49 protein-coding genes, 1 tRNA gene and 1 riboswitch (2 of these 51 only partly in view) are annotated in these 57671 nt (G+C 40.8%); of the genes, 23 read left to right on the forward strand and 27 right to left on the reverse strand.

Annotated elements, in window-relative coordinates; translation table 11 throughout:
* From ESA94_RS16290 to ESA94_RS16310, 5 genes are all read right to left on the reverse strand, one after another.
* Positions 1-14, reverse strand: partial view of a hypothetical protein gene (locus tag ESA94_RS16290; RefSeq protein WP_129132001.1) — the 5' portion only. Its footprint begins 448 nt before the window's first position; the window shows 14 of its 462 coding nt (coding positions 1-14); it begins with the start codon at positions 12-14; the stop codon falls past the left edge of the window.
* A gap of 47 nt (positions 15-61) precedes the next feature.
* Positions 62-1219: a Na+/H+ antiporter NhaA gene (nhaA, locus tag ESA94_RS16295; RefSeq protein WP_129132002.1), complete on the reverse strand. Its 1158-nt coding sequence runs from the start codon at positions 1217-1219 to the stop codon at positions 62-64.
* 80 nt (positions 1220-1299) lie between these two features.
* Positions 1300-3198, reverse strand: a complete 1899-nt coding sequence (locus tag ESA94_RS16300; protein ID WP_164972769.1) for an OstA-like protein — start codon at positions 3196-3198, stop codon at positions 1300-1302.
* Between the two features lie 14 nt (positions 3199-3212).
* On the reverse strand, positions 3213-4196 hold the full coding sequence (locus ESA94_RS16305; protein ID WP_129132004.1) for an MlaD family protein: 984 nt from the start codon (positions 4194-4196) through the stop codon (positions 3213-3215).
* A 106-nt stretch (positions 4197-4302) separates the two neighbouring features.
* Entirely contained in the window at positions 4303-5265 is a 963-nt protein-coding gene (locus tag ESA94_RS16310) for an N-acetylmuramoyl-L-alanine amidase family protein (RefSeq protein ID WP_164972770.1), read from the reverse strand.
* 88 nt (positions 5266-5353) lie between these two features.
* Here ESA94_RS16310 and ESA94_RS16315 point away from each other — a divergent pair, with 88 nt between their 5' ends.
* A complete protein-coding gene (locus tag ESA94_RS16315; RefSeq protein ID WP_129132006.1) occupies positions 5354-8158 on the forward strand; it encodes a putative LPS assembly protein LptD in 2805 nt (934 codons plus the stop codon).
* On the opposite strand, the gene ESA94_RS16320 is transcribed toward ESA94_RS16315, so the two are convergent.
* Together ESA94_RS16320 and ung are read right to left on the reverse strand one after the other, a co-directional pair.
* Positions 8155-8892 (reverse strand): 1-acyl-sn-glycerol-3-phosphate acyltransferase, encoded by a 738-nt coding sequence (locus tag ESA94_RS16320; protein WP_240671076.1) that lies wholly within the window; start codon positions 8890-8892, stop codon positions 8155-8157. The two genes, ESA94_RS16315 and ESA94_RS16320, sit on opposite strands and share 4 nt — an antisense overlap.
* A gap of 5 nt (positions 8893-8897) precedes the next feature.
* Entirely contained in the window at positions 8898-9575 is a 678-nt protein-coding gene (gene ung, locus ESA94_RS16325; RefSeq protein ID WP_129132008.1) for a uracil-DNA glycosylase, read from the reverse strand.
* 62 nt (positions 9576-9637) lie between these two features.
* On the opposite strand from ung, the gene ESA94_RS16330 reads away from it, so the two are divergent.
* The 3 genes from ESA94_RS16330 (at position 9638) to ESA94_RS16340 (ending at position 11043) form a co-directional block, all read left to right on the forward strand.
* A tRNA-Arg gene (locus tag ESA94_RS16330) sits at positions 9638-9711 on the forward strand.
* A gap of 283 nt (positions 9712-9994) precedes the next feature.
* Entirely contained in the window at positions 9995-10417 is a 423-nt protein-coding gene (locus ESA94_RS16335; protein ID WP_129132009.1) for a hypothetical protein, read from the forward strand.
* Between the two features lie 248 nt (positions 10418-10665).
* On the forward strand, positions 10666-11043 hold the full coding sequence (locus tag ESA94_RS16340; protein ID WP_129132010.1) for a hypothetical protein: 378 nt from the start codon (positions 10666-10668) through the stop codon (positions 11041-11043).
* A gap of 181 nt (positions 11044-11224) precedes the next feature.
* Here ESA94_RS16340 and ESA94_RS16345 read toward each other — a convergent pair whose 3' ends face one another.
* The 3 genes from ESA94_RS16345 to abc-f all read right to left on the reverse strand — a co-directional run bounded on the left by ESA94_RS16345 (position 11225) and on the right by abc-f (position 14511).
* A complete protein-coding gene (locus ESA94_RS16345; protein WP_240671077.1) occupies positions 11225-11617 on the reverse strand; it encodes a VOC family protein in 393 nt (130 codons plus the stop codon).
* A gap of 346 nt (positions 11618-11963) precedes the next feature.
* A complete protein-coding gene (locus tag ESA94_RS16350) occupies positions 11964-12473 on the reverse strand; it encodes a hypothetical protein (RefSeq protein ID WP_129132011.1) in 510 nt (169 codons plus the stop codon).
* Positions 12474-12537: 64 nt separating this feature from the next.
* Entirely contained in the window at positions 12538-14511 is a 1974-nt protein-coding gene (gene abc-f, locus ESA94_RS16355; protein WP_129132012.1) for a ribosomal protection-like ABC-F family protein, read from the reverse strand.
* A gap of 186 nt (positions 14512-14697) precedes the next feature.
* On the opposite strand from abc-f, the gene ESA94_RS16360 reads away from it, so the two are divergent.
* From ESA94_RS16360 to ESA94_RS16375, 4 genes are all read left to right on the forward strand, one after another.
* A complete protein-coding gene (locus ESA94_RS16360; protein WP_129132013.1) occupies positions 14698-15279 on the forward strand; it encodes a DUF3347 domain-containing protein in 582 nt (193 codons plus the stop codon).
* Positions 15280-15370: 91 nt separating this feature from the next.
* Positions 15371-15739 (forward strand): VOC family protein, encoded by a 369-nt coding sequence (locus ESA94_RS16365; protein ID WP_129132014.1) that lies wholly within the window; start codon positions 15371-15373, stop codon positions 15737-15739.
* Between the two features lie 22 nt (positions 15740-15761).
* The gene (locus ESA94_RS16370; RefSeq protein ID WP_129132015.1) at positions 15762-18116 is read left to right on the forward strand and encodes a TonB-dependent receptor; all 2355 of its coding nucleotides are present in this window, start codon (positions 15762-15764) and stop codon (positions 18114-18116) included.
* Positions 18117-18358: 242 nt separating this feature from the next.
* Positions 18359-21040 (forward strand): glycoside hydrolase family 3 protein, encoded by a 2682-nt coding sequence (locus tag ESA94_RS16375; protein WP_129132016.1) that lies wholly within the window; start codon positions 18359-18361, stop codon positions 21038-21040.
* Between the two features lie 89 nt (positions 21041-21129).
* On the opposite strand, the gene ESA94_RS16380 is transcribed toward ESA94_RS16375, so the two are convergent.
* Entirely contained in the window at positions 21130-22104 is a 975-nt protein-coding gene (locus ESA94_RS16380; protein WP_129132017.1) for a methylenetetrahydrofolate reductase, read from the reverse strand.
* Positions 22105-22283: 179 nt separating this feature from the next.
* On the opposite strand from ESA94_RS16380, the gene ESA94_RS16385 reads away from it, so the two are divergent.
* Entirely contained in the window at positions 22284-23474 is a 1191-nt protein-coding gene (locus ESA94_RS16385; protein WP_164972771.1) for an MFS transporter, read from the forward strand.
* A gap of 87 nt (positions 23475-23561) precedes the next feature.
* Here ESA94_RS16385 and ESA94_RS16390 read toward each other — a convergent pair whose 3' ends face one another.
* From ESA94_RS16390 to ESA94_RS16425, 8 genes are all read right to left on the reverse strand, one after another.
* Positions 23562-23768, reverse strand: a complete 207-nt coding sequence (locus tag ESA94_RS16390) for a hypothetical protein (protein ID WP_129132019.1) — start codon at positions 23766-23768, stop codon at positions 23562-23564.
* A 67-nt stretch (positions 23769-23835) separates the two neighbouring features.
* Positions 23836-24387 carry a dihydrofolate reductase family protein gene (locus tag ESA94_RS16395; RefSeq protein ID WP_129132020.1) on the reverse strand — a complete coding sequence of 184 codons (552 nt, stop codon included), beginning with the start codon at positions 24385-24387 and terminating at the stop codon, positions 23836-23838.
* Between the two features lie 526 nt (positions 24388-24913).
* A complete protein-coding gene (locus tag ESA94_RS16400; protein WP_129132021.1) occupies positions 24914-25288 on the reverse strand; it encodes a hypothetical protein in 375 nt (124 codons plus the stop codon).
* An 87-nt stretch (positions 25289-25375) separates the two neighbouring features.
* A complete protein-coding gene (locus ESA94_RS16405) occupies positions 25376-25642 on the reverse strand; it encodes a hypothetical protein (protein ID WP_129132022.1) in 267 nt (88 codons plus the stop codon).
* Positions 25643-25715: 73 nt separating this feature from the next.
* The gene (locus ESA94_RS16410; RefSeq protein ID WP_129132023.1) at positions 25716-26336 is read right to left on the reverse strand and encodes a hypothetical protein; all 621 of its coding nucleotides are present in this window, start codon (positions 26334-26336) and stop codon (positions 25716-25718) included.
* A 162-nt stretch (positions 26337-26498) separates the two neighbouring features.
* Complete coding sequence (locus tag ESA94_RS16415) at positions 26499-28895, reverse strand: ribonucleoside-diphosphate reductase subunit alpha (RefSeq protein ID WP_129132024.1); 2397 nt, start codon at positions 28893-28895, stop codon at positions 26499-26501.
* A 122-nt stretch (positions 28896-29017) separates the two neighbouring features.
* Positions 29018-29989, reverse strand: coding sequence for a ribonucleoside-diphosphate reductase small subunit (locus ESA94_RS16420; RefSeq protein WP_129132025.1), 972 nt, complete (start codon positions 29987-29989; stop codon positions 29018-29020).
* A gap of 113 nt (positions 29990-30102) precedes the next feature.
* Positions 30103-30372: riboswitch (cobalamin riboswitch) on the reverse strand.
* 266 nt (positions 30373-30638) lie between these two features.
* Complete coding sequence (locus ESA94_RS16425) at positions 30639-31907, reverse strand: NRAMP family divalent metal transporter (RefSeq protein WP_129132026.1); 1269 nt, start codon at positions 31905-31907, stop codon at positions 30639-30641.
* Positions 31908-32054: 147 nt separating this feature from the next.
* Between ESA94_RS16425 and eat the strand changes: the two genes are divergently transcribed.
* Genes eat through eutC form a run of 3 tightly spaced genes read left to right on the forward strand, consistent with a single transcriptional unit; the run spans position 32055 to position 35507 of the window.
* The gene (eat, locus tag ESA94_RS16430; protein WP_129132027.1) at positions 32055-33368 is read left to right on the forward strand and encodes an ethanolamine permease; all 1314 of its coding nucleotides are present in this window, start codon (positions 32055-32057) and stop codon (positions 33366-33368) included.
* Positions 33369-33370: 2 nt separating this feature from the next.
* Positions 33371-34744, forward strand: coding sequence for an ethanolamine ammonia-lyase subunit EutB (locus tag ESA94_RS16435; RefSeq protein ID WP_129132028.1), 1374 nt, complete (start codon positions 33371-33373; stop codon positions 34742-34744).
* 1 nt (position 34745) lies between these two features.
* Entirely contained in the window at positions 34746-35507 is a 762-nt protein-coding gene (eutC, locus tag ESA94_RS16440; protein ID WP_129132029.1) for an ethanolamine ammonia-lyase subunit EutC, read from the forward strand.
* A gap of 62 nt (positions 35508-35569) precedes the next feature.
* Here the strand turns inward: eutC and ESA94_RS16445 are convergent, their stop codons facing one another.
* Together ESA94_RS16445 and ESA94_RS16450 are read right to left on the reverse strand one after the other, a co-directional pair.
* The gene (locus ESA94_RS16445; protein ID WP_129132030.1) at positions 35570-36667 is read right to left on the reverse strand and encodes a D-TA family PLP-dependent enzyme; all 1098 of its coding nucleotides are present in this window, start codon (positions 36665-36667) and stop codon (positions 35570-35572) included.
* A gap of 131 nt (positions 36668-36798) precedes the next feature.
* Positions 36799-41733, reverse strand: coding sequence for a LamG-like jellyroll fold domain-containing protein (locus ESA94_RS16450; protein ID WP_129132031.1), 4935 nt, complete (start codon positions 41731-41733; stop codon positions 36799-36801).
* A gap of 186 nt (positions 41734-41919) precedes the next feature.
* On the opposite strand from ESA94_RS16450, the gene ESA94_RS16455 reads away from it, so the two are divergent.
* From ESA94_RS16455 to ESA94_RS16470, 4 genes are read left to right on the forward strand one after another with little or no spacing between them, the layout of a single operon-like run.
* Complete coding sequence (locus tag ESA94_RS16455; RefSeq protein ID WP_129132032.1) at positions 41920-43047, forward strand: sensor histidine kinase; 1128 nt, start codon at positions 41920-41922, stop codon at positions 43045-43047.
* Positions 43040-43726 carry a response regulator gene (locus ESA94_RS16460; RefSeq protein WP_129132033.1) on the forward strand — a complete coding sequence of 229 codons (687 nt, stop codon included), beginning with the start codon at positions 43040-43042 and terminating at the stop codon, positions 43724-43726. The genes ESA94_RS16455 and ESA94_RS16460 overlap by 8 nt, the downstream gene beginning before the upstream one ends.
* Before the next feature lie 23 nt (positions 43727-43749).
* Positions 43750-45693, forward strand: a complete 1944-nt coding sequence (locus ESA94_RS16465; RefSeq protein ID WP_129132034.1) for a KUP/HAK/KT family potassium transporter — start codon at positions 43750-43752, stop codon at positions 45691-45693.
* Positions 45694-45705: 12 nt separating this feature from the next.
* Entirely contained in the window at positions 45706-46752 is a 1047-nt protein-coding gene (locus ESA94_RS16470) for a porin (RefSeq protein ID WP_129132035.1), read from the forward strand.
* A 31-nt stretch (positions 46753-46783) separates the two neighbouring features.
* Here ESA94_RS16470 and ESA94_RS16475 read toward each other — a convergent pair whose 3' ends face one another.
* Both ESA94_RS16475 and ESA94_RS16480 read right to left on the reverse strand, forming a co-directional pair.
* Positions 46784-47305 carry a hypothetical protein gene (locus ESA94_RS16475; RefSeq protein ID WP_129132036.1) on the reverse strand — a complete coding sequence of 174 codons (522 nt, stop codon included), beginning with the start codon at positions 47303-47305 and terminating at the stop codon, positions 46784-46786.
* Between the two features lie 406 nt (positions 47306-47711).
* Complete coding sequence (locus tag ESA94_RS16480) at positions 47712-48734, reverse strand: hypothetical protein (RefSeq protein WP_129132037.1); 1023 nt, start codon at positions 48732-48734, stop codon at positions 47712-47714.
* A 125-nt stretch (positions 48735-48859) separates the two neighbouring features.
* On the opposite strand from ESA94_RS16480, the gene thrS reads away from it, so the two are divergent.
* Positions 48860-50791: a threonine--tRNA ligase gene (gene thrS / locus ESA94_RS16485; protein ID WP_129132038.1), complete on the forward strand. Its 1932-nt coding sequence runs from the start codon at positions 48860-48862 to the stop codon at positions 50789-50791.
* Between the two features lie 84 nt (positions 50792-50875).
* Entirely contained in the window at positions 50876-51454 is a 579-nt protein-coding gene (gene infC, locus ESA94_RS16490; RefSeq protein ID WP_129132039.1) for a translation initiation factor IF-3, read from the forward strand.
* Positions 51455-51497: 43 nt separating this feature from the next.
* On the opposite strand, the gene ESA94_RS21480 is transcribed toward infC, so the two are convergent.
* Entirely contained in the window at positions 51498-51668 is a 171-nt protein-coding gene (locus ESA94_RS21480) for a hypothetical protein (protein ID WP_164972772.1), read from the reverse strand.
* 126 nt (positions 51669-51794) lie between these two features.
* Here ESA94_RS21480 and rpmI point away from each other — a divergent pair, with 126 nt between their 5' ends.
* The 3 genes from rpmI (at position 51795) to ESA94_RS16505 (ending at position 54130) form a co-directional block, all read left to right on the forward strand.
* On the forward strand, positions 51795-51992 hold the full coding sequence (rpmI, locus tag ESA94_RS16495; RefSeq protein WP_129132040.1) for a 50S ribosomal protein L35: 198 nt from the start codon (positions 51795-51797) through the stop codon (positions 51990-51992).
* A gap of 47 nt (positions 51993-52039) precedes the next feature.
* Positions 52040-52384, forward strand: coding sequence for a 50S ribosomal protein L20 (rplT, locus tag ESA94_RS16500; RefSeq protein WP_129132041.1), 345 nt, complete (start codon positions 52040-52042; stop codon positions 52382-52384).
* A gap of 315 nt (positions 52385-52699) precedes the next feature.
* Positions 52700-54130, forward strand: coding sequence for a type III PLP-dependent enzyme domain-containing protein (locus tag ESA94_RS16505; RefSeq protein WP_240671078.1), 1431 nt, complete (start codon positions 52700-52702; stop codon positions 54128-54130).
* Positions 54131-54192: 62 nt separating this feature from the next.
* On the opposite strand, the gene ESA94_RS16510 is transcribed toward ESA94_RS16505, so the two are convergent.
* On the reverse strand, positions 54193-54711 hold the full coding sequence (locus ESA94_RS16510; RefSeq protein WP_129132042.1) for a T-complex 10 C-terminal domain-containing protein: 519 nt from the start codon (positions 54709-54711) through the stop codon (positions 54193-54195).
* A gap of 60 nt (positions 54712-54771) precedes the next feature.
* Between ESA94_RS16510 and ESA94_RS16515 the strand changes: the two genes are divergently transcribed.
* Positions 54772-55224 carry a nuclear transport factor 2 family protein gene (locus ESA94_RS16515; protein ID WP_129132043.1) on the forward strand — a complete coding sequence of 151 codons (453 nt, stop codon included), beginning with the start codon at positions 54772-54774 and terminating at the stop codon, positions 55222-55224.
* 147 nt (positions 55225-55371) lie between these two features.
* On the opposite strand, the gene ESA94_RS16520 is transcribed toward ESA94_RS16515, so the two are convergent.
* Positions 55372-56622: a hypothetical protein gene (locus tag ESA94_RS16520; RefSeq protein ID WP_129132044.1), complete on the reverse strand. Its 1251-nt coding sequence runs from the start codon at positions 56620-56622 to the stop codon at positions 55372-55374.
* Positions 56623-56744: 122 nt separating this feature from the next.
* Positions 56745-57176: an Hsp20/alpha crystallin family protein gene (locus ESA94_RS16525; protein WP_129132045.1), complete on the reverse strand. Its 432-nt coding sequence runs from the start codon at positions 57174-57176 to the stop codon at positions 56745-56747.
* A gap of 206 nt (positions 57177-57382) precedes the next feature.
* Between ESA94_RS16525 and ESA94_RS16530 the strand changes: the two genes are divergently transcribed.
* Positions 57383-57671, forward strand: partial view of a BrxA/BrxB family bacilliredoxin gene (locus ESA94_RS16530; RefSeq protein ID WP_129132046.1) — the 5' portion only. It continues 128 nt past the right edge of the window; only the first 289 of its 417 coding nucleotides appear in the window; the start codon lies at positions 57383-57385; the stop codon falls past the right edge of the window.

Below are 57671 nucleotides of genomic sequence, written 5' to 3' on the forward strand. Positions count from 1 at the left end.
CGTTTGGGCATCATAATTTTTTAGATTGTATTCAATCATCCGAAAATGATGCCAGCCGTTTTTATTGTTTTTCTTTTATGAAAAATTTAAACCAGGCATATCCGCAGATGATTGCAAGAACAGACGCTACCATAACGGCCATCTTACTAATATCCTGTGTGAAGGAATCCTTAAAAGCAAGCATCGAAATAAAAATACTCATGGTAAAACCTATGCCGGCAAGCAAACCAAGACCGGTCATGTGTTTCCAGTTAATGCCTTCGGCGAGCTGGCCTATCTTCAACTTCACCAACAACCAGCAGAAGAGTACAATGCCCAATGGTTTACCAATTACCAAACCGGCGATGATGCCAATGCTTAAAGAATTGGTCATGTGTTCGGTAAAACCAAGCGGTATAACAATGGCCGTGTTTGCCAATGCAAAGATGGGAATGATGAGAAAGTTTACATAATTGTGCAGGGCATGTTCAATTGCATCTAACCGTTTAATGGGTATGGTAAATGCAAATAACACACCTGCAATAGTTGCGTGTACACCCGAGTTAAAAAAGCAAAACCAGAGTGCAGCGCCTAACAGAAAATTCCAGAAACCAAATTTTACTTTAAAACGTGTAAGCAGTAATAGCAACACAAAAATGCCCATACCACTAAAGAGGTAAATTAGTTTGATGGTGCTGGTATAAAAGATGGCAATGGCAACAATAGCTCCCAGGTCGTCAATAATTGCCAAGGCAGTAAGAAATATTTTCAACGCCAATGGTACACGACCCGATATTAGAGAAGCAATACCCAACGAAAAGGCAATATCTGTTGCCATGGGCACACCCCAGCCGTTTGCAAATTCGGTTCCGTTATTAAATGCAGTAAAGATCAGTGCAGGAACAAGCATGCCACCCAATGCACCCGCAATTGGTAAGATAGATTGTTTAATAGAAGCCAATTCGCCACTGACCATTTCCCGTTTTATTTCCATACCTACCTGGAAAAAAAAGATAGCCATCAATCCATCGTTGATCCAATGCAAAACAGTATGCGGCAGATATTCTCCTGCATGGACTTCTGTACTCCAGAGGTTGATATAAAATTCTCCTGCTGCTGTATTACTAATTACAAGCGACATAACAGTACAAATAAGTAAGCTGATGCCAACTGCACGACTGTCGTGTATAAATTCAAGCAAAGGGGAAATGAATACGCTCTTTAAAAAACGAAACGGCATGCGTAAAGATAAGCATCGATAAGGACAGAGGTGAGCCGTCAGTCGTGAATCGTTGGCGAAAAACGGCAGAATGCCGATGGTTAGAGAAATAACTCCAGCTTATTCTTTGGACGTTTGCTTTCGAGCCATTTAAAGTTTTGCAATTTCTTTTGCTCTGCCGGTAACTGGCGGATGGGGTAGGTAGTGCCTTTTACGGAGCTTGTATACTTTACTTTTTGCGGACTTCTTTTTTTGAAGAACATATCAATCATATCGGCGGTGGTACGGTTCATGCCAATATAAGCACTATCATCATCCTGCGCATAATAAATACTTTCTGCAGTACCTTTTGCATTTACATAATTCAATTCTCCGTCAACAAAAAAACCGTTAATGGTTCTGCCCTTTATCTGGTTAAAGAACTCTGCATTTTCTTTTACACTTTGAACCAGCATACCGTTTTCAAACACGTACATCCGTTTTGGTTTTTTGTTCTCGGTGAAAATATAAATCGTATCGCCGGTTATCTGGCTGCCTTTACTCCATGCAATCGGGTCGTGAAAAAGTTGAAACACACTGTCAACACCCGAATAAAATAAACTGTCTGCAACAGCCTGCAACGAATCGTTATAAATACGCACATGCCTGAAGGCTGTAATAAAACGTAAGGTATCAGTTTCGGCTTTACTTCTTTTGCGTTGAAAAACTGTATCAGCAATTGCCACAGCATTACTGTCTTTCGGCAATAAATTAGATGAATCGCTGCGTACAAGAGTTGGTTTTGTTTTTAAAGGCGGAGGTTTGTTATCAACAATACTGTCTTTTTTCAAAATTGGTTTCGCTGTTACAACGGGTGCAACAACCGAATCTTTTACACTAACAGGCGCAATACTGTCGGTTACAGCAATATCCTGTTGCAGTTGTTGGGAAGAATCTTTGCTGATGAGGGAATCAACTTTCAATAGCTTTGTTCCTTTTACTGTATCAAAAGCACGGATGTATCCGTCTTTGAATTGCGCAAGATCTTTCATTAAGCCCGAGTAAATGGTATCTGCTGCAATGTAAATGGAGTCTTTGTTCTGCACTACCACCATCACCGGTTTTTCGGTTGCCAGGAAATTCTTGTTTGTTTTATTAAAGAACACACGGTTACTGAAGAGGAGCGCACCCTGAGCAGTGTCTTTGTACTGCACATTACCTTTTGCTTCGCCGTAACCTGTTTTGTCATCAAATGCAAAATCATCAGCAATCATGGTTGATGTGCTATCCTGCATGCGTGAGCGTGCGCCAAATTTTGCTTTCTTAAATTTCAGATCGTAATAACCTTCTCTTGTGTTAATAATGGAGTTACCGCTTTTAATAGTAGTGGGCGCAATAAACGTAGCAACCTGACTGCTGGTATTGTACAATAGCGAATCGCTTGCCAGTGCCACTTCCGGATCGCTCATTTTTACATTGCCGATGAAGTATACATCTTTAATATCAGCATAATAAAAACCTTGTTTACTGTACAGCGTTGTTTGTTTGCTTTCAATACGGCCGCCATCTTTATACGAACCTACTTTGCCGTTCATGTCGTAGTCCATCTCATCGGTATAAAGCGTACTGTTGCCATCGCTCAGTTTTACTTTATCACGAAAGGTTGCCAGTTTTTTTGTGCCATCGTATTGCAGGTACTGGGAGTAGATGTTTACCGAATCGGATTCGTTGATGTGTACGTTGCCGTAGGCCTGCATGTAATTTGTCTTCTCGTTATACACAACACTGTCTGCAAAAAACTTAGTGCCGCCTTGCCAAACTTCAACATTGCCGCTCAGGATTTGCAGTTGCGTAACGGAGTCGATTGTTTTATAGTAAAACGTATTTGTTTTTTTAATTTGTACCACACGCACCGTATCGCTTGTTTGCGATGGGCGTGGAGGTGCTGTTTTTTTTTGTGCAGAAACAACATTCAGCAGCAACAGAAAGACACTAAGAATAAAACCAACTCGAACAAACACGTACTTCTGATTTTTTATTTTTGATTCACACTATCTGCCAAAGGCGCTTTCAACGGTTCGGTTTTATCTTTCTTGCCAAATACAGAGAAGCTTACATAACGTTTGGGATGGGTTTTAAAATCATCCAGTAAAATATTAAGGCTTCTGCTCGTATTCTGCAGGTTGTTGTACAACTTCGGATCGTTGATCAACATACCCAATGAACCTTCGCCTTTATTAGCTTTCTGCAAAATTCCCTGTAATTGTGTGATGGTGTTGTTAAGATTGGCTACTGTTTCTTTCAATTGCAGCTCTGTTAACTTTTGCGAAGTATTCTTGAGGTTATCAATGGTTGTATTGAGCTTTTCGTTGTTGGTATTGAGGTTGGTGGTAAAGGCTTCTACATTGTTTAATGTTTTTGCCAGCGCACCGTTTTTGCTGTTCATTAAAACCGATAAGTTGTCGGATGTGGTTTTAAGATTGGCAATTGTATGTTTCAAATTTGCTTTTGTATCTGCATCAAACATACTGTTTACATTACCCAGTACAAGTTTTAACGAATCAACAGCCTGTTTAATATTCGCCATAACAGGATCAACACTGGTCATGATTTTCGACAATATATCGGGATTGCTTGAGCTCAATACCGTATCGCCTTTGGCAAGAAAACCGGGACCACTACCGGGCACAATGCTGATAGAAGCACTACCCGTAAGACTGCTGTTGATTATTGCAACAGAATTTTTCGGAATGTTTACTTCTTCCAGCAGGTTAATGGTAACAACAACCTCACTCACATTTTTATCGAGTGCACTTATTTTATATACATTACCGATACGGAAGCCTTTAATTTTTACAAGATTGGCAACTTCCAATGAGCCTGCATCGGGGAAACGGGCATAAATGACATTTGATTTTTTTAAAATCGTTTTGCCTTTCAGAAAATTAAAACCCAGGATAAGAAGGGTAACGGCTATTACAGTTAAGGCGCCTACTTTGGTTTCGTTTGAAACTTTCATGTGTTGGTGAGGGAAGCGTTGAAAATTCCCTATGAGGTCAAAAATAAGAAATGTTTCCCCGCTTAACACAGTAAAGAGGGAAACAGCTGTTAAAATGTAAGAGAAATTACTTGCGTTTTGTTTCTGCTGCGTTTTGTACAACAGGTTTTTCCACTAAATCTCTGTAGCGTTTAATGGAGCGTGTTATACTTTCTGCCATTTGCTGCTGACCGTCAGGGCTCATTAAGTATGCTTCTTCATCTCTGTTCGAAAGAAAGCCCAGCTCAATTAAAATACTCGGCATAGCAGTTGCCTGCAATACCCAAATACCTTTCTGACGTTGCTTTACGCCACGGCTGAAACGGCCAAGGCTGGTAAATTCTTCCTCTACAATTGTTGCCAACTTAACACTGCTGGCAAAGAATTGTTTGGTCCACAAAGCAACTTGTTGTTTAACGATGGGATCGTTTATATTAATATTGAAGGCAGTAGTATCGTCCTTTTCATTCTGAAATACATCACCGTTTTCCAACAGGATATCTTCTTTGTCATCTTGCTTATGGGCCGCAAACACAAAGGTTTCCGTACCATTGGCAGGGTTGGGATGATAATAGGTTTTATAAACAGGAACAGTACGTGTTTTCTTAATTTTCTTTTTGCCTTTACCTTTTACATAATACGTTTCGGTACGGGAGCCTTCCCGTCTAACCTCACGAAGATTGGGTGCAAAGTTGCAATGGATGGATACAAAGAGATTGCCTTTGTTTTCATTAGCAAAGTTGGCACGCTCACGCAACCCTATAAAAAAAGGAGTGGGGCGTGTTTCCATTATTTTTACATCGGGCAACTGACGGGTTAATTCTTCAACAACTTTTTTCGCCACTTCGTACGAAATAACATCTTCCTGTCCGTTGGCGCCATGTGTACCATCTGGGCTGCTCATGCTGCCTTTAAAACCATGGCCCGCATCAATAATAATGGTTTTAATTTTTGCGGCACCGGCATTCTGGTTCCTTTTGCTTGTAAAAGAAACAGCAACTAATGCTAACATTACTAACGAAGCAATTCCGGGTAGCCAGTTTTTCTTCATGATTTGAATTCTTTTTATGGGTTCGTAATTCAAAAACAACATTCACAGTTCGTTAATGCAAATGTGGTTATTTTTGCCGCCACTGCATATGTATAAGCGCTGTAAAGTTAATTATAAATCTGTTTTATTTGCTGCAATAACCCTGTTGTTACTGTATGGCTTAACGGTTGAAGGCCGTAATGCATTTCGTATGCAGGATTCTTTTTTGCAAGCTTTAACATATTCTGCCAACAAAGCAACTGCATCATCCACACCTGAACATACTGTTGCTGTTGCTGAGAAGATGAAAGATGGAGATGAATTGGCCGTAAACAGTATGTTAAATGATACTGTTCCTAAACCCAACGATACAATTCCTGCTGTCGATTCTTTACGCAAAAAAGATTCGCTTGTACAGAAAATTGATACGTTTGATCTGAAGTTTTCGAAAGATACATTGGATGCACCTGTAGAGTTTGAAGCAGAAGATTCGATGGTGCTCGATATTCCCAACAAACAGATTTACCTGTATAACAAAGCTTCCGTTAAGTTTAAAGATGTAGCGCTCGATGCATCGGTAATTAAGCTCGATCAGCCAACACAAATATTAACGGCCTATTCAACAAAAGATTCGGCCGGTAAACGTATGGGTGTGCCTGCTTTTAAACAGGCCGAAAGTGCTTTTACATCCGACACTATCCGTTATAATTTTAAAACGCAACGAGGTTTAACCATTGGTACCTACACACAGGAAGGGGAGATGTTTATTTATGGCGAAAAGGTAAAACGTGTAAGCCCTACTGTTTTCTTTGCAGAGAAAGCAAGATTTACTGTTTGTAATTACGATACGCCTCACTTTGCATTTAAAGCAAAAAAAGTAAAGTTCATCAGTAACAATATTGCAGTAACAGGTTCTGTTCGGCCGGAAGTTGAAAATATTCCTATCCCCATTGGCTTGCCTTTCGGCATATTTCCTATGAAGCAGGGCAGAAGAACCGGCTTACTGCCTCCGCAACCTGTTGCCAACGATCAGTTGGGTTTTGGTTTGGAAGGATTGGGTTATTATAAAACGATTGGTGAGTATTGGGATGTAACAGTTCGGGCCAACATCTATTCCTATGGGTCATATAACTTGTTTTTAACTCCTAAGTATACAAAACGGTATCGTTACGATGGTAATTTTAATCTTAGTTATATGAATAATAAGATCGGGTTCAAAGGCGATCCTGATTACCGTCCACCAAGCCGAAATTTCGCTGTGCAATGGAGTCACAGCCTTAACGCAAAAGCAAGACCAGGACAAACATTCAGTGCAAACGTAAACGTAGCTACAAGCTTATTCAACCGCTTCTTTCCTACAAATGCTACTCAGAATTTTGAGAATACACTTACTTCGTCTATCGCTTATCAACGAAGCTGGACAGGTAAGCCTTTCAATTTAACGGTAAGTGCCAATCATAACCAAAACACCAATACTAAACTCTTTAATGTAAACCTGCCCGATGTTGGTTTTACAGTAAATACGATTTATCCTTTCCAGAAGAAAGAAATGGTTGGTACCCCAAAATGGTATGAGAAATTGGGTGTTGCTTACAACGGTACATTTAAAAACCAGTTCTCTTTTTACGATACGGCATTTAGCTTTAAGCAATTGATCGATACATTCCAGTGGGGTGCACGGCACAGCGTTCCTATTCAATTATCGTTACCGCAGATGGGGCCGTTACAGGTTGGCCCGGCAATCAGTTTCGATGAAACATGGTATGCACAGGAGTTTATCCGCAAGTGGAATCCTGCTACTAAGAAACTCGATACCATTGTAAACAAAGGCTTTTATTCCGGCAGGCAAATGAGCTTTGGTCTCAACTTCAGCACAGCCATGTTTGGTACGCTTAATTTTAAAAAGAAGAACAGTAATGTAAAAGCATTGCGTCATGTGGTGCGGCCAACGCTGGGTTTAAGTTATCGCCCCGATATGGCAAAAGACCAATGGTATACCGAACAGGTTGATAGTACAGGCCGTACTTATCGCTTTAATAAATTTGATGGATCGTTGTATGGTGGTTTATCCGAAGGACAATCGGGTTTTGTAAGTTTTACGTTGGATAACAACCTTGAGATGAAAGTGCGTGATAAAAAAGATACATCGGAAGCAGCTACCAAAAAAGTGCGCTTGATTGATGGTTTTGGTTTATCAACCGGGTATAATCTGTTGGCTGATTCATTTCCGTTAAGTGATTTTAATTTATACCTGCGCAGTAACCTGTTTGAAAAAATAAGTTTAACTGCAGGTGCAAATGTTACCCCTTATCAGCTCGATAAAACAACCGGTTTCCGTAAGCATGCCTACACCTGGCAGGGTGGCGATAAGTTTTCGTTAGGTCGTTTTACCAGTGGCTTTGTTTCTGTAAGTACGCAGTTTAAGAGCAAACCAAAAGATGAGAAGAAAGAAAAAGAGAAACAGGAAATTGAAAAGAACAGACGTAACAGCGGCGAAGCAGATGAATCAAACAGGGAGTTGAATGCTGTACAGCGTAATCCAAACGAATTTGTTGACTTTAATATACCGTGGAGTTTAAACCTGTCTTATTCGTTGAACTTTACCCGGCAGTTGAAAAGTGATTATTCGGGCTTTGAAACAGTACTTGCACAATCCATCAACTTCAATGGCGATTTTAATTTAACAGAGAAGTGGAAGATGCAGGGCAGTGGCACTTTCGATATACAAACCAGAAAGCTGCAGTATTTTACCACATCTATTTCACGTGATCTGCATTGCTGGCAGTTATCCATTAACGTAACTCCAATTGGTGTTTACCGTTCGTTCAGCATCAGCATCAACCCTAAATCATCGTTGTTGAGAGATCTGCGTATTAACCGTTCACGCTTCTTTTATAATCCAACACAGTATTAAGCATTGGCTTCGTAATACTGCCACATTTTAGCGAAGATGTTTTCACGCAATTGTTTTACATCACTCATCTGCATGTTTTTTGTTTCAACAGGATCGAGAAAATGCATTTCAATTTTAGAAGGCCAGAAGTAAAACACTTTATTTTGCGGTAATACTTTTTTTGTGTTGAACAACACTGCAGGTATTACCGGTTTGCCTGTTTCAATAGCTAAACGGAATGCGCCGTCTTTAAATTCTTTTAAAGGTTTGTTGGTTTTATTACGTGTTCCTTCAGGATAAATACACATGTGCAGGCCCATATCCAGCACACGCTTCATATAGGTATAACTTTTTAAACGGCTTTCTTCGCTTTTACGATCAACCAATACACTTCCTCTTTTATAAATAAGGCCAAAGAGTGGAATTTTTGCCATTTCAATTTTTGCAATGGTTTTGTTACCACCCGGAATACCCGGCGATGTTACCGGTACATCCATAAACGAGTTGTGATTACATACCACCACATAGTTTTGACTGCTTACAAATTTTTCTTTTCCTTTTATGATTAGCCGTATACCGGCAAGGGGAAGCCACACAGACATCCATATTCTCGAAAGTTGTATAAAACGTTTTGTTCGTTTTGGTTCGGGAGTAAAACCAATAAGCCAGGTTGGTATCAAAACAAAAAGCATTGTAGCAATAAACGTAAGCATTGCCCATGCAGCAAAAATTCGTCCGAGTATATTCTTAAGCATCTGCATTATGGTAGTTTCCAGTCAATAGGTTCAAGACCTTGTTGTAGCAGCAATTCGTTTGTTTTTGAAAAATGTTTGCAACCAAAGAAACCTCTTGATGCACTTAAAGGCGAGGGGTGCGCAGCTTTTAATACATAATGTTTTGTTTCATCGATGAGGCGTTGTTTTTCCTGCGCAAAGTTGCCCCAAAGAATAAATACAACTCCTTTTTTTTCTTCGGATATTTTTCGGATAACGGCATTTGTAAATTCTTCCCAGCCAATTTTTGAATGACTGGCAGGTTCGTTTGCTCTTACAGTTAAGAAAGCGTTGATTAATAACACACCTTGCTGCGCCCATTTTGTAAGATTCCCATAGCGTGGGGGCATGCCCACACCCATATCGCTTTCTATTTCTTTATACATATTAATTAGCGAGGGTGGAGGCGGTACTCCATCCTGCACCGAAAAGCATAGACCATGCGCCTGGCCCGGACCGTGGTATGGATCCTGACCGAGTATTACAACCTTCACTGCATCGAAAGGAGTTTGTGCAAATGCATTAAAGATGAGCGAACCAGGCGGATAAATAGTTTTGCCCTGTATACGTTCTGTTTTAAGAAAAGCTACGATCTGCTGAAAATAAGCTTTTGGAAACTCCTGTTTCAGTTCGTTCTTCCAGCTTTCTTCAATTTGAACATCCATGCACAATACGTTTGGATGCAATGGTACTAAAAATTATCTTTGCACCCTCTTATCAAAAAGCTGGTCCGGTAGCTCAGCTGGATAGAGCATCAGCCTTCTAAGCTGAGGGTCATTGGTTCGAATCCAATCCGGATCACAAAACCGCATCAATTGATGCGGTTTTTTTATTGTCGTATAAATTCTACAAAGGCGTATGTAAAAAACAGATACTTTTATACCGAACGATTATTGTATCAGCTGACCTTACAGAAACTTCACCCTCCGTACCAATTTCCTCTTAAAAACATCCGCTACCCGTTATCACCCAACAAACAGTCGATTTAATTGTAATGATAACATTACAAGTTCATCCAATTCTCTTGAAGTTCCATAACAAACCATTGGAAGGCCATAATCAATTGCTTATATAAAAAGAGAAAATGATGAAGAAAATTTTATGCATTTGCATTTGCATGGTTATTATTAATGCAGCTCGTTCGCAGGTTTATGTACAGGCAGGTGGCGGTATTACAACAAATGGTACCGGTGGCGGCGATCTTAGTATAGGTTATGCTGCTAAGAAAACCACGTTCTCAGTTGGTTATTTTGCACTGATCGATAACTCTGAACCTTTGTTATTGAATGTACAGGGTGGCTATAAGATCAATAAAGCATGGCGGGTTTATGGAGGTTATGTACGTAAGCAGGTTTCGGCAAATGTGAAATCGATGAATACCAATTCCTGGTTAGCGGGGGTAGAGTACAATACCAAACGCTTTAAAAAAGGTAACTTCTATTATGCGGCTAACTACATACCGCATTATTTCTTTGTAACAGTTGGTATGAAGTTCAATTATAAATAACACAGTTATTCCGGAACAGGTTAAACTGTTTCGGAATAAATAAAAAATAGTTTGAAAAATATTTGCATATCTGAAAGAAGACAGTAATTTTACGGTCAGAATTGAATCCGGCCCTATAACATTTATCCCTCCGTTTTCAATTTCCATTTTACTTTAATTTCTATTATCCGGAAACCCTTCCAAGAGTCCTTTATTGAACCAAATTGATTCCAATCCTATACACAAGGTTGTACTTAATCAATTTGTATATGAAAACGAAATTTGTACCTGTAATTGCTGCCATCATGATTACCCTTCTGTTCATTAATACCGGCAATGCCGCCAGCATTTCATCCAAAAAAGTTTGGCCGAAAGTATATGATGTTCAGTTCGAACAACAAGGTTCTTCTGTAGTTCTTCAATGGAAAGCAGAAAATGAGCCAAAGGATATTTATTACGAGATTGAAACGAGTGCCGATGGCAAAGAATTTAAAACTGCTGCTATTGTTTTAGGCGGCTTTGCCAACGATCAGCATTACATCTACAAGTACAAAGCGAAAAAAACAACCACGGCAAAAACATTCTACCGCATTAAACAAATGAATAATGATGGCACTTACCGTATTGTAAGCGAGCAATCATTCTAAACATATTCAACGAACTGTTGGTTCTCTTATAGGTAAATACGCCGTCCTTATTCTTAAGGATGGCTTTTTTTTTGAATAGGAGGAAAGAAACAGGTTGAAGAAGTAAGAAGTTTCTGCCTACCAGAATAATCCGTGCAGAATGAAAAAGGTTCTTTCAGGCGTATGATTGAGTTGGGAAAAGTCAGGTATTAGAATGAAGTGCCATTGAATTTCCTTCGCTGTCAATAAAGAAAGCCATAAATCCATTTTGCCCGATAGATGTTTTCGGCATGGTTATTTTTCCTCCTGCCTTTTCAATCCGGTCAAGCACCTCCTGCAGATCAGGATTTGCATTGAGATAAATAATCGAACCTGTTGTACCCGGAGTATGCATGGGACTTTGTGCCAAACCGCCTGCAACTTTTCCTTTTGCCGGATCAAATGGAAACATCGCATACTTCATACCTTCCATTTCCATTTCTCCCATTGTGATTTCGAAAATACTTTCGTAGAATTTTTTTGCCCTTGAAATATCTGAAACAGAAATTTCGAACCAATTAATCGCATTCGTTGCAGAACTCATTTTGTCGTTCATATAAATGTTCTTTGTTGTTAACAAATCGTAGTTGCATTAAAGCTACTCAATTTTTAAGAGTCTAATATTATTTCAGCCAAGGTCTGGCCTAAACCGAGCTAGGGATTAATGTTCTTTACTAAAGAATATTGTTTTTTGTTTCGTAGGAACTGTTGATCGGTAGATGATGATGTTGGGCAAGGTTCGTGCTGTAGGTACGATTGAAAAAATAGCACAAGCGAGACGCTTGCGCTAAAGTGATAATCAATTTCTTAAGATGTGCCAGAATAGAAGTTGCAAAAACTATCGCTTGCTCCCGGGGTTGGCTAAGGCCAAACCCAAGGCTGAGGAAAGAGAAAGGACGTTATTAAATGAGTAATGGTGGTAAATCTATCTTGAGAACTTGTTCGGCTTTAAGTCTAATGTCAATGAGGTTTTTTTTGGATATCGTGTAAATATAACTTCTGACTTTATAGCATTTCCCCGTTGAGAGGTCAAGCTTGATGTTATTTTCTAACTGATGAGCATGTGGGTTTGAAGGGAATGGGTCTTTATCATAACGATGAATAATCCAAATAAGCCCGTTTGACTTGATTTTGACTTTATATCGTAACAGGAATTCATCTGGCAATAGGTCCTTATTTGTTTCTATAGACCTTGTCAAAATTGAGAAATCGAAATCATTTAAAATCTCAATTATATCTGTTATTGAAATTTCAATATCCCAAAGATCACCCCGCCATTCAAAGTTGTATTTGTCGGATAGTCTCATGTAGAGTGCATCCTCAATATCAGTAATGGTAACCTTCTCCTTATTTTTCTGACTATAATACTCCGCAGATGCTTCTAAAATCGAAATTAATTGCTCGATCTCCATTTGTTGTAAAATGAGAAGTTAGATAGTACAGCTTGAATGCTTTCTTTTTTTTGACTAACGTATATCACCCCGCCTTACTCTCCAGCTCCATCACTTTCTCAAACGCCGCTTCATATTCTGCATTGAACTGTGCTAAATCTTTGCTCAGCTTTTGGTACGACATTTCTGTTTGTTTGAATTTGTCTTTATCAGAATAAGTAGAAGGATCGGAGAGCTGTGCTTCCATCTTATTCTTTTCAATTGTGGTAGTATTGATCTTCTCTTCCAGCTGCTGCAAAATGCGTTGCTGCTTTTGCAATTCTTTCTTTGCTTCTTTGTTGATCACCACTTTGCTGTCAGCAACAGGAGCGGGGGCTGGCTTTTCTTCCACCACTTTTTTTACTTCAACTTTCTTTTCACTACTGGCTGCAGACTCTTTGTTATCAGCTTCTCTTTTTGCCATCCGTTCTTTCCACTCTAAATATTCGGTGTAAGTGCCTTTAAATTCTTTGATCTCTTCGTCCACAATTTCCCAGATCTTATTGGCGGTTTGCGAAACAAAGAAACGGTCGTGGCTTACAAGAATAATGCTGCCCTGGTATTTGTTCAGTGCTTCGATCAACAATTCAACCGAGTGCATGTCTAAGTGGTTCGTCGGTTCATCGAGCATGAGGAAGTTAGCCTTGCTGATAATGGTTTTCGCCAAGGCGATCCTTGCTTTCTCACCACCACTTAACACTTTGATCTTTTTATCTACATCATCGCCACCAAACAAAAAGCAACCAAGCAGCGTACGTAATTCCTGGTCGGTTTTCTGCGTGCCGCAGGTTTTTAATTCATCCAGCAATGTATGATTGAGGCCTAACGATTCCAACTGATGCTGTGCATAAAAACTCTCATCAACATTATGTCCCCATTTGCGTTCGCCTTCAAAACTTTCAACACCGGCAATAATGCGCAACAGTGTCGATTTACCTTTACCATTCGCACCGATCAATGCAATTTTATCACCACGCTCAATTTCCGCATTGCCATTTGTTACAATACGGGTGCTGCCGTAATGTTTGGTAATATGTTTCAATTCGCACAACACTTTGCCCGGCATTTTATCAACCGCAAAGTTGATGCGGATATTCGGACGGTCATTGGTTGGCGCTTCAATCACATCCAGCTTTTCTAATTTTTTGATCGCTGTTTGTGCAGCTGCTGCTTTACTTGCTTTTGCACGGAAGCGCTCAATAAAACGTTCCTGCTGACGGATAAAGTCCTGCTGATTTTCGAAGGCTTTCATCTGCAGTTCCATCCGCACTTCTTTCTCCTTTTGATAGAAAGAATAATTACCTCCGTAAATATGCAGACCCTGTTGAAACACTTCAACGATCTTCGTTACCATACGATCAAGGAACCAACGGTCGTGCGATACAATCACAACCGATCCTTGATAATGCAGCAAATATTTTTCTAACCATTCAATACTGGGAAGATCCAAGTGGTTCGTCGGTTCATCCAATAACAACATGTCAGGTTGTTGCAGGATCATCTTTGCCAGCAGCACACGCATACGCCAGCCACCGCTGAACTCTTTATACGGTCGTTGCAGATCGGCATTGGCAAAACCAAGTCCCTGCAAAATTTCTTCTGTTTTGTGATGGATATTGTAACCATCAAGCGTATCCATTTCATGCAGCTTATCGCTGTACAAATGAAGCAGTGCTTCATCTTCATGATTTTTTTCTAACTGGATGCCCAGCTCTTCAATTTCTTTTTCGAGCAGCAACACTTTTTCAAACGCACCCAATGCCACCTGCAAAATGGATTCGCTGGTATCAAAACTCAACAGATCCTGGTGCAGGTAACCAATACTGGTGTTACGGCTGCGGATCACCTCGCCTTTTGAAGGTTGATATTCGCCCACCAGCAACTTCAGCAGGGTTGATTTACCCGTGCCGTTATACCCGATCAAACCAATGCGTTCATTGGGATGAATATGCCAGGTCGACTCTTCCACAATGGCTCTTGCGCCAAACTCAAACGTTACATTCTGAAAACCAGCTAACATAATTTGTAAAATGAGCCGCAAAGATAAGGTTTAAGTGCGGGGTGAGAGGTAAGAATTAGAGGTGCGAAGAGGAGGTATGCCATACCTATCTGCCAGTAGAACGAATGGTTGGCAGATAAACAGGTATGGCATACCTAACAGCTGCTGCAAACTCCACAGGTCTTATCTTTGCCCAAAATTTTTTGTATGAAAAAGACTTTGCTTATCCTCTCCGTTGTTTTTTTGGCCGTTGCCTGTAAAAACAAAGAAGAAAAAACAGAAGAAACAGTTACAACTCCTGAAGCAAAAAATACATCAGGTTATGCTTATAGCGAAACCTTTAACCAATCAATGACGAATGTGCTGACTGCCTATTACGGTTTGAAAGATGCGTTTGTAGCGAGTGATACAGTTAAAGTAAATGCAGCGGCTGTTACGTTAAGAAGTTTACTGGACAGTTTAAAGCTGGATGAAGTACAGAAATTTGATACACTTGGTTTCTCCAGCATCAACGGTCGTCCGGGTGATGTAGCAGCAGAATTAGGTGGTTTGCTGGGCGAAAAAGAACTGGAGAAAAAACGTGAGTCATTCGAAATGGTATCGAATGCATTTTACGATATGGTACGTGTTATTAAACCAACAGGTGCAACCATTTATTATCAATATTGCCCGATGGCCTTTAACGATAAAGGTGCATACTGGCTCAGCAATGCAGACAGCATCATGAATCCTTACTTCGGTAAAAAGATGTTGACCTGTGGTGAAGTGAAGGAGACGTTGAAGTACTGAGATGAAGTTTGATTTATGATGTAGGAGGTATGATGTGAATGTTTCTCTTCTGGCACTTTTGTAAGAATCAGCTGAAAATGCAGATGATATTATGAACTTAAGCGGAATTATATTGTACGTACAGGATATAGAACGTCTGAGTAAATTTTACGAAGAGCATTTTCATTTTGAAGTGGCGGAAGAATCTCTTCCTTATTGGATTCTTTTAAAATCAGGTGGAGCAGAATTGGGCTTGCATAAAGCAGGCGTAGCAATGGATATATCTGCAGGTAATGCAGGTGAAAACAATAATGCCAAATTGATTTTTGAAACGGAGGAAGATATTGTGATGCTAAGGGAAAAACTGAAAAGTAAGCAAATACAAGTGAGAGAAATTAAAACATGGGATGATTATGATTATTGGTTGTGTGATGGCGTTGACCCGGAAGGAAATGTGTTTCAAATAAAACAGAAAAAATAGTTGAACTGTAAAAAAGAACTGAATGCTCAAGCACCTTTTCCTTATCATTTTCATCATCAGCTTTTCATTTGTAACCGCACAGGAGAAATTCACCATCAGCGGTTACGTAAAAGACAGCACCAGTAACGAAACCATTATTGGTGCCACCATCAGTGTAAAAAGTCGCACAAAAGGCATCAGCTCCAACCAATACGGTTTTTATTCCATCACACTCGACAAAGGCAGCTACACACTAACGGTATCGCATGTGGGCTTTACAGCCAAAGAAATTGACATCGATCTCAACAGTAATACCTCTCTCAATTTCGATCTTGCTCCACGCATTGCAATTTCACAGGAAGTGATCATTTATTCTAAAAAGCGTGACCTGAATGTAAAGAGCGCACAAATGGGCAAGTTTGAGTTAAGCATGAACCAGATCAAATCAGTTCCTGCATTAGCCGGTGAAGTTGATCCGATTAAAGTATTGCAACTGTTGCCCGGTGTACGCAATGCAGGCGAAGGCAACAGTGGTTTGTATGTGCGTGGTGGTGGTCCTGATCAGAATTTGATTTTGCTGGATGATGCAGTGGTGTACAATCCCGGTCACCTGTTTGGTTTCTTTTCTGTGTTTAACAGTGATGCGTTGAAGAATGTGAGTTTGATCAAAGGCGGTATGCCTGCCAACTACGGTGGCCGCATCAGCAGCGTGGTGGATATTGCCATGAAAGATGGTAATAATAAAAAGTTCCAGGTGGAAGGTGGTATTGGTACGATCTCTTCTCGTGTATCCATACAAGGGCCGGTTGTAAAAGAAAAAGCATCGTTCATTGTTTCTGCACGCAGAACCTATGTAGATATTCTTGCAAAGCCGTTCATTAAAAAGGAAAGTGATTTCTACGGCAGCGGTTATTATTTCTACGATCTCAATACAAAATTCAATTATAAATTCTCAGAGAAGGATCGTCTTTTCGCCAGCGGTTATTTCGGCAGAGATGTATTCACCTTCAACAACAAAGAACGCAGCTTTGGTGCACGCATCCCCTGGGGTAATTCAACAGGTACCGTGCGTTGGAATCATGTGTTCAGTAATAAGCTGTTTTCAAATACTTCACTTGTATGGAACGATTATCGTTTTGCTTTTGGTGGCACGCAAAGTGATTTTGAGATCAACCTCAACTCGGCTATTCGTGATGTGAGTGCGAAGATAGATTTCGATTATTATCCTGTTACCGGTCACCAGTTAAAGTATGGTGTGAATTATACGTTTCACAAATTCAATCCACAAACAACGAGTGGAAAGAGTGGTGATGTGGTGTTTGAACCACAAACCGTGAACAACAAGTTTGCACATGAGCTGGCTTTGTATCTCATGGACGATTGGGAAGTGAATGATCAACTCAAGATCAACTATGGGTTACGTTACAGCATGTTTCAACAGGTAGGCCCTTACACATTGTATGTAAAAGATGCCGATGGTAACAAACTCGACAGTATGGTGTATGGAAGAGGGAAGGGCGTACAGCAATATGGTGGTTTGGAACCACGTGCAACTATTCGGTATGCATTGAATGATGAAACATCTATCAAGGCGGCCGTTACACGTAACCTGCAGTTCATTCATTTGGTGAGTAATGCTGGTACAACATTGCCAACAGACATCTGGGTACCGAGTACGCATCGTGTAAAACCACAGATCGGCTGGCAATATGCAGCAGGCTTCTTTAAAAACTTTAAAGACAATACCTGGGAAACTTCAGTTGAAGTGTATTACAAAACCATGCAGAACCAGATCGAATACAAAGAAGGATACACACCGGGCATTGGTGATCCTGAAGAAAGTTTTGTATTTGGTAAGGGATGGAGCTATGGCGCTGAGTTTTATGTAAACAAAGCAAGAGGCAATTTCACAGGATGGATCGGTTATACTTTATCCTGGACATGGCGCAGGTTTCCCCAGTTAAATGATGGTGATAAATATCCCGGTCGTTATGATCGCAGGCATGATCTGAGTGTGGTGACCAACTATCAGCAAAACAAGAAATGGAAATACTCTGCAGTGTTTGTGTTTGGTACAGGTAACGCATTCACCTTACCTGAACGTTTCTTTCTGGTGGATGGTGTACTAACGCAGCAGTACAGCCGCATTAATCAATATCGCTTGCCATCGTATCATCGTCTTGATCTTTCCGCTATTTATACACCACAGCCTAAGAAAGTGCGTAAGCTGAAAATGGAGTGGGTGTTTAGTGTGTACAATGCATACAGCCGTCAGAATCCTTATTTCATTTACTACGACCAGACAGGAAATCCCTACCAGGGCACATTGGAAGTGGAAGCAAGGCAGGTGTCGTTGTTCCCGATCATACCAAGTGTTACATTGAATTTTAAATTGTAGTCTTTCGCCACAAAGGCTCAAAGACGCAAAGTGGCACGAAGGAAAACAAACACAGGTTTAAATACTTTTTCTTCTTTGCGCTCCTAGCGCTTTCGTGTCTTTGTGGCAAGAAAAATCAACTTTTATAAAAAAAGCCCATTTGCTCCGTTCTGTATAAAGGATGTTTGGAGGATACCTACATTTGCCCGAACAGGGTTTCGCCTTGTTCTTCTAATTCGATTTTTATTGTTGAAAAAATTGTTATGCAAAAGATCAGTTTGTTTTTTTTAGCCTGTTTTTCAATTGTTCAGTTACATGCACAAACAATACCTGCTTATAAACGTGCCGATCTGCCAATAGAAACAAGAGTAAAAGATCTGCTGCAACGCATGACCCCGGAAGAAAAATTCTGGCAGTTGTTTATGATTCCCGGCGATCTTGGTAGCGAACCTTCGCAATACAAAAACGGCATCTTCGGTTTCCAGGTCAATACTATTCAACAACAACAGGGTGCAGCTGCACAAATTCTCAATTATAATCCCGGACAAACAGGAAAACAAACATTGACCAAGATCAATGCCATTCAAAAATATTTTGTTGAGCAAACAAAGCTGGGCATTCCCATCATTGCGTTTGATGAGGCGTTGCATGGTCTTGTACGTTACGAAGCAACTGCTTTTCCGCAGGCAATTGCACTGGCTGCTACATGGGATACATCACTCATGAACAGAGTTGCTGCAGCCATTGCGATGGAAAGTAAAGCAAGAGGCATCCGTCAAATTCTTTCACCGGTGGTGAACCTTGCAACTGATGTGCGTTGGGGTAGAGTGGAAGAAACTTATGGAGAAGATCCTTTTCTTACTTCAGCAATGGGCGTTGCATTTGTAAAAGCATTTGAACAACGTGGCGTGGTAACAACGCCCAAACATTTTGCGGTGAATCATGGTGAAGGTGGCAGAGACAGTTACCCCATTCACTACAATAACCGTTTGCTTGAAGAAACGTACTTCGTTCCGTTTAAAGAAGTGGTACAAAAGGGTGGTGCAAGAAGTATCATGACGGCGTATAATTCATTTGATGGTTCTCCCTGCACTGCCAACAACTGGTTGCTGAATGAAAAATTAAAAAAGGAATGGGGCTTCAATGGTTTTGTTATTTCTGATGCAGGAGCAACAGGCGGCGCTAATGTCTTACACTTTACAGCAAAAGATTATGCAGAAGCAGGAAAGAAATCGGTTGAGAATGGCTTGGATGTAATTTTTCAAACAGCATTTGAACATCATCGTTTATTCGATCCTCCTTTTCTTAACAACAGTATGAACCAGGCTGTGATCGATAGTGCTGTTGCAAGAGTGTTGCGCATCAAATTTGAATTAGGATTGTTTGAGCAGCCTTATATGAAAGAAGAAGATGCCGGTGTGTGGACGGCAGCATTGCATCATGATCTTGCAAGAGAAGCTGCAAGAAATTCATTTGTGCTGTTGAAGAACAGTCCTGCAAAGGGATCAATAACAAATGTATTGCCGTTAAAAAAATCGTTGCAGAAAATTGCTGTAATAGGTGTTGATGCTGTTGAAGCAAGACTGGGCGGTTATAGCGGACCTGGCAACATCAAAGTATCAATACTCGATGGTATCAAAACAAAAACAGGAACTGCAAACGTATTGTATGCACCCGGACCTGGAAGAGAACATAAAACATGGAGCTTTGTGCCGGGTAGTAATTTGTCAACAATAAAGGATGGAAAGAAAGTAAAAGGATTAAAGGGCGAATATTTCAACAATGTAACAATGGAAGGCAAACCTGTTGTTGAACGCATTGATGAAGCCATTCAATTTCAATGGACATTGTTTTCTCCCAATCCTGAAAAGATTAATTATGATTTTTTCTCTGCAAGATGGACAGGTAAACTGCAATCGCCTGTAACCGGTAAATACAAGATCGGTATTGATGGCAATGATGGTTATCGTTTATACATCAACAATAAGATGGTGATTGATAACTGGAAAAAACAATCGTATTCAACCACACTTGTTGATTACAACTTTGAAAAAGGGAAGGAGTACGATATACGTATTGAATATTACGAGCCCGCAGGTAATGCATGGCTGCGTTTGGTATGGAATGTTGCTGTGCAGGATAACAGTGAACAGAAAATTGCAGAAGCAGTTCAAATAGCAAAGAACAGTGATGTTGCAGTTGTTGTAGTTGGTATCGAAGAAGGCGAGTTTAACGACCGGGCTTTATTATCGTTGCCGGGCAAACAGGAAGAGCTGATCAAACGAGTTGCGTCAACAGGTAAACCGGTTGTAGTATTGTTGGTTGGCGGCAGTGCTGTTACGATGACCAATTGGTTAGATAAAGTAAACAGTGTACTCGATATTTGGTATCCAGGTGATGCGGGTGGTAATGCAGTTGCAGATGTGTTGTTTGGTGATTACAGTCCGGCGGGAAGATTGCCTGTTACATTTCCTGTTGCAGAAGCGCAATTGCCACTTGTGTATAATCATAAACCAACAGGCCGTGGCGATGATTATACTAACTTGACAGGTCAACCTTTATTTCCGTTTGGTTTTGGATTGAGCTACACCAGTTTTGAATATGCTGCTTTGCAAACAGATAAGCAGGTGATCCGTGCAGGTGAAAACATGCGTGTATCATTCAAGTTAAAAAATACAGGTAAAGTAAAAGGCGATGAAGTGGTGCAATTGTATATCCGTGATGAACTGTCGTCTGTTGCAAGACCTTTAAAAGAATTAAAAGGCTTTCAGCGTATAACACTTGCACCGGGCGAAGAAAAGGAAGTGGTGTTTACCATTACACCCGATCTGTTGAAGATGTTGGATGTAAACCTGAAAGAAGTGATTGAGCCGGGAACTTTCCGCATCATGATCGGCAGTTCCAGTATGGATATACGATTGAGAACAATACTGGAAGTTAAATAGGAAGGTTTGTGCGAAGTATACTTTCGTTTTAAAAAAATAAAACCCCTTGTTTCATTAACAAGGGGTTTCTGTTTATCGGAAAAACCATTTTATAAAGGGGATGCTTCTGCAACTGTTTCTACAGTTGTCTTTTTTCTCGCCTGTTTTAATCTGCCTGCAACAACAGTAAGGATCTCTGTTGCCGCATCGATCTCATCTTTTTTATTGGAGATACTTTCGATATTAAACCCAACCGGTATTTGTTTTTGTGCAGCAAATTCTAAAATTTCATCAGCAATAAGAATAGAAGTTCTTACCGATGTTTCTAAAATATCCTTCGCATGTTTCAGATCGTTGTACAGCCACTTCGGCACTTCAATACCCAGCCACTTCATAAACTCTAATGTTTTAATAGAGCCACATGGACTGAGTGTAAAGAAGATCGGTTTCAGTTCGTAATTATTATCAATAGAATCGTAATGATAATCGGAGAGAAGATTTTTCGATTCGTACACATTGTACACACATTGCGATACAAAGAAGCTACAACCCTTTTCTGTTTTTGAAAAAATACGTTTGTGCTCGTCGCCTTTTTTCGAATGGCGTTCGGGAATGGTAATACCGCCAAGCATTAAATGCTGATGCAGTTCTTTGCGCAGATCGTATGCATCCGTCAACGCAAAATTTGTTTCAGCAACCTGCGCACTTGAAGATGCACCTACAAACACAAAATTCTCCAGGTCTTTGTTATTGCAAAGCCATTCATTAAAGCTTTCCTTTGTTTGGTTGGCAATGCTTTTATAAATAATGCTTGGTGCTTTAATGCTGTTGAGGTAATGCCTGAAATATTCTTCTGGCGGAACAGTTTGAATAAAGGGGAACGTACGCTGCTCATTTGTACGGTGACTTTCATCCTGTATATCGTAAAGGATCAAACCATCAATCGCAAGATTGTTGATACGGTTGATCTGCTTTTCGGCAATGGTCTGCAGTTTTTCTTTTTCCGTAGTAATTTTTGGAGGAGTAAAACTGTAAAGCAATAATCCGTGCTCACGGGCCTCAATTTTTTCTTTTAATGATTTCATTCGCTGCAATAAACTGGTCGGTTTCGATTATTAGAACATACAAATGTAAGTGCTGCCGGGCAAACGAATGGTAGGCAAATCAGAAATTGATCAAATCCTTTTTTTATGAAGCCTGGCGGAAACAGCAGCCGATGACAAAATATTATCTCGATTCATTAGTTTGCAGACCAATCTTATTCATGCAAAAAAAACGAAGCGCCAAATCTACAAAGGAAGTGATCGTGTTTACTTCCTGTTCAATGATACTCACGGCACTGGGCATTGATATTATGTTGCCGGCATTAGGAGCTATCCGTCATCATTTTGGTTTGCCCGAAAACAGCACAGCAACTGCCAATCTGATCTCTTACTTTTTTATGGGACAGATCACACAATTGTTCTTCGGCTATTTAACCGACAGGTATGGCCGCTTGCCCGTTTTGCGCCTCGGTTTTGTTATTTATATTTTTTGCGGAATAGCAACTGTATTTGCACCGGCACTCAGCATTATGTTATTGCTGCGTTTTTTTAGTGGAATGGGTGCAGCAGCTGTGTTAATGACGGCCATTGCTTCTGTACGTGATCAGTATGCAGGCAGTGAAATGGCAAGAGTGATGTCGTTTGTATTAACCATCATGTTGCTTACACCGGTGATAGCTCCTGCGTTGGGATCATTTGTATTGCAGCATTCATCGTGGCAGGTGGTATTTCTTATTCCGCCTTTATTTGCCATTCCTGTTTTCGTATGGTCGTTCCGGTTAGCAGAAACACTTCCTGCAGAAGCACGGTTGAAAACCGGATTTATTAAAAGTTTTCCGCAGTTATGGTATGTACTCACGAACCGGGCATTTATGCGTTATTGCATTACAGCCACCATTATCTTTTCGATTCTTACAGCTTACGTTTCAAGTTCTGAACGGATTATTGGAGAGTTGTATTTGCAGCCAGCTATGTTTCCCTGGATATTCGGAATAATTGGTGCGGTGATGGCTGTGTTTGCATTAAGCAATTCTTATTTTACAAAACGCTTTGGAGCGAAAAAAGTGTTGCGTTTCTTTTTAAGTGCATACCTGCTTGTATCGTTGTTGTTTGTTGCTTTACATTTCATCATCGGTAATCCGCTTCCGCTCTGGTATTTTGTTGCATGTATTGGTTTGTTGATGTCGTTTACGGTTGCAGCCGATCCCAACAGCAGTGCATTAGCACTGGAACCAATGGGAAGTAAAGCAGGCATTGCAGCTTCGGTTTACGGAACGTTGTTTTTCTTTATCGGTTCTTTAATCGGAACCATCATAAATCATTTTATGATTGCGAATGTGCTGCCCTTAGCTGTTGCGGCATTAATTGTAAGTATTGTTGGAATGATCTTGACTTCCGGTAAAAAAGAATAATTTTTTCTTTCAATGATTTCATTCATTCCATTCGACTGGTGGGTTTCATTTGAGAACAACTACGGGCAAATGAATGGTAGAAAAAAATCAGATCTTCTTTTTTCCAAGATAACCCTGCAGCCATGAACCAATGAAAGCAAACAACAGCCCGTTGAAGATGGCCGCCAGTACCACAAGCCCGGGAGCTACTTCATCTTCGGGCGGAATTCTATCAAGAAAGATGAATTTGAACAACAGTAGAAAACCTGCAGCACCTGCAATAAAACCGATCATGATCCCTGTTTTGTTTTTCATGATGAGATGATTGAGTGGTGAAAAAATGCTGCATAAAGATAGTAAAACTGTGTGCGGAAAGTGGATGTTATCGTTTATAGTTGTGTAATACCACGCCGCTTTTAAATGATCTTGTGCTGATGAGTTGTAATTGCAGGGGAGTGGTTAATCCATTGAACAAAGCAGTACCTGCGCCAATGGCAACGGGATCGATCATGATGCTATACTCATCAATAAGATCTTCCGCTGCTAAGGCGGTTAATAGCTGGCCGCTGCCAAGTATGGTGATATTTTTTGCTGAGTTTTGTTTTAATTGACGTATTTGTTCAACAATGTTGCCACTGATGATCTCTGTATTGTTCCAATCAGTTTTTTGAAGTGTATCTGATGCCACTATTTTTTTCGCTTCATTCATTCCTCTTGCTACATCAGGAAATTGTTGCGCCGCCATTTCTGTAGGCCAGAAAGCGTTCATCATTTCAAATGTTTTCCTCCCGAATAAAAGAATATTGCCTGCTTGTAAACTCTCAGCAGAAAATTGTCCTTCTTCCTCACCATGTTGGTGCCAACCGATGTCTTCATTCAATCCTTTGTAATAACCATCAAGTGAAAGAAAGGTAAAGCTTGATAAAGTTGCCATGATATGTGTTTGTGTGTACAAACCTAAACCTCATCATTAATAGTTTCAGGGTGTGATCGGGACAAAATGCAAGGTGGAATGCGTCTGAACAAGCCACCTCTTTTACAGAGACTGATAGTATCATTTGATACTATCAATAACACAAAGAATCGGTTTTGTTGCGTAGGAGCGACCTGTTTTTCCTGGACTGCTGGGGTATTATAGCAATGGCGACTATCGAAGCCTCCCGTCAGACGCCCTCGTCGGACGGGTTTATTGCAAACATTTTACCAGATCATGCGTACCTACGGCACGCCAACATTCATGTTGTATTTATCTACCCATCATTTGCTCCTACGGAGCAGGCTGTTGTGTGTATGGATTTGCTGAGTAGGATTGTTCTTGTTCCATGGGAACAATTGACGGGTAGAACGATGTTGTTGAAAGATGTTTTCGTGCCGTAGGTACGAATGGTGGAATGATTTGCGCTGTTGTGCAAAAGTATAAGGCACAAGCGAGACGCTTGCGCCAACGGGGGAAGAAGATGTTACAGTCTCCTTTTTATTTGATGCTTTATATCAACAATTGTCCAATGTTCGTCTTTTAGTTTTAAGTACAGAATGTGGCGTTCACCTAATACTTCATCATCATAAGGACCTCCATGATCAATAGTGACCACAGAATTATAGTTGGATTTCGAGTCGATTGTATATTTCGGGTTTGTTTCATTTGGCACTGGAGGATAAAAGTGTCTTGCAATTTGGTCAGGTGAGTGAGTCCATGCCGACCCTTTTTTATGCTCTTTTAACAACGAATCATTTAATAATGAGATGTATGCATCTTTAATGGTTACATCATCATAGCCATCACAGGAAACGAATAAAAATGAGATTGTTGAAATGAAAAAAACTATTCTGAGCATTGATTAATGGAAGGTTGGTGAAATAAGTCTCAATTTTCAAGCTTTCGACGTGTCGGTTGCACCAGTCCCTGAGCCGATGAAAAGGGATTATCTGTCAATCTTATAAATCATTTGATCTTTAGCCCGCAAATACATTCTACCATCTGGTTTACGACATACTTTTACGCTTTCTGTCATAAATTTTGTTCCAATTGGATAACGTTCTCTTTCATCTTTACTGCATTCAATAACTAAATTACTTGGTATACCTTGACCAGGTAATGGGCGCACTCTTATTCTTCCCGTATCAGGATCATGAAAGTTCTCACATTGTATGTTAAAATAATAATTACCAACTATTGGCAAATCCTTCATAATAAAATATTTTGTTCGCCCGAAGCCTCATGGAGTGGACCTCGGGATTTATATTCTTGACTCCAGAGGTCGATTAGACCAGACCCCGGGCCGACGAAATTGATAAAACTGCATAACAAAATGAATCGTGTTCTCCTAACAAAAAATAAAAATCATCGTTCTTGTTTATGCAATCAAATTCGTTGGTTTGATTTAATTCGTAAAAGGCTTCGTGAATTGCAATTGTACCTTTTAGCCTGTAGCAATGTGCTAGCTGTAAATTTTCATCGGATTCATAGAAATTCACATAAGGATTAAAAAAGTCAAGGGTTAAACCCTCAACTTGTTCGAAGCCCTCAGCGAAATCGTATCCGTGACCCATATCAATTTCGATATTGTCAACAGCTTCTTTGCTCCAGTCGATTATTCCATAAGCAACTGCTTTCAAATTGACGGAATCAGGAACATAATGTTCAAATAATATCGCATCTAGTTTTTGTTCAGGATTGATTCCGTTTTCATGATTTGTCCAGTAAGATTTCAAATTACCTCTGATTTCATTTTTTACAATTTCTTTATACGATTCGAAGTCATACTCTAGGAGTTTTTCTAACTGCAATAGATGATTCTGGCTCGGGTCTGCTTCCTTAAATTCAGTAATTGTTTTATTCAACTCAGAAAGCAATTGTTGTTTTATGTCTTGGTTTGTCAACATAGAAATATAATACTCTAGTTTAAAAGGTAAATGTGGTTCAAACGAATTGTGCCTAACACTAAATTATATGCCACTTCTCACATAACCAAACTTCTCATCACCTCACAAAAAAATCCCCTTGCTTCTTACAACAAGGGGATTTCAATATTCATACAGTAACACTTACGAACCACAACTGATACAACCATCCTGCATGCTGCAGGTAGGACCATCAACCTGTGTAGGTTCAATGTCGGTTGTTGTTTGTGCGTTGTTTGTTTTTTCTGTTGAAGGAATCACCGGACTGATATCAGCGCTTGCCTGTTTCTCCACCGTAAACTGCACGGCTTGTGTAGCAGCTTGCGTACGCAGGTAATACATACCTGTTTTTAAACCTTTCTTCCATGCGTGGAAATGCATCGAGGTGAGTTTAGAAGCAGTTGGATTATCAACAAACAGATTCAACGATTGCGACTGACAGATGTATGCTCCACGATCAGCAGCCATATCAATGATATTGCGTTGCTTGATCTCCCAAACTGTTTTGTACAGTTCTTTAATGTCAGCAGGTATTTCCTCAATGTTCTGGATCGAACCGTTTGCTGCAATGATCTTGTTCTTCATGCTGTTGTTCCACAAACCGAGATTCACCAAATCTTTCAGCAAATGCTTGTTCACAATAATAAACTCACCACTCAATACACGGCGTGTGTAAATGTTGGAAGTGTAGGGTTCAAAACATTCGTTGTTACCAAATATCTGCGATGTAGAGGCAGTAGGCATTGGTGCAACCAATAAAGAGTTACGCACACCAACAGTTTTCACTTCTTCTTTCAGTGTAGCCCAATCCCAACGGTCGGTTGGTGTTACGCCCCACATATCAAACTGGAAAATTCCTTTTGATACCGGTGAACCTGCAAAGGTTTCATAAGCGCCTTGTTCTTTTGCGAGGTCTTTACTTGCTGTCATCGCAGCAAAGTAGATGGTTTCAAAAATGTTTTTGTTCAGCATTTTTGCGAGATCGCTTTCAAACGGCAAACGCAGTAAGATGAACACATCGGCCAAACCCTGCACACCTAAACCAATCGGGCGGTGACGCATGTTGCTGTTCCTTGCTTCTTCAACAGGGTAGTAGTTGTTATCGATGATCTTGTTGAGGTTCTTTGTTGTCTGGTAAGTAACCTCGTACAATTTATTATGATCGAACTTGCCATCGATCACAAAGCGGGGGAGTGCCAATGATGCAAGGTTACATACCGCCACTTCATCAGGACTGGTATATTCCATGATCTCTGTACACAGGTTCGAACTTTTAATAGTACCGAGGTTCTGCTGGTTTGATTTGCGGTTGGCAGCATCTTTATACAGCATGTAGGGTGTACCTGTTTCAATCTGCGATTGCAACACAGCAAACCAAAGGTCTTGCGCCTTGATGGTTTTTCTTGCTTTTCCTTCTGCTTCGTATTGCGTGTACAGTTTTTCAAATTCTTCGCCCCAGCTTTCGCTTAAGCCCGGTGCTTCGTTCGGACAGAACAAACTCCATTCGCCGTTTGCTTCCACACGTTGCATAAACAGATCGCAGATCCACAATGCATAGAACAGATCTCTCGCACGCATTTCTTCTTTACCATGATTCTTACGCAGATCGAGGAACTCGAAAATATCTGCATGCCATGGTTCAAGATAAATAGCAAAGGCGCCTTTACGTTTACCACCACCCTGGTCAACATAGCGAGCCGTATCGTTAAATACTTTCAGCATAGGGATGATGCCGTTGCTGGTACCGTTGGTGCCACCGATATAGCTACCTGTTGCACGAATATTATGAATAGCCAAACCGATACCACCTGCACTCTGCGAAATTTTTGCTGTCTGCTTCAACGTATCATAAATACCATCAATGCTGTCTTCCTTCATGGTTAAGAGGAAGCAAGAACTCATTTGTGGTTTAGGTGTACCTGCGTTGAATAAAGTAGGCGTGGCATGCGTCATCCAACGCTCACTCATTAAGTGATAGGTTTTAATCACGCTGTCGATATCTTCTTTGTGAATACCAACGGCCACACGCATGTACATGTGTTGCGGACGTTCCGCAATTTTTCCATCGATCTTTAAGAGGTATGATTTTTCCAGTGTTTTAAAACCGAAATAATCAAAGGCGAAATCACGATCATAAATGATAGTGCTGTCTAATAGTTCTGCGTTCTCTTCAATAATGCGCATCACATCATCAGCGATCAACGGTAATTTTTTACCGGTTGCTTTATCTACATAGTTGTAGAGGTTTTTCATGGTGTGTGAAAAACTCTTGATGGTGTTCTTATGCAGGTTGCTCACAGCAATGCGTGATGCAAGAATTGCATAATCAGGATGCGTAATTGTTAATGACGCTGCAGTTTCAGCAGCCAGGTTATCGAGGTCGGTTGTAGCCACACCTGCGTAAATACCTTCAATTGTTTTTTTGGCAACATCAATAACGTTTACCATCGGACTGAGGCTGTAACTGAGCTTCTCGATCCTTGCTGTAACCTTATCGAATTTTACCGATTCTGTTTTGCCGTTCCGTTTTACTACAAACATAATGGGGTGTAAGTTTTATGATTTGCGATAATATAATAGGTGAGTAGGGAGTAGTCAGTGGTGAGTGTGCGTGCTCAGCTCAATATTATTCTAATTGTTCGGCACCATTCACCACTCACTTTCTAAAAGTCTTCGTCGGTTGAAAACACCTGCGTTTCGCTTCCGCCCATCACACCTGCTTTCTGGTAATCGCCTACACGCTTCTCAAAGAAGTTGGTTTTACCCTGTAAGGAGATCATTTCCATAAAGTCGAATGGATTGGTTGCGTTGTACACTTTTGCATAACCTAATTCGCTTAACCAACGATCAGCTACAAACTCAATGTATTGCTGCATCAGTTTTGCATTCATACCAATTAATGCCACAGGCAATGCTTCAGTTATGAATTCTTTTTCGATGGTGACTGCATCAGTAATAATGGTGCGAACTTCTTCTTCGGTGAGTTTGTTTTGCAACATGCTGTAGAGTAAGCAGGCAAATTCGCAATGCAAACCTTCATCACGGCTGATGAGTTCGTTGCTGAAGGTTAAGCCCGGCATCAATCCACGTTTCTTTAACCAGAAAATAGAGCAGAAGCTGCCGCTGAAGAAAATACCTTCTACTGCAGCAAAGGCAACAAGACGTTCCGCAAAATTTCCATTCTCGATCCAACGCAAAGCCCATTCTGCTTTTTTCTTTACAGCAGGAACGGTATCGATGGCATGGAAGAGTTTATATTTTTCCTGCGGGTCTTTAATATAAGTATCAATGAGCAGGGCGTATGTTTCGCTGTGAATGTTTTCCATCATGATCTGGAAACCATAAAAACATCTTGCTTCGGGCAGCTGCACTTCGCTCATAAAATTCACTGCAAGGTTTTCGTTGACGATGCCATCGCTTGCTGCAAAAAAGGCGAGTACATGCGAAATGAAATGACGTTCGCCATCGTTGAGGGCATCCCAGTCTTTCAGATCACCACTTAAATCAATTTCTTCAGCTGTCCAGAAACTTGCTTCGTGTTGCTTATAGCGTTTCCATATTTCAGGATAATTAATTGGTAGAATAACAAAACGGTCTTTGTTTTCCTTTAACAGGATCTCATCTGCGTGATTCATGTTTGCTTTATTTACTTATTGGCAAACGGGGACGAGTATAGTGCTGAAAGATTGAGCCACTTTAGGGGTGGCGAAAACGATCAGTACAAATGCTTTTCTCCCGAAAGCGTTGTGACTAATATTTCCTACCGGCAGGTCTTCTGACTTGTTCTCTGCTGAACACCTTCCCATTTCGCCAAAGCGGAACAGTGGTTTGTAGATTCAACAGGATGAGTGATGAAAAATGAGCAATGAGTGGTTGCCGGGGCTTTACTCATCATTCATTACTGATTACTCATCAAAAAGAACTCACAGCTACGGGGATAGTTCAGGATTTACACCTGATTCCCTTTTAATGCAATGCGCTGAAAAGCGAATTGTCAACCGAGACGGACTGTAAAATAAACCCCAATCTGTTGAATAAACAGAAGTTGTTATTCACGTGATGTTGAAAAAAAAGAAAAACAGGAATTGCTTTATCACAGGTGTGCGGGAGTAAACGGTTGAACTTTTTTTTGGCAGATTGTAATCATAGATGACTGCACCAACGTCATCCTTCGACAAGCTCAGGACGAGGCACGAAGCAATCTCTTGCCACGAAGTAAAAATGTGATTTGCAGATTGCTTCGCCAAAAACAAGGCTCGCAATGACGCTTCGTGAGGCCTTGCTTTAAGATGCAAACTGCAAATACAGCAAAATACCTGCGCTTGCTGCCATAATTGCCAATGCAACAAATCCGAGCATATTTTCTGTACGGGTGTTTACGTTTTCGCCCATAATTTCTTTGTTGTTGGAGATATGCAGAATAATGGCGATAAGTACAGGTGCCGTAACACCGTAGAGGATGGCGGTATAGATCAATGCTTTGATGGGGGAGATACCAACATAATTTAACGACAGCCCGAGTAAAAGCGAAAGAGCAATGATGACGTAGAACGCTTTGGCTTCATGAAACTTTTTATCGAGCCCTTCTTCCCAGCCAAAAGTTTCGGTAATAATATAAGAGATGGAACCACTCAGCACCGGAATAGCGATGAGCCCGGTTCCAATCACACCAATGGAAAACAACAGGTAAGCTAAATTTCCGGCCAGTGGTTTTAATGCACTTGCAGCCTGTTCAACCGTATCGATCTGGTGAATACCTTCTTTAAACAGAACAGAGCCGGTGGTAAGAATAATAAAATACATCACAAAACCCGAAAAGGTCATGCCTGTATCCACATCTTTATTAATGGCATGCACGAGTTTTTTATCAACGATCAAATGCTTCTTCTTGTGTTTCATTTCTTCCACTTCAACCGAAGCCTGCCAGAAAAATAAATAGGGCGAGATGGTTGTACCAAGAATGCCCACCAGGATGGCAATAAAATCTTTATCGAACCTTATCTCTGGAATAAAAGTGGCTTTTAAAATTTCACCAACATCCTGTTTACACAAAAAAGGAACAACAAAGTACACCAGCATTACAATGCACATGTATTTTAATACAGCCGCAATGCGTTGATAAGGAAGGTAAATAATAAGTCCCAATAACAGAAGCGTAAAGAAAACACTGAAGTAAGTTGCATCTACTGCAGGAAACAACAGGTTGCCCACAGCGCCCATGCCTGCAATGTCGGCCCCGATATTTAATACAATAGCCGGAAAACTGAAAAGCAGCATGAGATAAAGTACCGGCTTTGGATAATGTTTTTTTAATGTTCCGGTTAACCCCTGCGATGTTACAATGCCAATGCGTGCACACATCTGCTGAATGATGGCCATCAATGGAAAGGCAACAATGGATGTCCAGAGTGTAGATAAACCATAGGCTGCACCTGCCTGCGAATAAGTTGCAATACCCGAAGGATCATCATCGCTTGCACCGGTAACTAAACCCGGACCAAGTTTTTTCCAGAACCTTACCAGCTTTTGTGAAAAACTTTTTTTATGATGCATGAAATATATAATTACGGATAGACAAGTAAAAGATACGATAAGAACTGATGCACATCACTGATTCTATTCACAAGAATAATTGTTCTTCGTTAGCGCCGAACAACGAATGGTAAGAAAAGTTATTTTTGAAAATACCCATTCAAAACTATGGCAACAAAACAACCCGGTTTAAAGAAAGCACTTTCGGCAATTCACTTATGGGCTATTGCGGTGGGGCTTGTTATTTCAGGCGAATACTTTGGCTGGAATTACGGATGGGGCGTAGCAGGTACCATGGGCATGTTGATCGCCACACTTGCTGTAACGGTTTTGTACGTCACATTTATCTTCAGCTTTACCGAACTTACCACATCAATACCTAATGCAGGTGGTCCGTTCACATACGCACATAAAGCACTTGGCCCCATTGGTGGATTGATCGCCGGATACGCCACACTCATCGAATTTTTATTTGCTACACCGGCCATTGCTTATGCATTGGGCAGCTATCTTCATTTTCTTTATCCTTCGTTGAATGTGATGTACACGGCCATTGGTTGTTATGTTGTGTTCACCGGCATCAATATGCTGGGCATTAAAGAATCGGCATTGTTTACATTGCTGGTGACATTGCTGGCTGTTGTCGAGTTGCTCATCTTTATGGGTATTGTAGCGCCGCATTTTCAATTAAAGAATTTTATGCACAACAGTATGCCCTTTGGCTGGGGCGGTGTATTTGCAGCGTTGCCGTTTGCCATTTGGTTATACCTCGCTATTGAAGGTGTGGCAATGGTGGCCGAAGAAACCAAAGATCCGAAACGTACGATTCCCAAAGGATACATTAGCGGTATTGTAACACTGGTGTTGCTTGCATTGGGTGTAATGCTGTTAACAGGCGGTATCACCGATTGGAAAAATTTAACGGCCATTGATTATCCCTTACCCGAAGCGGTAGGTATTGCGTTGGGGCGTGACAGTGAGTTAACAAAAATATTTGCCGGTATTGGTTTGTTTGGATTGATTGCTTCTTTCCACAGCATCATCTTAACGTATTCGAGACAATTATTCTCATTGGCAAGAGAACAATACCTGCCTTCTTTTTTAGCAAAGCTCAATCCACGTTTTCAAACACCACACAGGGCATTAATCGTTGGTGGTATCATCGGTATTATCGCTATTGTTTCGGGTAAAACAAATGAGCTGATCATTTTCTCTGTGCTGGGCGCAATTGTGATGTACATCATCAGCATGGTGAGTTTGTTTGTGTCGCGCAAAAAAGAACCCATGCTTGAGCGTCCGTTCAAAGCACCGTTCTATCCATTTTTTCCCGTTATCGCTTTACTGTTATCGACAGTTTGCCTGGTTGCCATCGTTTATTACAACCCGTTACTCAGTATTATCTTTTTTGCATCGTTGCTCTTGCTGCTTTTACTGTTTGTAACTTTAGGCAAACACAAACAACTCACTGCATCCACAAAGTAATAATGGCTTACCGCTCCACCATACGGCATTTTACTTATGTGTTTGATGATCTGAAAACATTGTTGGCGAAGGCAACGCCTTACCGCAGTGGTGATGCATTGGCAGGATTGACTGCATTAACGTATGAAGAACGCATTGCTGCACAAATAGCATTGGCAGATGTGTCGTTGAAAACATTTTTAAACGAAGCAGTGATATCCTACGAAACGGATGATATTACAAGACTCATTATTGATACACATGATGCAAAACAATTTGCAGCCATCGCTCATTTTACTGTAGGCGATCTGCGTGATTGGTTATTAAGTGATGATGCAACTACAACAACACTGCAACAACTTGCATTTGCTTTTACTCCTGAAATGATCGCTGCTGTTTGTAAGTTGATGCGTAACCAGGATCTGATTGCCGTGGCACAGAAATGCGAAGTGGTTACCCGTTTTCGCAATACAATTGGGTTAAGCGGATGTTTATCTACTCGTTTGCAACCGAACCATCCGACAGATGATATAAAAGGGATTGCAGCAAGTATGGTGGATGGATTGCTGTATGGCAGCGGCGATGCAGTGATCGGCATTAACCCCGCAACCGATAGTCCTGCAACAGTTGAAACATTATTGCACATGTTGAATGATGTGATCAATAAGTTCAGCATACCAACACAAAGTTGTGTGCTTACACATATTACCACCGGTTTGCAACTCATTGAACGGAAAGCACCGGTTGATCTCGTGTTTCAATCAATAGGCGGAACTGAAAAAACAAATCACAGTTTTGGTGTTTCATTGAAATTGTTGGATGAAGTGTTTGCTGCAATTGAAAGTTTGCCAAAAGGAACCATCGGCAACAACCGGATGTATTTTGAAACAGGGCAGGGCTCTTCGTTATCGGCCAATGCACACGAAGGAGTCGATCAGCAAACATGCGAAGCAAGAGCGTATGCTGTTGCACGCAGGTATCAACCGCATTTGGTCAATTCTGTTGTAGGGTTTATTGGTCCTGAATATTTATATGATGGGAAGCAGATCATTCGTGCTGCACTCGAAGATCATTTTTGTGGAAAGTTATTGGGCTTGCCGATGGGTGTTGATATTTGTTACACCAATCATGCCGCAGCCGACCAGGATGATATGGATACGCTCTTAACACTGCTGGGTGTGGCAGGTTGTAATTTTATTATGGGTGTACCGGGGGCAGATGATATTATGCTCAACTATCAATCCACTTCTTTTCACGATGCGTTGTATGTACGCAAAGTGCTGCATAAAAAACCTTCGCCTGAGTTTGAACAGTGGTTGTTGCAACAGGGTATTATGGATGATGAGGGAAACCGCTTAACGATCGATGCCAATCATTATTTGTTGAAGAACATATAAGATGGATATTCAAAAACATAAACCTGTTGAAGACGATGCATGGCATGCATTAAAACAGTTTACGGCTGCAAGGATCGCTTTGGGGCGCACCGGTCATGCTGTGCCGTTAAAAGAATTGCTGAAATTTAAACTGGCACATGCACATGCAAGAGATGCCGTGTATGCACGTTTGCATGTAAAAGAACTGACACAGGAGCTGCAGCAATTCAATCTGCCTGTTTATTCATTACACAGCAAAGTAAAAGACAGGAATGAGTACCTGTTGCATCCCGATATTGGACGACAGTTGAATGATGCATCTGTTCAACTATTGCAGAGCAGGAGTGCATCGTTTGATATTGTCGTGGTGTTGGCAGATGGTTTATCAGCAACAGCAATCAATCATCATGCAGTGCCGTTGTTACAACAGTTGATACCGTTATTACAGGAAGCAAAATTCTCCATTGCAATTACTACTGCACAGCAGGCAAGGGTTGCTGTAGGCGATACTATTGGTTCGCTGATGAATGCAAAATTGTCGTTGGTGCTTATTGGTGAACGGCCGGGTCTATCGGCGGCAGATAGTATGGGCGCTTATCTTACGTACAATCCAACTGTTGGTTTAACAGATGAAAGCAGGAATTGTATTTCGAATATCCGGCCCGAAGGAATTGATTATGCAAAAGCTGCCACAAAAATTCATTACTTAATTAGTTCTTCGTTTCGTTTGCAGTACAGCGGTGTAACGTTGAAAGATGATGAACAGGATTTCCTGGCTGAATAACAACTTTGTGTACTTAGTGAAACCTTCGTGTTCTTTGTGTTACTCTAGCACAAAGAACACAATCAGATGTTGATGGATCGATCTCTTGCCACAACCTTCCATGTTGTAATTGCTTCGTTGTTTTCTACCACAACAGCTTTATCATATAACGCAACAGTCGGGCAAATATGAAACGGCACGCCATACAATACATCGCCCACTTTAAAGGCTTTGCTGTCTGCAACTTTTAATACCAAATGTTCTTCGCTTTGGGAGTAGGGTGTAACTGATGGAGCATTTAAAAAGTGTACACGTGGTTGTGGGTTTTCAGCAGCAACAGACTTATGCCCAAGATCAGTCGTAATGGTTTGGTCATCTACAATGGAAACGACTCTTGTTATTACGAGTGCTGCATAATCAAACGGCTCATCGGGAACCTGGTGTTTGTAACCCCAATCCCAATACACAAACGTGCCGGGACTGCATTCCACATTCCGCTTTACGTGTGTTGGAAAACTCGGCGAACCGCCAGCTACGATTGTCACCGGTTTGTTGAGTTCTGTTTCAATTTTAGTTGCCAATGCAAGCACTTCAGCAAACGCCGCATTGCTTTTTTGCTGACGTACTTCAAGATCGGTATCTCTTAAATGACCATCGTATGCGTGCAGACCTTTGAACTGAACGCCGGGTAATGCAATGAGTTGTTCGGCTAATGCAAATGCTTCGGCAGTTTTAATACCGCTTCTGTTCATGCCGCTGTTGATATCGATATAAACATTGATTGATTTATTTGCTGATGTAAACAGATCAGACAACGCTGTTGCAGTATCAATATTATCAACCAAACAACTGAATGTAGTTTGCGGATATTGCTCAACTAATGAAACTAATCGTTTTGCTTTTGGTCCAACAGGTTGATATGCCAGCAATACATCTTTGGCTTGCAACATAGCCAGCATTTCCGCTTCAGCAATAGTGGCACATTTGAATTTGGCAATTCCTGCTGCCATCATCATTGCACATGTTTCGGCTGTTTTATTTGTTTTTACATGCGGACGAAGCCTGTCCACATCTTTGATCATGTAAATTGCATGATCGATGTTTTGCTGTATGCGTTCCTTGTACAGCAGTAAAGCAGGGGAGTCGATCGTGTCAATATTATTTAGTTCGTACCAGTTCATATCGCAAAGTTGAAGGATTTAAAACTACTGGTTTGCAATAACACAGCCAAATAAGGTGAGCTTTCCATCTTAACCATATAAAAAAAGGATAGCTAAAAAGCTATCCTTTTTGAAGTTGTTCTGTAATGAAATTACTTTTGAACAATCAGCTTCTTTGTTGTTATTTTTCCGTTCACAGAAAGTTTCAACAGGTATAATCCCGATGAAAGATTTGTGAGATTATAACGAACAAGGTGATTGCCGCTGTTTGCACCCCTGTCGAGTGTGGCAACTTTCATTCCCATTAAATTATAAACATCAAGACTGTATGCCTGCGAATCTGTAGTGCTAAACTGAATAGCCGCCTGCTGTGTTGCAGGGTTTGGTGAAACAGTTAACACAAAAACTTCGGCTTGTTCCTCAGTTGTTAAATCGTTTCTGTTTTGTACAGTACTGGTACAGCCGCCTAACGAATAACCATTCTTCATCTGGTCGGGTACGCTGATGATGTTGATGCATTTGTTCTTACCATCTTTGCACAATAATATTTTATCCATGTTATTACCGCAACGTGCATCAATCACTTTCAATGCAACGGCAGCAACAGCTTTACAGCCGTATTCGTTTGTTGCTTCAATGTTGTACGTATAATCGCCTGCAGTTGCTGGAGCAAAGCTTGTTACTGCTGCTGTGGCTGAACTGAGATTGGTTGCCGGTGTCCATACAAAACTGCTTAGTGTACTGTTGGCATCTGTTGCAGTTAATGTTAGTTGCTGTGCGCCATAACCCAGCACAACTGTATTTGCATTTGTGCCGGTAAATGTATTGTCTGTACGACTCACTCCAACGGCTGGAGCAGGGATAGCACCCTCTATGGTAACAACAGCGGTTGTGCTGCTTACATTGTTGTTGTTGTCAGTAACCGTTAGTGTGATTGTATGTTCACCGATCTGTGTACAATCAAATGTTGTTTTATCAATTGCCAGTGATTTAATTCCATAGTCATCGCTGCTACCATTGTTCACCTGTCCGGCAGTAATGGTTACTGCACCATTCACTAACGGAACAGAAATATTTTTTGCTACTGCAATTGGTTTGGTTGTATCAACAACGGTGAAACTCCATACATCACCCGTCGCCACTTCGCCATCACGCACTGCATCAATACGCCAGTACAAATTCCCCAAAGTAGTAATGTTCGGAAGCGTATACGTTTGTTCGGCAACAGCTGTTGCAACAGCAACAAGATTATTGGCTGCATTACCTGTGTACACATTATACGTTTGTGCCGTACCTTTCCATTTCAGTTCTATATCGCCATAACTTACTTGTGGGTCGCCATTAACCGGAGTAGGATCAGTTACTTTGTTTACAAACGGCGTTCCTGTTTGTATGCGTTGTATTTCCTGTGCTGTTAATGCATAGTTGTACAAACGGATATCATCCATCTTATCATGGAAGGGTCTATTCTCTAAGGAATTGCCAATGAGTAAGGGGAGGTTTAAACCGGTAGAGCCATATGTTGCACTGAAGGCAATTGATCCGGCTTCAACGCCATTGATATAAACTCTGAGACGTTTTGCTGCAGTATCTTTTACAGTAATGATGTTTGTCCAGTTGTTGTTGAAGATATAATAAGGCGAAGCTTTTTTCAGGTTCACATTCAAACTCACTTTCGCTGCTGCATCATCAATTGAGAAAGTGAGTGTGCTGTCACGCAATTGCAGGCCATACCATTTACCACCGGGATCAGCAAACTTTCCTTTGTGGAAGAGATAACAATCTTTGCTTACAGCAGAATTATAATTGCTGTTGCCATTGGTTAAGTTCACCCACATGGAAACAGTAAAGGAGTTGCGATCAAACATTAAATGATCAGCATGTTGCACAGTTGCCGCACTTGTTGCAACAGGATTTACAAAGTTCAATCCGTTCGCAAATTTTCCTGCTGTCCATTCTGCTGCAGGCATATTGCTTACAACGCCGTTCCAATGATAGTTGCTGTTATCATTCACAACAGTTCCGGTTGTTTCATCAAGCTTGTAATGTGCAACCATTCCTTTCGGTGAAACAGCTTTGAAATTCCACACAGTTCCGGTTGTTGTGCCTGCATCGCCAGTGGCATCCACACGCCAGTAGTAGGTTGTACCTGCAAGCAGATTACTGAATGTAACAGATGGATTCAACAAAGCAGCATCGGCTAAGAATGAAAGATTGTTTGCATCGGTACCGAAATAAACTTTGTACGAAGTTGTATTGATCTCGCCTTTCCAGGATGAGCTGATTGTTTCGTTATAACCTTCAAGACTTGCTCCGTTTGCTAGTGTTGGTGCGTACGGTGTAATAGGAAGTGGACTGGTATGAAACAGTTTCAACACATCCATATCATTCAACACATAGTTGTACACTTTAAATTCATCGAGCATCCCTTTGTACGGCGCAGGTTTGTTGGTGGTGGTTAAAAACTCCAGCTCACCAATATTGCCAAGAATGAAATCACTTTCTTCGCCAATTGATTGTGCTGCACCCGTACCTGTTGCCTGTTCTTTGATGAGTTGTGCATTATGATATACTTTTAGTTTTTTCGCTGCAGTATCTCGAATGATTACCACATGCACCCAGTCATTCACAAAGAAGGGCACACCGCTGGTAGTTAACTCATACTTTGTAATATCATCATCAATAGCAAAACGGAACTCTTTATTCTTAAATTCAATATCGAAACGCTTACCTGTTGCACCGGTAGTTGTGTTCTTGGTAATAGAACCTTTACACAATAAGTAAGAGCTGGTATTGTTATCAGGTGGAAGCATTGATGCAGGAGCTTTCATCCAGAATGAAATAGAGAAAGGCGATTTGTTAAGATAGAGATGATCGTTATGCGGAATGCTCACTACATATTTATCTACTGATGCAGTTGCAAAATCAACAGCGCCTTTTACTTTGCCCGGCACACGAATGCTGAGGTCATCATCATCCAATCCAAGAATACCATGATTGGCATATTCTGAACTGTCGATGATATCAATACCTTCTGTTTCATCAAAACTCCAGTGACCGATCATTCCCAACGGAAATGTTTTTGTTGTACGAAAGTTCCATACGTTTCCTGTTGTTGTTCCTTTTGCATTGGTTGCATCAACACGCCAGTAATAGTTGGTATATTCTGTAAGACTGTTGACCGTGAACGATGGACTTGCATTGTAAGCAACTGTTGCAACCTGTGTAAGACTGTTGGCATTTGTGCCAAAGAAAACAGTATAGTTCACTGTATTGCTGCTGCCGGTCCAGGTAAGTTTTACAGATCCGTTTGCAGGCTCTACCTGTTGTGCATTGTTTGTTGGAGTTGGATTTGATGTAACCGTTGGGGCAGAAGCAATCGGTGGAGTTGTAACAGAAACAACCGAGCTGTATGCCGATTGTGCTGTTGCAGAAACCGCTTTTAACCGATAGTAATAGGTTTTGTTCGGCAACAAACCTGTTACATCATCATACGAAACAACATTGGCAGCAGGTTGTGCAACCTGTGTAAACGTAGTTCCGTTTTCGCTGCGTTCAATAATAAAATTTGTTTCGTTATCGGCATTGTCTGTCCACTTTACAACGATCTTGCTGTTTGGCGTAGGCAATTCAAACGATGTAGCCGTTAAATTAACAGCCGTTGGATGTTTTACAAATGCAGGAGCGGGTGTGTTCACCAGTGAGTTGATGTACACTTCAATATTCAAATACTGTGGCAGGCTTGTGCTGAATGCAGTTGCATCAGCCGCATTGTTTTTATTCAAACCATTAGCATCTTCCCACGCATCGGGCATACCATCACTGTCGCTGTCGGTTGGCGCAGGAGCGTTGAACACTTGTCCAAGTCCTCCATTTGCAAAAGGCAGATCAGTTTCACGATACACATAAAAACCATTTACACCTTTTGAAGCTACTTCGCTCATGAGTAAACCATCCACTGCATCACGACGGGGATAGTTACTTCCTGCATTGTTCATTACATGATCGTATGCCTGTGCTGCATTTAATGCTGGATTTGCAGCGGGATAAGCGAAGGGAATATTTTTAAATCCTTCGTCAGCAATACCGGGATAACCGATTGATGAACTGTTGTACGGCACTTCATCACCATCTAATATTCCATTGCGGTTGTTATCGTAAAAATTTCCTGCACCATAGAGATAAAAACTACCTGTACCTCTTGAGAAAGGAGATGCTTCACTCGGTGGTGTAAGCGGTCCACTCATGAAATAGTTGTTAATGATGTTTACTTCTGATACACCCGATGAACCACCCATGATATAGGCTTCACCGGACCAGCCATAGTTGAGATTATCGGCTAAACGATTTCCATTTCCCCAATTGTACACAATGTTGTTTACAAACTCATTCACACCTTTTACTTTGGGGTTGCGTGTTTTATTACTGATGTATAAATTTTTGATCAAACTTACTTTGCCACCGTCAGGTGTTTGTATCAAACCACCTGCAGAATGATTTTCCCTGTGCAATCCTTGTGCTATAATGGAATTGGTGATGCTGATGTTATCGGGCGCTGTACCTTTTCCATCCCAGTTAATGGAAAACACTTCATCCATGCCCCAGGAGAACGACATATGATCCATGATCATATTGGCGCCATTTGCAAGACCCGATGCATCTTTACCTGAATTACCTGTTGCGCCTAAGCGGAACCGTAAGTAACGGCAGATAACATTATTGGCACCAGAGAATGTAACTCGTTTGTTGAAGATGGTAATACCATCGCCGGGAGCAGTTTGTCCTGCAATGGTACAGTTGGCTGCAACCACCACATCGGTTTGCAATGTGATGATACCACCCACAGCAAACACAACGATACGACCGGGCTGGCTCACCGCATCACGAAAGGAACCTGCACCTGCATCGTTGAGATTGGTAACAATATAAACCTGTCGTGTAGCATTGGCTCTTGCACCTTGTGCAAATCTTCCAAAACCTTCTGCTTCCGGAAAGGCCAGTGTTTGTGCGTTAAGAATGGAGGAGGATAAAAACGAAAGCAAAAGCAGCAGTACGGATGCTGCAATTTGCAGAGTACTTTTTTTCATTTTGGCAAGTCAGTTTAGTCCATGAAATTAATGGGGCGATATTTTTAACTGTCCTGCACTGTCGGGAAAGGTTGATAAAAGTGGATAAGCTGTCAGCTTTCTTTATAAAATCTTTATACCATTGCCTGTTCATTTTATACCATATTGATAAAACCCCGGCTACCTTTGTTCTTTATTAAGTCAACAATGTTCCGCAAATTATCTTCCACCTATCAGTTACTTATCAGTATTGGCCTTGTGTTGTTTGTTGCAGGCGGATGTTATGCTTTTGAAGATTACCTTGGTTACAGGGTAGTGGCATTTATTTTATTGCTCACCGTATCGCTGGTAGCAGTTGTGTTTGATATATGGCCGGTGTTGTTTGCTGCTTTGTTAAGTGCGCTTTTATGGAACTTCTTTTTTATACCGCCAAAGTTCACCTTTCATATAGGTGATGCAGAAGATGTGCTGTTATTCTTTATGTATTTCGTTATTGCATTGATCAACGCCGTTATGACCAATCGCATCCGAAAAATTGAACAGGAAGTGCAGGAAAAAGAAGAGAAAGCAAAAACAGTAAAGCTGTACAATACGTTACTCAATTCTTTATCGCATGAATTAAAAACACCCGTAGCCGCCATTGTTGGCGCAAGCGATAATTTACTGGAAGAGCCTTCACGCTTAACAGAAGATAACAAAAAAGAACTCGTGTCAAGCATTTCAGTTGCTGCACTTCGTTTGAATCAACAGGTGGAAAATTTATTGAGCATGTCACGCCTTGAATCGGGTTTTATACAATTAAAGAAAGATTGGTGCGATATCAATGAACTGATCTACGATGTGGCGAACAGGCTCAATGAACAATTAAAGGATCATCAGCTCATTGTTACAATTGAAGAAGGATTGCCTTTTTATAAACTCGATTATGTACTAATGGAACAGGTACTCTATAACCTGCTCTATAATGCAGCGCTTTACACGCCTGCATATGGCGATATACGCATTGATGTAAAAAATCAGAACGAAAAGTTATACAAATTAAATACTGCTGACTCGGCACATAGTCAGCTCAAGAAAGAAATTCATCTGCTCTCTATTGTTATTGAAGACAGGGGAGCGGGTTTCCCTCCGACGGAAATAGAAAAAGTATTTGATAAGTTCTATCGCATGGGAAATACAAAAGCAGGCGGAACAGGTCTTGGTCTTTCTATTGTAAAAGGTTTTGTGGAAGCACATAATGGTACAGTTGTTTTGGAAAATGTGCCGCATGGCGCAAGGTTTACGATCAACATACCTGCTGAAACATCATACATTAATCAGTTGAAAAATGAATAACGCATCCATCCTTGTCATTGATGATGAAGTGCAGATACGCAGGCTGCTGGAAATTACATTGGAGAGTAATAATTTCCAGGTAACATCAGCAGCAGATGCAAAAGAAGGAATGCGGATAGCAGCTACACATCCTCCTGATCTGATCATTCTTGATCTTGGTCTGCCCGATGAGAATGGACATATTGTATTAAAGAAATTAAGAGAATGGTTCACCAAACCTGTGCTGATCTTATCCGTACAAAGCAGTGAAGAAGATATTGTAAAAGCGCTCGACAATGGTGCAAATGATTATTTGGTGAAACCATTCCGTACAGGCGAATTGCTGGCACGCATCCGTTCGGCTTTACGCAGTGCTGTAGATGAAAATGATGATCCCGTTATTGATTGTGGTGATCTGCAAATTGATCTTGCAACACGCACGGTAAAAAAACAAAACGAAATAGTAAAGCTTACTGCAACAGAATATAAACTGCTGAGCATTTTTGCACAACAGGAAGGAAAAGTATTAACGCATCAATATCTCCTGCGTGAAGTATGGGGGCCTGGTTATATCAATCAATCACAATACCTGCGGGTTTTCATTGCACAGCTGCGTAAAAAAATTGAAACAGATCCAAACCGTCCTGCACATATCATTACTGAATCGGGTGTAGGGTACAGGTTTATAGCCAAAGACTAATCAAGAAACATAAAAGTAAAAAGATGAAATCGAATAGCATTCATTCGAACAGGGTAACTATTGCCTCATTGTTGGTAGCGCTTGGTATTATTTATGGCGATATTGGCACAAGCCCCTTGTATGTATTAAAAGCCATTATTGGCACAAGAGAAATTGATGAAGTGCTGGTGCTTGGTGGCGTGTCGTGCATTTTCTGGACATTGGTTTTGCAAACCACCGTTAAATATATCTGGCTTACGTTGAAAGCTGATAACGATGGAGAAGGTGGCATCTTCTCATTATATGCATTGGTGCGCAGGTACGGAAAAAAATTAGTGATACCTGCTATACTTGGTGCCACAACATTATTGGCCGATGGAATTATCACACCACCAATTTCTGTTGCATCGGCAGTAGAAGGATTAGAAGCAGTTGTTCCGCATTTACCAACAGTGCCCATCGTGATCGTTATTTTATCATTGCTGTTTTTCTTTCAACGTTTCGGTACACAGAGAGTAGGTGGCATTTTTGGTCCGGCAATGGTCATTTGGTTTACGATGTTGTTTGTGTTGGGCATCAGCCAGATCGTTCATTACCCGGCTATCATGAAAGCATTGAATCCTGTTTATGGATATGATCTGTTGCTGCGTTATCCCGGCGGCTTCTGGTTATTGGGTGCCGTGTTTCTTTGCACCACAGGTGCGGAAGCATTGTATAGCGATCTGGGACATTGTGGCCGAAAGAATATCCGCATCTCCTGGGCCTTTGTAAAAATATGTTTGCTGGTGAATTATCTCGGACAGGCAGCATGGGTAATGCATCAAGGTCAGCCTTTGCTTGAAGGACGTAATCCTTTCTTTGAAATAATGCCCGATTGGTTTTTAATTACAGGCATCATCATTGCCACTGCTGCAACCATTATTGCATCGCAGGCACTCATCAGCGGATCATATACACTCATCAGCGAAGCAATGAATCTTAATTTCTGGCCAAGAGTACGTGTGCGTCAACCATCTGATATGAAAGGACAGATCTATATTCCAAGTGTGAATGTGATCTTGTGGATCGGTTGTGTGCTGATGATCCTTTATTTTAAGAATTCAACACATATGGAAGCGGCTTATGGTTTTTCCATCACCATCACCATGATGATGACAACTATTTTGCTCAGCTATTATCTTGTGTATAAACTGAAATGGAATAAATGGCTGGTGGCATTGATCCTTGTGTTATTCGCAACGGTTGAAACGTCGTTCTTTATTGCTAACGTCGCCAAGATAAAAGAACGCTGGATGTTTCTGTTCTTTGAACTCTTTATTTTTATGGTGATGTATGTGTGGTACAATGCACGCAAGATCAATAACCGCTTTACAAAGTTTGTTGATCTTGGTAAATATGCCAATACCATTAAAGAATTAAGTGAAGATGACCTGATACCGAAGTTCTCAACGCATCTGATCTATCTCACTAAGGCGAATAACCGTCACCAGGTAGAGGAGAAGATCATTAATTCTATTTTTTCAAAGAAGCCTAAACGTGCCGATGTGTATTGGTTTGTGCATATCAACCGCACAGAGCATCCTTATACCTTATCGTATGATGTGTCGGAGTTACTCGATGATAAAGTGATCAAGGTAACCATCAATGCAGGTTTCCGTATTCAGCCAAGAACGGAATTGTATTTTAAAAAGATCGTTCAGGATCTTGTAGTGAAGAAAGAATTGAACCTCCACATTCGACCAGATGGATCAACAAAGTACAATGCACAACCCGATTTCAAATTCATTGTCATTGAGAAATTCCTGTCGGTAGAAAATGAATTCACGTTGAAAGATGGTTTGTTGCTGAATACATATTTCTTCCTGAAAGGATTGGGACAAAGCGATGAAAAAGCATTCGGGCTTGATAAGAGTGATGTGGTAGTGGAAGATGTGCCGTTACTGTATCAACCTGCTCAGCCAATTGAATTAACACGTGTTGCTCAGTAATATATTTGCAGAATGAAACGATTGCTTGCTATTATTCTTTTTCTCACGACGATGTTTATGGTTGCGGCTCAGGACAGCACAAACAAAAACAAATTACGTTTTTCGGGTTTTGCAGATCTTTATTATCAATACGATTGTAATCAGCCGGTATCGAACGAACGTCCACCGTTTATATATAATCATAAAAAGCACAACAAACCTTCCGTTAACCTGGCCTTATTGAAAGTTACATACGAACATGCAAAACTGAAAGCAAACCTTGCAGTGATGGCCGGAGATTATGCTCGGTATAATTTAGCAGCAGAACCCCGATTGCTGCAGTACGTTTACGAAGCAAATGCCGGTTACAGGTTTACAGATAAGTTAAGTGCAGAAGCAGGTATTCTTCCCTCGCATATTGGTATAGAAAGCGCCATCAGCAAAGATTGCTGGAACCTCAGCCGGAGTTTACTGGCAGAAAGCTCACCTTATTACGAAACAGGAGTGAGGTTGAATTATGCATTCAACCAAAAATGGACAGCATCTGCATTGCTGCTGCAAGGCTGGCAGAATATAAAAGACAACAACAGATCGAAGGCGTTGGGTACACAGCTTGTATTTAAACCCAATGAAAGCTGGGTATTTAATTCCTCTGCTTTTATTGGTAACGAGCAGCCCGATTCGCTGGCTGCTGTTGTACGAATGTTTCATAACCTGTCCATTACTTATACGATTGATTCAAAAGCGAACCTCGCTTTGTTGCTCGATGCAGGTGTACAGGGCAAAGAAAGCTGGTGGGGAAGTGCTGCTATGCTGCAGTATAAATTCAATAAACAGTTGAATGCTGCTATGCGTGCAGAATACTATTCCGATAAGAACGGCATTATTGTTTCAGCATATAAGCCAATTCCATTTTCTGCAACCGGGCTTTCCGTGAATGTTGATTATTTGCCGTTATCGTTCATCAGTTTTAGAACAGAACTTAAATACATAGAGGCACCTTATTCTTTCTTTACAAGAAATGGAATTGCAGTAAGTAATGGTTTAACAATACTTGCCTCTGTTGCAGTTGGTTTTTAACCTGCTTACCGTAGTTGAGATATGAAAGGAATCAATTAAGATTTAATCCTATAAAAATGCCAATCCAGGGTTTGTGCTGATAAATCCATTGGTTACGGTTTTTATCGGTAATAAAATCAAACCCAAGCGAAATACCGGTGTTGAATTTCCGGAAACCGGCGAGTGCTGCAAGTCCGTAATCTATGGTAAAAGCATCGTACTCGTAATCGATCGTATTGTTCAGCACTTTTGGATTCATAAACGAAGAGCCGATTCCTGCAAACAGACCCAAGCCAATTCCTGAGCGGGTATATTTTTCACGCTTAATACCGTTGTAAATTGTTTGCTGTTGAATTTTTAAGCGATCCATGCGATAGCCAATGTAAAACGAACCATTAAAACCCGTATTGAACTGTGCAGGCATTTCTGCAATAGCCGGTCTGAATTTGAACGGCGTGGTAAACAAATCGAAATCGAGGGATGGTTTCAGAAGAATGATCTCATTTGCATTTTCAGTGAAAGGATAAAGCAATCCTGTTGTAACAGGATTTGCCTGCGAACGAAAAAAAAACACTGTCGCCTTCCAGAACTAAATAAACCACCTTGATTTTTTGCAGGGTATTTGTGTCTTGCTTAAAATAATGCGCAGCAGTTGTTTTCGATAACAGGTATTTTCCTTCTTCCAGATCCTGTAACGATGTTTTTTGTAAAACACTGCAGCTTGCGAAAAGAAGCGAACATATTAAGCAGAATAGTTTGGCTGATCCGGTATTCATCTTTTTGTATGGTGGAATTAGTACAATGTTACGCAAAACAGTTGTTTCAGTTGTTCATATGCCAATATGCACGGGTATTTAAAACGCTTTAAAAGAGCAATTGCAGGTAGAGGTATATACAAGAGTTAAGAATATAAAAACATATCTGAACAAACAAAAGCCACTGCTTTCACAGTGGCCTTCAACTAATATATATTGTATTCTTTAGCTCTTAAACCGAAACACTACGCTGCCATTCTTCTTATCATCTGCACTTAAAAATACTTTGTAATACTGTTCGCCATTTTGTACACGCATAATAGCTGTGTTGGGTGGTACACGACCCTGGTTTTCAGCATACATGGTTAACGTGTTGTCTTTACCACGAATAGCTTTCAGTTTAAGGGTAATGGGTTTATCGCTGAGTGTTTTTTGCAAAGCAACCACTTCACCATTGAACAACACTGTAATAATATCGCCGTCGATTTCTGCATTATCAAATAAATTCACGGTAATCTCTTCTTCTTCGATCGGGATAGTTTCAAATACTTTGCTTTCACGCTTTTCTAAACCATTGGGCAGTTTAGGTGCAGGAATAGTTGTTGGTTTTACTTCCGGTTTTGTTTGGGGTTCAGTTGTGTTGTCAACCTTCGTAATAGAAGGTACTGTAACAACCGGCGTTTCTTTTTTAGGTTCGGTAGTGGCAGGTTTTGTTACAGGCTTGGTTACAGGTTTTTCAACAGGCGGTTTATTCGTTGCAGGACTTGTACGGGCTGTGCTGTTTTGCGGTGGTGTTGTAACGTTGTTTTTCACCAGTTGTTTACGCATCAATGTAGTTGAGCCAATACCACATTTGTCAATATCTCTTGCGCCTTTCCATGTTCCGCTTAGTTCTTCCGTTTCGCCTTTACGGAAATAGGTGAGTGTGTGCATCTGTAAACAATCGATTTGGTCGGGTGGTGTATTTTTTTTGATCACTTTTACTTCGGTGGAAGTAAGTGTTTTACTACCCGGATCGATGGTGCCTTTTATTTCGCAGATGGTATAATACCGTTTTCCTGCATAATTAAAATAGGTTGTGGAGGTACCGGTAAAGCTGTTGCCCCGGGCCTCAATTTCCAATACATATTCTGTTTGACCGCCAGGTTCGTTTTTAGAATTAAAGCTGCCTGTCCATTGGCCGCTGTATTTCTGGGCAAAAAGCTGTGAAGTGCAAAAAAGGAAAGCAAGTAATAAAATCTGTCTCATTGTGTAAGTTCAAAATCTACCTGCAAATTACACAATTGAAAAAAAACGGCTTGGGTAAGGGTTTGTTAATTTTCAAACGGTTAGCTTTTGTTACCTTTGTTCTCCAAAAAAATCAAGACAAGTACATGAAGATCAGTTTTCCGGATGGAGCAGTGCGGGAGTACGAGCAAGGTGCGTCGGCTCTTGACATTGCAAAATCAATCAGCGAAGGATTAGCAAGAAAAGTATTGGCAGCAAATGTAAATGGAGAGGTGTGGGATCTTTCCCGTGCAATAACGGGTGATGCTACATTGAAATTGCTGACCTGGGATGATGCTGATGGAAAAAACACCTTCTGGCATTCAAGTGCTCATCTTATGGCCGAAGCAGTTGAATCATTGTTCCCGGGTGTAAAATTCTGGGTAGGCCCTGCTTTGGATAAAGGTTTTTATTACGATATGGATCTCGGCGATAAGAAAATGACCGAGGAAGACCTAGTGGTGCTGGAAAAGAAAATGAACGAACTGGCAAAAAAGAACAATGCTTACCAGCGTAAAGAAATTTCCAAACAGGATGCCATTGCTTATTTCACCGAGAAAGGCGATGAGTACAAACTCGATCTCCTGCAAAACCTGGAAGACGGCGGCATTACCTTTTATACACAAGGCGATTTTACCGATCTCTGCCGTGGACCACATATCCCGTCAACCGGTTTTATCAAAGCCATCAAACTCACTTCTATTGCAGGTGCGTATTGGAAAGGCAATGAAAAGAACAAACAGTTAACCCGTGTGTATGGCGTAACCTTTCCTTCACAAAAAGAACTGGATGAATACCTGGCGATGCTGGAAGAAGCGAAGAAGCGTGATCACCGTAAGCTGGGTAAAGAGCTGGGCATTTATACAATGGATGACGATACCGGTCCGGGTTTGCCTTTGTGGTTACCTAACGGCACCATCATTATTGAAGAGCTGGAAAAGCTGGCGAAAGAAACAGAAGCTGCTGCAGGGTATAAGCGTGTGGTAACACCGCATATTGCAAAGGAGAGCATGTATCTCACCAGTGGTCACCTGCCTTACTATGCAGATAGTATGTTTCCGCCCATGGAAATGGATGGAGAGAAATATTATCTGAAGGCGATGAACTGTCCACATCATCATAAAATATTTGATGCAGAACCAAAAAGCTACAAAGATCTTCCATACCGCATTGCTGAATACGGTACCTGTTACCGTTATGAGCAGAGTGGGGAGTTATTTGGTTTGATGCGTGTACGTTGCTTACACATGAACGATGCACATATTTATTGCAACCGTGAACAGTTTGCCGATGAGTTCCGTGCGGTGAACGATATGTACCTGAAGTATTTCAAGATCTTTGGTATTGATAAGTATGTGATGCGTTTGAGCCTGCATGAACCAAGCAAACTTGGTCAGAAATATGTGAACGAACCACAGCTCTGGCAGGAAACAGAAGCAATGGTGCGTAAAGTACTCATAGAATCAAATATTCCGTTTGTTGAGGTGCATGATGAGGCGGCTTTCTATGGTCCGAAGATCGATGTGCAGATATGGAGCACCATTGGCCGGGAGTTTACACTGGCAACCAACCAGGTCGACTTCAACAGTGGTAACAAATTCAAACTGTCGTACACCAATCAAAACAACCAGCCCGATGTGCCGTTGATCATTCACCGTGCACCATTGGGTACACACGAACGTTTCATTGGGTTCTTACTGGAGCATTATGCAGGGAAATTCCCGTTATGGTTAGCGCCAATGCAGGTGAAGATTCTGCCAATCAGCGATAAGTTTATGGATTATGCAAAAACTCTGTTACAGAAACTGAAAAAAGCAGATATTCGTGCAGAGATTGACGACCGTAATGAAAAGATCGGTAAGAAGATCCGTGATACAGAGCTGGCAAAAGTGCCGTATATGCTGGTAGTAGGTGAAAAAGAAATGAACGAAGGAAAAGTAGCAGTACGTAAGCAAGGTAAAGGTGATGCAGGAACTGTAGATGCAGATGAGTTTATTGCTGCAGCCGCTCTTGAGATCAGCGAACGTAAATCAGATTAAAAGAATTTCTCTTTAACCCCTGGAGAGAATTTTAAAAACAAAATGAACAGTTGCTTCCGGTAAGGGGATGGGAGCAGAATTAGTATGGCATTTCCACAAAGACCTCCAAGGGGACGTTTTATTCCCCGTAAAGAACCAGAGCATCGCATTAACCACATGATCCGGGTACCGGAAGTACGTTTGGTGGGCGATAATGTAGAGGTGGGTGTTTATCCAACTCAAAAAGCTTTACAGATTGCCCAGGATCTGGGTTTGGACCTGGTTGAAATTTCTCCGCAGGCAGTACCGCCTGTTTGTAAAGCGACCGATTACAACAAATTCCTTTACGAAAAGAAGAAGAAGGAAAAGGAAATGAAGGCCAAGAGCAAATCGGCCGAGTTGAAGGAGATCCGCTTTACACCAAACACCGACGATCATGACTTTGACTTTAAAGCCAAGCACGCCGAAAACTTCCTGAAAGAAGGAAATAAGGTAAAGGCTTATGTACAGTTTAAAGGTCGTGCCATCCAGTTTAAGGAAAGGGGAGAATTGGTGTTGCTGAAGTTTGCTGAACGCTTGCAGGAAATTGGCCAGGTTGAAGGCCTACCGAAGCTGGAAGGTAAACGGATGCTCATGATCATTTCGCCGAAAACGACGAAAAAGAAAAAAGAAAGTGCAGAATAAGCATAAGCAAACCGCCTCCGAAAGAGGCGGTTTTGTTTGTATATTATGGTTTAGATGCTTGATTACCAAGGAAAGTAACCTCGACAAAGGAGAGTTCTTCGGAATTTTGGAATGCTGCAATTTTAGAGATGTCTCGTGCCTCGACATGAAGGGCATCGGGACCGGCCGCTGATCTTTTGTAAAAAAAGTGTGTTCCTATTTCCGTCTTTTCCATACATTTTTCCTACATTTGCGCTCCCAAATCGGGAAGCTGGAAACAGCTGGTATTGCCCAAACGGCCCCCTAAGTGTTCTGCCTGTGCAGAGCCGCCAGCCGGGTATCATTCTTAAAGCGCAGTAAAATGCCAAAGGTAAAAACCAATTCAAGTGCCAAAAAAAGGTTTAAAGTAACCGGCACCGGTAAGATCACTCACCAAAAGAGTTTCAAACGTCACATCCTCACTAAGAAGTCTAAAAAGCGTAAGCGTAACATGCGTATCGACGGTGTAGTTGCAAAATCACATGTTGACTTTGTAAAACGTTTATTGCGTCTGAAATAAGAGCCGCACAAACACACATCAAATTTATCATTCAAAAAAATTAAGATATGCCACGTTCAGTAAACGCAGTTGCTTCTAAAGCACGCCGCAAAAGAATTCTTAAGCAAGCCAAAGGCTTCTATGGCAAACGTAAAAACGTTTATACAGTTGCCAAAAACGTAGTTGAAAAAGGTATGACCTACTCTTACGTAGGCCGTAAATTGAAAAAGCGTGAATACCGTGCGCTTTGGATTGCCCGTATCAATGCAGCAGTAAGAGAAGAAGGTTTAACTTATTCTCAGTTCATCAATAAACTGAAAGTAAAGAACATCGACCTCGATCGTAAGATCCTTGCAGACCTGGCGATGAACGAACCGGAAAGTTTTAAGAAGCTGGTTGAATCTGTAAAGTAATATCTCAGATATAAACAAAAGCCCCGACAGCAATGTTGTGGCTTTTGTATTAAGGATGCTTTTGCTTAGAGAAAAAGCACCAACCGTTCCTGCGGAACGGAGTACTTCTGCTTATTTTTTTCTACTATGAAATGTTTCTACGGAACAAGCACTGTCATGTTGTAGTATTTTTTGTTCCATAGGAACGTCTGGCGGCATTAAAAATATTGAGAAAAACAATTATTTTAAAACACTCCAACACCGCAGGATGCAGTAAAAAAATCTTCACGCCCCTGCATTTATTTTTACAATAGTTTTGTGCAAAATTTTTTAAAGGTGACACAAGACCAACGCTCGTTTCAACTGACCAATCAAACGTATAACGACCTCGTTCATCAAACTTTTAATTTTCCACAGGATGGGTTTGATCTGAAAGACGGTTACCTCCAATTCAACGGACTTGATGTAAAAGCTTTGATCGATAAGTATGGTACTCCCATGAAACTGACTTATCTGCCAAAAATTGGTATGCAGATCAAAAAGGCGAAGAAGATGTTTGATGCTGCGTTTAAAAAGCATCGCTACGAAGGCAAGTACTTTTATTGCTATTGTACAAAGAGCAGTCATTTTTCGTTTGTAGTGGAAGAAGCATTGAAGCATGAAATTCACCTGGAAACTTCTTATGCTTATGACATTGAGATCATCAATAAGCTTTATCAGAAAAAGAAGATAAACAAGGATATACAGATCATCTGTAACGGTTACAAACAAAAGCATTATATAGCACGCATTGCAAAATTGCTCAACAGCGGATTTAAAAATGTAACGCCGATTCTTGATAACAAAGAAGAGCTGCAGCAATACAAGAAAACAGTAAAGGTTCCCTTTAAAGTGGGTATACGTGTAGCAGCGGAAGAAGAACCTACATTCCCTTTCTATACTTCACGCTTAGGCATAAGAGCAAGAGATATTCTTGAATTTTATGTAGATAAGATAGAAGGTAATGAAGATCGTTTCCAGTTAAAGATGTTGCATATCTTCCTTAACAAAGGAATTAAAGATGATATCTATTACTGGAGTGAGCTGAATAAGGTTGTTACGCTGTATTGCCAGTTGAAGAAGATCTGCCCTGAGCTGGATTCAATTAATATTGGCGGCGGTTTCCCTATTAAACACTCGCTTGGTTTTGAATACGACTATCAATTCATGATTCATGAAATTGTAGCAACCATTAAAAAGACCTGTAAAAAAGCAGGTGTACCCATGCCGAATATTTATACCGAGTTCGGAAGCTTTACCGTTGGTGAAAGTATGGCGCATATCTATTCAGTGATTGGCCAAAAAACACAGAACGACCGTGAGAACTGGTATATGATCGATTCTTCTTTCATTACTACTTTGCCTGATACATGGGGTATTGGTGAAAAGTTTTTGATGTTGCCGATCAACAAGTGGGAGAACGATTACCAGCGTGTGGTGTTGGGTGGTATTACCTGCGACAGTCATGACTACTACGATTCGGAAGAGCATATCAATGAAGTGTTCCTGCCCAAGTTAAACGGAGACGCACAGGAGCCTTTATATGTTGGGTTCTTCCACACAGGAGCATATCAGGATCAGATAAGTGGATATGGTGGTATCAAGCACTGTATGATTCCTTCGCCCAAGCATATTATTGTAGGGCACGATAAAAACGGTAAGCTGGTTGATTGGGTATATGCAAAAGAACAAACCGCACAAAGTATGTTGAAGATATTAGGCTACTAATGATCTTATAAAAAGCAAAGCCCCGACAAATGCCGGGGCTTTTTTATGTTCACTTCTATACCTTACATATTCGGATTGGTAGTACGGCTTGGACGTTTACCACCATTTTGAGGAGTGTTGTTTGGATATTGCGGATACGAAGGATACTGCGGATATTGATTCGGATAATTCCTTACATCTCTGTCGTTCCAGTTCCGATCGTCGTGATCGCAATCACATCCTTTTTTGCCTTTACCTTTTGCATAATCTCTTGCATGTCCGCCATAAACTTTTTTCGCTTGTCCCGGAGGGAGGTTGCTTCGATGGCTGCAATTATCGTAATTACGATTGTTGTTATTACGAGGATAACTCATTGTACCATTGGGATAACGAATTGCGCCATCGGGATAGCGAGTTGTTCCGTCTGGGTATTGTATTGTTCCATCGGGCCATTGGCGGCTACCATCCTGGCGAACTACAGGTTTGTTCGAGGAGTTGCCGAAAATGTTACCATTGCGTGGAAACAACTGCGCCGAAGCTGAAGTGCTTGCTACAAGCATCATCAGGGCTATTGACCATTTGTAGAATTTTAAGTTTGCCATAGTCGGTAAGTTTTTACTCTTGTAATTCAAACAATTTGCCAAACACTAAAACAAAGAGCTATGCGCTTATTTCTTACGCTTTCTTTAACAATGATGTGCTGCTTTGCAACAAAAGCACAGAGTACAGAAGATTCTGTAAAAGCCGTTGTTAACAATATGTTTGCAGCTATGAAAAATGCTGACTCTGCAGGTTTGAAAAATGCATTTTCTGAATGGGCTGTTTTGCAAACCATCAGTCGTACAAAAGAAGGACAGACGATTGTGCGTACCGATAACATAGATGCGTTTGCTTCTTTTGTTGGTAAAACAACTAAAGGCGATGCCGATGAACGCATCACATTCGGGGCTATACATATCGATGGTGCTTTGGCAAGTGTATGGACTCCTTATCAATTTTATTTGAAAGGAACCTTCAGTCATTGCGGGGTAAACTCCTTTCAGTTAGTGCGGGTGAATGGAGTTTGGAAAATTCAATACATTATTGATACAAGACGAAAAGGCGATTGCAAATAATTACATAATAGAAACTAAAAGATACTTTTTCAAAAAATCGTAACTCCCACAAAAAAAATCGTCACTGCGAAGAACGAAACAGTCTAATCTTAAGATTGCTTCACTATCGTTCGCAATGACGACCTTTTGAAAAAGTATTTTTAAAATTTAATTTTTTCTTGAACGGTATTTACGGTTTACTTTTTTGCTTTCGAAATACTTGGCTGCTTCTTTCGGGTCTTCAATGTTAATCTCTTCTAACGGAACATCGATCAATTGCTGTTGAATCTGTTTCAGATCAGCTTTCATTTTTGCTGTCTTCGTAACAATTTCCGGATCTTTATCGCTCACAAGTCCATTCTCCTGCAAAATATATTCTAAGCGACGGATGCTTGTTCGTACCAGCGACACCGAGTTCTGATCATTTACTTTGTTCGGCGATACTGCTTCTTTCACCGGTACCAGTGTTACACCAACTGCAGGCAACACACGCCCCACATTTTTTTGGTCTTCGTTCTTTGATGTGCTGAGAATTGTTCCGGCCAATGCAGAAGAGGAGGAGGTCATATCAAAAGCAACCCGTGAATTTCTCGTCTTCTTGATTTTTCTATCTAATGTGCGGAAGGTAAACTTCAGCTGAATGATGTAACGGTTATAATCGGTTACCAGCTTGTCGTATTCCTGTTTTTTGAGCGGATAGTTAATGGCATCTCTTACAACAACACGCACTACAGCTGTGTCTTTGTTGCGGAATTTGTCAGCACCAATAAAGAGCACACGAAATTCTTTTGTTTTTGCGGGGTCATTGTCTTTCACAAAATCGTAAGGAACGAACCAAACAAAATCATCCTTGCATTTTGTGATCTGGTATTCCGGTTTAATTGGAATAGAGCTTTCGAAATTAATGTACTCAATAGGAAAATTTCCGTTTTCGCAGTTAAGAGAAATTCTTGCAGTATCACCTTCGTCTACAGTAATCGATGCTGAAACAGAAGGCCGGATCTTCGATTGAATAATTTCTGTATTGAAGAATACAATCGTGAACATGGTGTCGGCCTTATCGGTTGGGTTATCCAGGCTTTGCACACCCAGCTGCACTTTGTATTCAACATCGTACTTCAATCTTCCCGAAAGGAAATAAGCCTTTTCTGCTTTAAATGTAAGCGTACCGTTGTCTTTGTTAATACGCAAACCAACAGGAGAATTTTTCAGGTACCAATAGTAGTTCTTCTGCTCTTTATTTATTTCGAGTTTATAGGAGAGTGAGCTGTCTACATGTACTGTAAAATAAGGATTCAGGTTACGGATACGCAGAATGGTATCAGTAGCCGGATGCTGGATCGTTGTGTCTGTAACTTCCTGTGCCTGACCATGCAGGAAAAGGAATAAAACTGTTACGAGGGTTAAAAGTGGTTTCATGCTGATGCGTTGCGAAGATAACCATGTAAGTTGAAACAGCTGTTAAGAGAATGAAAAAGCCCATTGTAAAAACAACGGGCTTACCAAAACCAACTGCTATAAAAACAAGCTTTATGAAGCTATTACTGTATGTTGATCGTTTTTACGGGTTGTTGTACATCTGCTTTTTTAGGCAGAAACAATTTCAGTAAACCATTTTCATATTTCGCCTGGATAGCTTCCGCATTGATTTTTTCATCAACTGTAAAGCTGCGTTTGAAGCTCTGATAGCTGAACTCACGGCGAACAACTTTCACATCGTCATTCTTCGCTTCTTCTTTCTTTTCGTAACTGATACTGAGTAAACCTTTATCAACTGTAATGTTGAAGTCTTCTTTGTTACGGCCTGGAACATTTAATTCCATGTGATAACCATCTGCTGTTTCAAGAATGTTTACTGCAGGTGAAAACAGGTTGTTTACTGTTTTACCAAAAGCAGGCAATTCATTAAAGAACTCATCAAAAAAGTTGTTGAGGTTGCGTTGTGCGGGGCTGTGCAATTTTACCATTGTCATAGTATTAAAGTTTATTTGTTTTGAAATAATGAAAGGAAATCATCAAAGCATGTTCCATCGATAATTTGTACGCCTTCATTTCAGATTAATGAAAATTTTTGCGACAAAAAGTCTGCTTTCTTGTAATCGAACTGTCAAAAATTCTTTTTTGTTCGATTAGATTTGACTTTCCGTTAGCTTTGCAGAAATTTTAAATCAATTCAACTATGTATCCAGCAGAAATAGTAATCCCTATGAAGGGAGAGATGACCGAAGGAGGATTTGAAGAATTATTATCGGCCGACGCAGTAGATACCGCACTTACACAAAAAGGAACAAGCCTTGTGTTTATTAACTCAGTATGCGGTTGTGCCGCAGGTAGTGCAAGACCAGGTGTGTTGATGGCTGTAAGCAACAGCACAAAGCGGCCCGATCATTTGCTCACAAGCTTTGCAGGTTTTGATATTGATGCAGTGAAAAAGATCCGTGAACATTTGTTGCCTTATCCTCCAAGCT

It is taken from the genome of Lacibacter luteus, assembly GCF_004118265.1.
Classification (GTDB): domain Bacteria; phylum Bacteroidota; class Bacteroidia; order Chitinophagales; family Chitinophagaceae; genus Lacibacter; species Lacibacter luteus.

Bases quoted from the DNA above. Each gene is read 5' to 3' on its own strand.
- nhaA (WP_129132002.1), bottom strand. From the start codon at position 1,219: ATGCCGTTTCGTTTTTTAAAGAGCGTATTCATTTCCCCTTTGCTTGAA.
- ESA94_RS16305 (WP_129132004.1), bottom strand. From the start codon at position 4,196: ATGAAAGTTTCAAACGAAACCAAAGTAGGCGCCTTAACTGTAATAGCC.
- ESA94_RS16310 (WP_164972770.1), bottom strand. From the start codon at position 5,265: ATGAAGAAAAACTGGCTACCCGGAATTGCTTCGTTAGTAATGTTAGCA.
- ESA94_RS16315 (WP_129132006.1), top strand. From the start codon at position 5,354: ATGTATAAGCGCTGTAAAGTTAATTATAAATCTGTTTTATTTGCTGCA.
- ESA94_RS16320 (WP_240671076.1), bottom strand. From the start codon at position 8,892: ATGCTTAAGAATATACTCGGACGAATTTTTGCTGCATGGGCAATGCTT.
- ung (WP_129132008.1), bottom strand. From the start codon at position 9,575: ATGGATGTTCAAATTGAAGAAAGCTGGAAGAACGAACTGAAACAGGAG.
- ESA94_RS16335 (WP_129132009.1), top strand. From the start codon at position 9,995: ATGATGAAGAAAATTTTATGCATTTGCATTTGCATGGTTATTATTAAT.
- ESA94_RS16340 (WP_129132010.1), top strand. From the start codon at position 10,666: ATGAAAACGAAATTTGTACCTGTAATTGCTGCCATCATGATTACCCTT.
- ESA94_RS16345 (WP_240671077.1), bottom strand. From the start codon at position 11,617: ATGAACGACAAAATGAGTTCTGCAACGAATGCGATTAATTGGTTCGAA.
- ESA94_RS16350 (WP_129132011.1), bottom strand. From the start codon at position 12,473: ATGGAGATCGAGCAATTAATTTCGATTTTAGAAGCATCTGCGGAGTAT.
- abc-f (WP_129132012.1), bottom strand. From the start codon at position 14,511: ATGTTAGCTGGTTTTCAGAATGTAACGTTTGAGTTTGGCGCAAGAGCC.
- ESA94_RS16360 (WP_129132013.1), top strand. From the start codon at position 14,698: ATGAAAAAGACTTTGCTTATCCTCTCCGTTGTTTTTTTGGCCGTTGCC.
- ESA94_RS16365 (WP_129132014.1), top strand. From the start codon at position 15,371: ATGAACTTAAGCGGAATTATATTGTACGTACAGGATATAGAACGTCTG.
- ESA94_RS16370 (WP_129132015.1), top strand. From the start codon at position 15,762: ATGCTCAAGCACCTTTTCCTTATCATTTTCATCATCAGCTTTTCATTT.
- ESA94_RS16375 (WP_129132016.1), top strand. From the start codon at position 18,359: ATGCAAAAGATCAGTTTGTTTTTTTTAGCCTGTTTTTCAATTGTTCAG.
- ESA94_RS16380 (WP_129132017.1), bottom strand. From the start codon at position 22,104: ATGAAATCATTAAAAGAAAAAATTGAGGCCCGTGAGCACGGATTATTG.
- ESA94_RS16385 (WP_164972771.1), top strand. From the start codon at position 22,284: ATGCAAAAAAAACGAAGCGCCAAATCTACAAAGGAAGTGATCGTGTTT.
- ESA94_RS16390 (WP_129132019.1), bottom strand. From the start codon at position 23,768: ATGAAAAACAAAACAGGGATCATGATCGGTTTTATTGCAGGTGCTGCA.
- ESA94_RS16395 (WP_129132020.1), bottom strand. From the start codon at position 24,387: ATGGCAACTTTATCAAGCTTTACCTTTCTTTCACTTGATGGTTATTAC.
- ESA94_RS16400 (WP_129132021.1), bottom strand. From the start codon at position 25,288: ATGCTCAGAATAGTTTTTTTCATTTCAACAATCTCATTTTTATTCGTT.
- ESA94_RS16405 (WP_129132022.1), bottom strand. From the start codon at position 25,642: ATGAAGGATTTGCCAATAGTTGGTAATTATTATTTTAACATACAATGT.
- ESA94_RS16410 (WP_129132023.1), bottom strand. From the start codon at position 26,336: ATGTTGACAAACCAAGACATAAAACAACAATTGCTTTCTGAGTTGAAT.
- ESA94_RS16415 (WP_129132024.1), bottom strand. From the start codon at position 28,895: ATGTTTGTAGTAAAACGGAACGGCAAAACAGAATCGGTAAAATTCGAT.
- ESA94_RS16420 (WP_129132025.1), bottom strand. From the start codon at position 29,989: ATGAATCACGCAGATGAGATCCTGTTAAAGGAAAACAAAGACCGTTTT.
- ESA94_RS16425 (WP_129132026.1), bottom strand. From the start codon at position 31,907: ATGCATCATAAAAAAAGTTTTTCACAAAAGCTGGTAAGGTTCTGGAAA.
- eat (WP_129132027.1), top strand. From the start codon at position 32,055: ATGGCAACAAAACAACCCGGTTTAAAGAAAGCACTTTCGGCAATTCAC.
- ESA94_RS16435 (WP_129132028.1), top strand. From the start codon at position 33,371: ATGGCTTACCGCTCCACCATACGGCATTTTACTTATGTGTTTGATGAT.
- eutC (WP_129132029.1), top strand. From the start codon at position 34,746: ATGGATATTCAAAAACATAAACCTGTTGAAGACGATGCATGGCATGCA.
- ESA94_RS16445 (WP_129132030.1), bottom strand. From the start codon at position 36,667: ATGAACTGGTACGAACTAAATAATATTGACACGATCGACTCCCCTGCT.
- ESA94_RS16450 (WP_129132031.1), bottom strand. From the start codon at position 41,733: ATGAAAAAAAGTACTCTGCAAATTGCAGCATCCGTACTGCTGCTTTTG.
- ESA94_RS16455 (WP_129132032.1), top strand. From the start codon at position 41,920: ATGTTCCGCAAATTATCTTCCACCTATCAGTTACTTATCAGTATTGGC.
- ESA94_RS16460 (WP_129132033.1), top strand. From the start codon at position 43,040: ATGAATAACGCATCCATCCTTGTCATTGATGATGAAGTGCAGATACGC.
- ESA94_RS16465 (WP_129132034.1), top strand. From the start codon at position 43,750: ATGAAATCGAATAGCATTCATTCGAACAGGGTAACTATTGCCTCATTG.
- ESA94_RS16470 (WP_129132035.1), top strand. From the start codon at position 45,706: ATGAAACGATTGCTTGCTATTATTCTTTTTCTCACGACGATGTTTATG.
- ESA94_RS16480 (WP_129132037.1), bottom strand. From the start codon at position 48,734: ATGAGACAGATTTTATTACTTGCTTTCCTTTTTTGCACTTCACAGCTT.
- thrS (WP_129132038.1), top strand. From the start codon at position 48,860: ATGAAGATCAGTTTTCCGGATGGAGCAGTGCGGGAGTACGAGCAAGGT.
- infC (WP_129132039.1), top strand. From the start codon at position 50,876: ATGGCATTTCCACAAAGACCTCCAAGGGGACGTTTTATTCCCCGTAAA.
- ESA94_RS21480 (WP_164972772.1), bottom strand. From the start codon at position 51,668: ATGGAAAAGACGGAAATAGGAACACACTTTTTTTACAAAAGATCAGCG.
- rpmI (WP_129132040.1), top strand. From the start codon at position 51,795: ATGCCAAAGGTAAAAACCAATTCAAGTGCCAAAAAAAGGTTTAAAGTA.
- rplT (WP_129132041.1), top strand. From the start codon at position 52,040: ATGCCACGTTCAGTAAACGCAGTTGCTTCTAAAGCACGCCGCAAAAGA.
- ESA94_RS16510 (WP_129132042.1), bottom strand. From the start codon at position 54,711: ATGGCAAACTTAAAATTCTACAAATGGTCAATAGCCCTGATGATGCTT.
- ESA94_RS16515 (WP_129132043.1), top strand. From the start codon at position 54,772: ATGCGCTTATTTCTTACGCTTTCTTTAACAATGATGTGCTGCTTTGCA.
- ESA94_RS16520 (WP_129132044.1), bottom strand. From the start codon at position 56,622: ATGAAACCACTTTTAACCCTCGTAACAGTTTTATTCCTTTTCCTGCAT.
- ESA94_RS16525 (WP_129132045.1), bottom strand. From the start codon at position 57,176: ATGACAATGGTAAAATTGCACAGCCCCGCACAACGCAACCTCAACAAC.